The following is a 57,671-nucleotide window of genomic DNA, read 5'->3' as shown; positions in this document are numbered from 1 at the left end:
ATACAATTATGCGGTATCGCCTTTGACGAAAGGATGGAACAGGGGATTATTTCTCTTCGTTCGGGTACGGCTCCAGGAATGCGTGGAAGTGACGCATCGGCAGATTGTGACCCCAAACAATACGCATGTTCGGAATGTTCTCACGATCCTCGTACAGAGCCTTAACAGCTGCGATTACATAGTCCAGATGCTCCTTGGTCAGACGGCTGCGGTCGATTGCGAAGCGAACTACGTTACATACTTCAGCCTGCTGCTCCGGGGTCTTCAGGTCATACTCCATGGAGTAGTCGCCCAGCTCGGATACACGGATGCCGTAGCGGCGGATCAGCTCAAGGCTGAAGCCCTCACCAGCGAAGGTGTCGTGGCCGCGCTTGCCGTCGAAGAACTCATCCATGTTGATGTATACAGCGTGGCCGCCTGCCGGCAGTACAACGCCCTTAACGCCAGCGTCGTAGAAGCCTTCTGCCAGGTAGTTACACTGAGCAACACGCTCGTTCATGTAGTTGAAGTCGCAGGACTCGTACAGGCCAACTGCCAGAGCCATGATGTCACGGCCGGACATGCCGCCGTAGGAATCGTTGCCGTAGCAGGAGATCTGCTTAACCTTCAGCAGAACGCCAACATCGGTCTTAACGGTGCCGTCTTCGTTGAAGTCGGAGAAGTTCTTCCAGAACAGGCCCTTATCGCGGAATGCCAGCATGCCGCCCATGTTAGCGTGGCCGTCCTTCTTAGCGGACATGGTGAATGCGTCGCAGTAAGAGAACATCTCGGTAGCGATCTCAGCGATGGACTTGTCAGCGTAGCCTTCCTCATTCATCTTGATGAAGTAAGCGTTCTCAGCCCAGCGAGCGGTATCGAATACCAGCGGGATGTTGTACTTATGCGCAACGCGGTTGATTTCCTTCAGGTTGCCCATGGAAACGGCCTGGCCGCAAACCGGGTTGTTGGTGATGCAGGTGAAGATCAGCGGAACGTTCTCCGGACCTACGCTCTGAATCAGCTGCTCCAGCTTCTCGATATCCATGTTGCCCTTGAACGGGTTCTTCTCGTAACGGCCGCCTTCCGGTACTTCCCACAGCAGGGTCTTGTTGTACAGGTTACGCGGAATGGAACCCATCTGCTTGATGTTGCCTTCGGTGGTGTCGAAGTGACCATTCGACGGAATGGTGAACTTCTTGCCCGGGTGACGCTTAGCAAGGATGTTGCGAACGATTTCCATCAGAACGGACTCAGCTGCACGGCCCTGCTGGATGATAAATGCGTTCGGGCGCTCCATCTGAGCTGCGCCGCCATTGAACAGGCCGCCTTCGTACTCGCACAGATAAACTTCGTCCATCATCTTCTCAACGTCGCGGCAATCGGTGCGAACGAGGTCGATGATCTTCTTCCAGTTCTTCTCGCCGCCGCGCTCGAAGATGTCGCGGAAGGTGTCGAGCAGAACGTAATAACCGGTGTTGCGGCCGTAAGCCTCGTCGCCGAGGAACAGGCTTGCCCACTGATGATTGGTCATTGCAGTGGTACCGGAGTCGGACAGCATATCAACGGTCAGCATGCCGGACGGGAATGCGAACTCGTTGTAATGAGTAGCCTGAAGAGCGCGCTCACGCTGCTCAACGGTTACTTCCGGAAGATCACGGACTGCGTAAGTGAAATGATGCGGTGCGGGTACGTTCAGCGGATACTGCTTGCTCATAATAAATTACCTCCAGTTGTGTGTTTTGGAGGTACCCCGGTTGTCAAAGCCGGTTTTCCGGTTCCGGCTTTGCTTAGCGGACAGCACCTTTCTTTTTTTGCTGTTTTCTTTTCTTTTTGGTTTGCCTTACGGCAGGAGAGCGGTTACCTCAATCTCGACGAGAGCGTCCTTGGGAAGTCTTGCAACCTCCACAGCGGAGCGTGCCGGGTAGCTGCCTTCACCGAAGAAGGTGGCGTAAACCTCGTTCATCGCGCCGAAATTGTTCATGTCGCTCAGGAAGACGGTAGTCTTGATCACCTGATCCATACCGGTTCCTGCCTCAGCAAGGATTGCCTTTACATTGGTGAGCGACTGCTTGGTCTGTGCTGCGATCCCTTCCGGAAAAGCACCGGTTGCGGGATCGATCGGAAGCTGACCCGAAGTAAATACGATACCGTTTGCTGCAATTGCCTGTGCATACGGGCCGATGGCTGCGGGTGCGTGTTCCGAACAGATAACCTTTTTCATTTCCTGCTCAGCCTCCTTTCGTCCTTTCGTGAGATAAATTTATCACTTTTCAAATTCTTTGTCAAGATGTATTTGTGCAATTTGGATGAATGAATAAAAAAATCTCGCGTATTTATCAATATTATCAACAACTATTGTGAAAATTGATAATTTTGAACAGACTTTTTGTACAAAAATACTGCGTAAAATATTTACTTTTTTCACCTCGCACTTAAAAAAGTTTATTATTTTACAGAACATGGTAATTAAAGTGCGAATTTATAAAAAATTTTTGTTATCCTACTAAAACAATGCGATGAAGAATTCATGAAGAATCGCAGAGAGAGCGGCACTGCCGCGGAAAATGATAAAAATTCCGACGCCGGAAAGCTGGGGCAGGGAAAAGACATCCTGCGTTTGCACTTCAAATAAAAGCCTGCGTATGCTATAATAAATTGGATTACATTTCACAGGGAGGTGCACCGCATGCCGGACGAAAAACTCACCGCCTACCGCGGCGGCAAGGCGCTTCGCCGCGGCTGGACAACCGGCTCGTGCGCGGCGGCGGCCTCGCAGGCGGCGGCTGTGCTGCTGCTGACCGGAATCGCGCCGCCGGAGATTCACCTGCACACGCCGGGCGGCATCACCTTCTGCCTGCCGGTCGAGGACGCGCATATGAGCGGAAACGCGGCTGTCTGCACCGTCCGCAAGGACGCGGGCGACGATCCGGACATCACAAACGGGGTCCGCATCACGGCTTCCGTGCGCCGAATCGAAAAGGGCGTTACCATAGAGGGCGGCGCCGGCGTCGGACGAATTACCCGCCCGGGACTGGCGATGCCGGTCGGAGAAGCGGCGATCAATCCCGGTCCGCGGCAGCAGATTGCGGACGCAGTGCACCGTGCCGCACAGCAGAACGGATACGGCGGCGGCTTTTCCGTTACCATTTCGGTGAAGGACGGCGAGGCGCTTGCCGCCCAGACCTACAACGGGCACCTCGGCATCGTCGGCGGCATCTCTATCCTCGGCACGAGCGGCATTGTCGAGCCGATGAGCGAAAAGGCGCTCGTGGACACCATCCGATTGGAGCTGGACAGCCTGTACGCGCAGGGACAGCGCATTGCGTTTCTGTGCCCGGGCAACTACGGCGCGGATTTCGCGCGGGACACGCTCGGCCTTGACCTCGAACGCGCGGTCAAGTGCTCCAACTTCATCGGTGAGGCGTTCGACCATGCGGCTTATCGCGGCTATCCCGAGATCCTGCTGGTCGGGCACGCCGGAAAGCTGGTCAAGATGGCCGCAGGCGTGATGAACACGCATTCGTCGGTCGCAGACGCACGGCAGGAGATCTTCACGGCGCATGCGGCACTGTGCGGCGCACCGCGCGAAACACTCGAAGGACTGATGGCTGCCATCTCGGTGGACGCGTGCGTGGAGCTGCTGGACGAAGTGAATCTGCGTCAGCCCGTCCTGTCGCGCATTGGCAGGAAGATGGAAACCCGCATCGCCCTGCGCATGAAGGGGCAGGCGCGCGTGGAATTCATCATGTTTACCGGAAAATACGGCGTGCTGGCCGAGTCAGCGGGCGCGCGCACACTCTGTGAGAGGTTGAAACTGCAATGAAGGGTATTTTATATGGAGTCGGCGTCGGTCCGGGCGATCCGGAGCTGCTGACCGCCAAGGCGATCCGGCTGCTGCGCGAGTGCGATGCGGTCGCCGCACCGAAGTCCGCCGACGGCAGACAGACCGCACTGGATATTGCTTCGCCGTACATCGGGCAGGACAAGTCAATCCTGCTGTTCGATATGCCGATGACGCACGACAGGCAGGCGCGAAATGCCAGCCACGACGCGGCGGCAGATGCGCTCTGTGCGCTGCTCGACGAGGGCAAGACAGTGGTGTTTCTCACGCTCGGCGACCCGACGATATATTCCACATACTGGTATGTACACAAGCGTGTTGCCGCCCGCGGCTATGCAGCCGAGCTGGTGCCCGGCGTGCCGTCCTTCTGCGCCGCGGCTGCTGCCATGGGCCGCGCCCTGTGCGAGGACGGCGAAATGCTGCACATCATTCCGGCCACGCACGGCAGGGCGGAGGAAGGGCTTGCGCTCTCCGGCAGCAAGGTGCTGATGAAGACCGGAAAGAGTGTATTGGAGGTCCGCGAACTGCTCCGGCAGCGCGGCGAACTCGGCAGCGCGGCGCTGATCGAGCGGGTCGGCATGGACGGTCAGCGGCTGATCGAAAATTTAGATGAGCTGGAACAGCCGAGCGGCTATTTCTCTATTATATTGGTAAAGGAGCAAAGCGAATGATCTACTTTGTGGGTGCAGGCTCGGGGGCGCCCGACCTGATCACGGTACGCGGCGCACGTCTGCTGAGCGAGGCAGATGTGATCGTTTACGCCGGTTCGCTGGTCAATCCGGCGCTTTTGGACTATAAAAAGGACGGATGCGAGGTGTACAACAGCGCGAAGATGACGCTCGAGGAGGTCATCGCCGTGATGGCGCCTGCCGCGAAAGCGGGCAAAACGGTCGTGCGTCTGCACACCGGCGACCCGTGCGTGTACGGTGCGCATAGAGAGCAGATGGACGAGCTGGACAGGCTCGGTCTGGCGTATGAGGTTTGTCCGGGCGTGTCTTCGTTCTGCGGCGCGGCAGCGGCACTCAAAGCCGAGTACACACTGCCGAACGTGAGCCAGTCGGTCATCCTGACGCGTATGGAGGGCCGCACGCCCGTGCCCGAAAAGGAGCAGATCGAGTCGTTCGCGGCACACGGAGCCACCATGGTCATCTTCCTGTCGGCGGGTCAGCTGGCGCGCCTGTCCGAGCGGCTGATCGCGGGCGGATATGCGCCGGATACGCCTGCGGCTATTGTGTACAAGGCCACCTGGCCGGACGAAAAGGTCGTGCGGACAACGGTCGCAGACCTCGCCGAAGCCGGTGCGCGAGAGGGCATTACCAAGACCGCGCTCATCACGGTGGGCGGGTTCCTCGGCACCGAGTACGAGCGCTCCAGGCTGTACGACCCGACCTTTACGACCGAATTTCGTGAGGCAAGCCGATGAAGCACGCAAAATTTGTATCCTTTACCCTGTGCGGCGCACAGACTGTGCAAAAGGCGGTAAAACTTCTGCCGGATTTCCGGTGTGAGCGGTACGCGCGGACGGTGGATGCGTCGCTCTCGGGCACGAGCCTTAAGCGCTTTGCGCAGCAGGCGATGGTCGATTGCGACCTGATCGTGTTCGTGGGCGCGACTGGAATCGCGGTGCGGGCCGTCGCGCCGTATCTGATGGGAAAAGCCTATGATCCGGCGGTAATCGTCATTGACGAGCAGGGAAAGTTCGTGATTCCGCTCCTGTCCGGACATCTGGGCGGCGCCAACGAGATTGCAAAAACACTTGCGGAAGGTCTGCAGGCTGTGCCGGTGCTCACCACCGCGACCGACGGTCGGCAGGTGTTCGCCGTGGACACCTGGGCAAAAGCACACAGCTGTGCAGTCCTGGAGCCGGAACATATTAAATATGTATCCGGTGCGCTGCTCAGAGGGGAAACCGTGGGCGTTCGCTCGGATTTTCTGATAGACGGGCTGCTGCCCGCCCGTATTGACCTCAAAAAAGACGCGGAAAGCGGGTTTACGATTGGATTTCGCACAGACGCACAGCCGTTTGCACACACGCTGCATCTCGTGCCGCGGATTGCATATCTCGGCATTGGCTGCCGCAAGGGCACGAGCGCGGATGCCATCGAGCAGACAGTTCAGGCGGCGCTTGCCTCGGCAAAACTGCCCTGGCAGGCGATCTGCGGCGCGGCGAGCATTGATATCAAGCAGAATGAGCCGGGTTTGCTGCTGTTTTGCGAAAAACACGGACTGCCGTTCCGTACCTTCACGGCCGAGCAGCTGCAGGACGCACAAGGCGAATTCAGCCGGTCGGCGTTCGTGCAGCAGACCGTCGGCGTCGATAATGTGTGCGAACGCGCGGCTGTGTGCGCGGCACAGAACGGCACACTTATCTTGCACAAATTCGCGCAGAACGGTGTAACGGCGGCTGTCGCCGTGCCGGACTGGCGCGTGACGTTTGAAGAACGGGAGGGTGAAGCATGAAGCTGTATTGCATCGGCATCGGGCCGGGCGGCGAGGAGCAGATGACGCTGCGCGCAGTGCGTGCTCTGGAAAAATGTGACTGCGTGGCAGGCTACGGCCTGTACCTTGATTTGATCGAGAACCTCATTTCGGACAAGGAGCGCATCGAATCCGGCATGACACGCGAGGTTTTGCGCTGCAAAGCGGCGGTTGAGGCGGCAAAACAGGGCAAAACGGTTGCTGTTGTGTCCTCGGGAGATGCGGGTGTGTACGGCATGGCGAGCCTGCTGCTCGAGCTTTGCGAGCACGAGCCGAACCTCGAGGTCGAGGTCATTCCGGGCATCACGGCGGCCTGCTCGGGCGGCGCCGTGCTCGGCTCGCCGCTGACGTGTGACTTTGCGTGCATCAGCCTGTCCGACCTGCTCACGCCGTGGGACAAGATTGAGCAGCGTCTGCGCGGCGCGGCGGCTGGCGATTTCTGCATCGCGCTGTACAATCCGTCGAGCAAAAAACGCACCGACCATCTGCGCCGTGCCTGCGATATTCTGCTGGAGATTGTGCCGCCGGAAACCGTCTGCGGTCTGGTGCGCAGCATTGGCCGAGAAGGCGAAAGCTGCACGCTTACAACGCTCGGTGAGCTGCGTGATACACAGGTCGATATGCTGACCACTGTGTTTGTCGGAAACAGCCGTACGCGCGTGATGGACGGCCGCATGGTCACGCCGAGGGGGTATCGCGGCGTATGAAGCTGATGATTTTCTCCGGTACGACAGAAGGACATGATTTGTGCCGGTTTTTGTCGAAAAATAACGTGCAGGCGGAGGTTTTTGTTGCAACAGAGTATGGTGCGGCGGTGATGGAGCCGATGGCGGGAATCACGGTACACGAGGGCCGTTTGGATGAGCGGGAGATGGAAAAGCGATTGACCTCGGACACGCTGCTCATCGACGCAACGCATCCGTACGCGGCGGCTGTGACCGACAATCTGCGGGCGGCCTGCGCGAAATCGGGCGCACGCTACGAGCGTCTGCTGCGGCCTGCCCTGCCTTATCAGAACTGCGAAATCGTGCTGAACACAGCCGCCGCAGTTGACTGGCTGAACGCGCACGAGGGCAAGGTTTTGCTCACCACAGGCAGTAAAGAACTGGAAGCATACACGGCGGTGCAGGACTTCCAAACGCGCCTGTTCCCGCGCGTGCTGCCGACCGCCTCGGTGCTCGAAAAGTGCGCCGCACTCGGCTTCCCGGGCGCGCACATCATCGCCATGCAAGGTCCGTTTTCGCAGGCGATGAACGCGGCGCTGCTGCGCGAGACCGGCGCAAAAATCCTCGTGACCAAGGATACCGGCGTGTCCGGCGGCTTTGCGGAGAAGGTCGCGGCAGCCGAGGAGGTCGGCGCAAAGGTACTGGTCATTGCGCGTCCGCGTATGGAAAACGGCAAAAATCAGGCGCAGATGCAGGCATTTTTGACGGAATTGCTCGGTTTACGGAACGAAAAGCACCAGCGGGAATTTTTCATCATCGGCGCAGGCATGGGTACGGCGGACACGCTGACCGGCGAAGCCGTCCGCACGCTTGCAGCCACAGAGGAAGTATTTGCTACAAAACGGCTCGCATCGCTGTCGCCCAAGGCGGAGGTCTGCGCGTTCTCAGAGCTGGCTGAGCGGGCAATTTCCGGTCATGCCCGGCACACGGCGCTGTTGGTTTCCGGCGACGTAGGATTCTTCAGCGCGGCCGGAAAGCTGCGCGAGCGGCTCCTGCCATACGGCGGGGTAACACTCGTGCCGGGATTGTCAAGCATGCAGTATATGTGCGCGAAATGCGGCATTTCCTACGAAAATCTGTGTTTTAAGAGCCTGCACGGTCGCGTAGGAAATATTCTCGGTGCCGTAAGTTACCATACGGCAACATTTGCGCTGACCGGCGGTGAAAACAACGCGCAGACGGTTTGCAGCAGCCTTATGGACGCGGGATTGGGCGCGCTGCCCGTTCATCTCGGGGAAAATCTCGGCGCGGAAAATGAGCGGATTGTGCACGGCACAGCCGCAGAGATTGCGCAGCTTTCGCGCCCGGATTTAGCGGTTCTGCTGATCGAAAACCCGCGTGCGGCGAACAAAAACGAACCGATTCGAGATGAAATGCTCACGCGCGGAAAGGTGCCGATGACCAAGGAAGAGGTTCGGTGGGTGTCGGTGAACCGCCTGACTGTCCGACCGACCGACACGGTCTGGGACGTGGGTGCGGGCACCGGCGCGGTCACGCTCGAGCTGGCGCGCAAGGCCAGCGACGGCACGATTTACGCCGTCGAGCGAAAGCCGGAAGCGGTCGCGCTCTTGCACGAAAACCGCATAAAACTCGGCGGATACAATGTGAAAATCATTGAAGGACCTGCGCCGGAGGCACTGGACAACCTTCCGGCACCGGACTGCGTGTTCGTCGGCGGGAGCGGCGGCAGAATGCGGGAGATTCTGGCACTTGCCAGGGAGAAAAATCCGGAAGTTCGCGTGGTCGTGAACGCGATTGCGCTCGAGACCTTGTTTGCGGCGCAGACGGTCTTAAAAGAATTGGGGTTTTCTGACATCGAGGTCACACAGCTGGCAGCCACGCGCGGCAAGCCGGTCGGCGCGTACACCATGCTGACTGCGAACAATCCGGTGTTTATTCTGTCCGGGAGGGCCGCAAATGACACAAAATAATGCACCAAGACTGCTGCTTGCGGGCACCGGCAGCGGCTGCGGCAAGACGACGGTCACGACCGCGATTCTGCGGGCGCTGCAGTGCCGCGGCGTAAAACTCAGCGCGTTCAAGTGCGGTCCGGACTACATCGACCCGATGTTCCACACGGCGGTTTTGGGCGTTCCGAGCCGCAATTTAGACCTGTTTTTCGAGGACGAGGCCGGTATTCGCAGTCAGCTTGCGCGGCATATTCAGCCGGACGGTCTCGGCGTGATCGAGGGCGTCATGGGCTTTTACGACGGCGTTTCCGGTACGACGGATACGGCTTCGGCGGCGCATCTGGCCCGCGCAACCGGCACGCCTGCGGTGTTGATCGTGCGGCCTAAGGGGCAGTCGCTGTCGCTTGCGGCACAGATTCACGGGTTCCGCACATTTGCGGAAAATACGCTCGCAGGAGTGATCTTAAACGGCGTTTCGGCGGGAATGTACTCGTTTTACAAACAAATCGCAGAGAAAGCGGGGCTGCCTGTGCTCGGCTTTTTGCCGCCGGTTCCGGAGGCCGAAATACCTGATCGCCACCTTGGTCTGGTGACGGCAGACGAGCTGTCCGATCTGCGTGAGAAAATTGATCGGCTCGCGGATGCGGCAGAGGAAGGCATTGACCTCCACGCGTTGTGTGCATTAGCACAGACGGCGAAACCGCTGACCGATACGCACATGCCGCTCGCTCGTGTGATCGATTTTCCGGTGCGGATCGCGGTAGCGAAGGACCGCGCATTCTGCTTCTATTACGAGGATAACTTCGATGTGCTGCATGAACTCGGGGCAGAGCTTGTGCCGTTTTCGCCGCTCACAGACGAGCGACTGCCGGAGAATATCGACGGTCTGTACCTTGGCGGCGGATATCCGGAATTGTACGAAAAACAGCTTTCAGAGAATAAAATTATGCGAGATTCTATCAAAGCAGCGATTCTAAACGGTTTGCCGACAGTTGCAGAATGCGGCGGATTTCTTTATCTGCTGCAGTCGCTCGACGGCGCGGCAATGGCAGGCGTGCTGCCGACTTCGGCGCACATGACGCACAGGCTGCAGCCGTTCGGCTATGTCACGCTCACGGCAAACAGTGATAACCTGCTGTGCGAAGCCGGTGGACAATTTCCTGTGCACGAGTTCCATTATGCACAGGCTGTGGATAATGGCACAGATTTTCGCGCGGTCAAGCCAAACGGGCGCGCGTGGGACTGCGGCTTTGCGTCGGACACGCTCTATGCAGGATTTCCGCATTTGTATTTCCGTGCGAAAACTGAAATTGCAGCGAATTTTGTCCGGAAATGCGCGGAAAGGAGCGGAAAATGACACTTGAACAGACTATTTCTGCCATTCAGCCGCTGGATGAGAAAAGCATGACGGCGGCGCGAAACCGTTTTGCAAATATTGCCATGCCGCTCGGTGGACTGGGTCTTCTGCAGGACGCGATTGTGCAGCTTGCGGGTATTCTCGGTCAGTCGGTGCCGGATATTTCCAGACGCGCGGCGGTTGTTTTCTGCGCGGACAACGGCGTAGTCGCCGAGGGCGTGACGCAGTGCGGGCAGGAGGTGACAGCCACGGTCGCGGAAAATATGGGCCGCGGCGAGTCCACCGTATGTCTGATGGCAAAACAGCTCGGAATGGACGTATTTCCGGTCGATATTGGTGTTGCGCAGCCGATAAAGAGCGAAAAAGTGCTGCAATTTGCCGTTCGGCGCGGAACTGCAAACTTTGCGCATGAGCCTGCCATGACGCGGAAAGAGGCGCTCGAAGCGGTCGAAATCGGCATTAAAATGGCGGAAATGTGTGCCGAAAAGGGATATTCGCTGCTTATTGGCGGCGAAATGGGCATCGGCAACACGACTACGAGCGCGGCAGTCACGGCGGCGCTTACCGGCGCGGCGGCTGCGGCGGTCACAGGACGCGGAGCGGGTCTGTCAACGGCCGGTCTGGAGCGGAAAATCGCAGTGATCGAGGCGGCGCTGGCGCTTCACAAACCCGACTCGAATGACTCGATCGACGTGCTGCACAAGGTCGGCGGTTTGGATATCGCGGGGCTGTGCGGCCTGTATCTGGGTGCGGCGGCGCAGCGCATTCCGGTCGTGCTGGATGGCGTGATTTCGTGCGCGGCGGCGCTTCTCGCCGTGCGATTGTGTCCGCAGTCTGTGCATTTTATGGTCGCAGCGCACAGATCGGACGAACCGGCGAGCATTTTGCTGCTCGATGCACTCGGCAAGCGGCCGTTCCTGACGGCGGGCATGCACCTCGGGGAGGGGACAGGCGCGGCGGCCGGCGTGGCGCTTTTGGATCTGGCACTGGCGCCATATCGGGAAATGGTGAGCTTCACGGACATTGGAATGGAGGCATATCAGCCGCAACAGTAGTTGTTTGTCTGACAGATAGCACAAATTCTTTGCATAAATATTGTGTGTAACGCCGATAAATGCTATCTGCCTGCATTCTTTACAGGAATGCTGTGTGCAGCAAAAAGCACCGAGCGTTAACTCGGTGCTTACAGTTCGGATTTTCAGCATTTCAGGGCTTCATCTGCGATATTTGCGGTGATTTTGTTGTAGAACTCCTGCTTTTGCGCATCGTTTTCAAACGCTGAGAACGGCACGATGACCGCGGAGAATTCATCAACAAAAATGTAATAATGCTTGTCGTCGGTTGCGGTGCGCTGAACAGCCGAATACTGGTAAACGGTATCTTCGTTCTCGCCGGATAGCTCGAATTCGCTTTCACGCAGCGTGAGCGTTTTCGGTCCGCAAAGCTGCTTGTTCTTTGCGTTTCTGAGAATTTTCTCGATATTTTTGATCATTTTATGACGCATATAGCGCGGTGTACCCCAGAAGCAGACGGCAGCGAGCGCAACGTAAACCGCGATGGAAACCGGCGTGAGCGTATGCAGCCAGTACATGAGCGCACTGCCGCCGAGAATGACAATAGCCGCAGTGGCGATTCTCATGGTGCGAATACTGCGTTGAACAATCGCATTATTGTTGTAATAATTCAAATTAAAATCAATGAAATCCTGTTTGGTGATATCGTAATGCAGCTCCATTTTTTCTTACCTCAACTTACTCGGATAAAATTATTGTATCGAAAATCAGAGCGGATTGCAAGTCTAATTCAGAAAGGGGAGCGAAAATGCTGATTTTAGTGACCGGCGGAGCGGCTTCGGGCAAGTCGGAGCACGCGGAACGGCTGGTGTGTGAAAAAGCACAGAGCCGATTATATCTGGCGACCATGCAGCCGTTCGGCAAGTCCGCAGAGGCGCGGATTGCGCGGCATCGGGCGCTTCGTGCGGGAAAGGGCTTCGCTACGGTAGAGAGAACACTTGACTTAGCGAATCTCAGGCTCTCTCGGCAATACGACGGAATTTTGCTCGAGGATTTGGGTAATCTGCTGGCAAACGAACTGTTTGCGCCGGAAGGCGCAGGTGCAGGATCGGCGTTCGACAGCATTGTTGCAGGCGTGGATAATCTGCAAAAATACTGTGAAACGCTGGTTATCGTTTCCAACGAAATCTTTGCGGACGGCGTGCCGTATCCGCCGGAGACCATGCAGTATATTCGGATTTTGGGAGAACTGCACCAGAAATTAACTGGGAAAGCAGACGCGGTATATGAATCGGTATGCGGAATTTTACTGCCGGTAAAGGAGGAAAAACAGCCGTGAAAAGTGTAATCAGCGGACTTTTGGTCGCGTTATCAATGTACTCTGCGATACCTGTTCCGCAGGTGAACTGGGAAAAACAGACCATGCGGTGGGCACTTGGCTTCCTGCCGCTCATCGGTGTGCTGATCGGTGCGATAGAGTGGTTCTGGTTCGCATTTTGCGTGCATTTCGGCGCGGCAGGCGTGTTTTACGCTGTGATCGCAGCGCTGATTCCTCTGGCAGTGTCCGGCGGCATTCATCTGGACGGCCTGTGCGACACCTGCGACGCGCTGTGCTCGTTCGGCGACCGGGAAAAGCGGCTGGCCATCCTCAAGGACCCGCACGTTGGCGCGTTTGGGCCGCTCTGGCTGATGGCATTCCTGCTGGCTGAGGTCGGGTGTTTTGCCCAGATTTACGACCAGCCTGTGCTTCTTCCGCTGGCATGCACAGGATTTGCTTTTGCACGGGCAATGGGCGGCCGCAAGGTGGTTGCGTCACCGTGCGCGAAAGACAGCGGACTTGCACATATCTTTGCGGAAAACAGCGATAAACGCGCGGTATCGCACATGTTAATTGCTGAATTTGTTCTGTTTGCGGTGCTTCTCGGATTGTGGATATACCGCGTACCGCACGCGCTTGCTGCGGCGAAAGTGCTCGTTATCGTGCTCGTTGCGTGGTATGCTGTGCATGAGCACATAAGCCGCCGCGTGTTCGGCGGTGTAACCGGAGACCTGGCGGGATTCTGCATCTCGCTGTCGGAATTGATCACGCTTGCGGCAGCAGCGATTGGAGGACTGATTTTATGACCGTGCTCATCATTGGCGGGGCATATCAGGGGAAACGAAAAGTTGCCGAAAACCTGTATGCAGACCTGCCGAGAATTGAAAATCTGCACGAAATCGTGCGGAAAATGCTGAAGGAAGACAAAGACCCGCTGTCACTCGCAGATACGCTGTGCGGACACGTTATCACCTGCGATGAGATCGGCTGCGGCATCGTTCCCATCGACCGTGCGGACGAAAACTGGCGTGAAGCGGTTGGTCGTCTGTGTTGTGCTTTGGCACAGAAAGCAGACGCAGTCGTGCGCGTGATCGCAGGTGTGCCGCAATTCATCAAAGGAGAAAAACCATGACGATAACCCTTGCCGTGCTGCTCGGCTTTGCGCTCGACTGGCTGCTCGGAGACCCGAAAAAATTGCCGCATCCGGTATGTGCGGTGGGAAAACTCATCTCAGGAACCGAAAAAGTTCTGCGCCGCATCTTTCCCGCAACGCCTGCGTCACTGACATTCGCTGGAATTTTACTCTGGCTCATCACCTGCGGCGTGAGCTTTGCCGTGCCGTTTTTCCTTTTGCGCTGGCTGTATCATGTGAACTTCTGGCTCGGTTTTGCCGCCGAAACGCTGCTCTGCTGGATGATTTTCGCACGAAAAAGCCTTGCGGACGCCGGTTATCATGTCTACGGCGCGATCAAGCAGTCGCTCGAGGAGGGCCGCAAGGCCATCGCGTGGTACGTCGGCCGCGACACCGCAGAGCTGTCCGAGGAGGGCGTTATCAAGGCCGCTGTCGAGACCGTGGCTGAAAACCTGACGGACGGTGTGGTCTCGCCGCTCGTGTTCATGCTCATCGGCGGAGCGCCGCTCGGCATGCTGTACAAGGCGGTCAACACGCTGGATTCCATGGTCGGCTATCATAACGATAAATACGAATATTTCGGCAAATTCTCGGCAAAAATGGACGATTTTTTCAACTTTATCCCTGCCAGACTGTCCGCACTGTGTATGATCGCCGGTGCCGGCATGCTGCACCTCGATAACCGAAACGCGCTGCGGATTTACCGTCGTGACCGCAGCAAACACAAGAGTCCGAACGCCGGTCAGACCGAGTCTGTGTGCGCGGGCGCGCTGCACATCCAGCTCGGCGGCGATGCCAGCTACTTCGGCAAAATCGTTAAAAAAGCCGCCTTCGGTGATCCGATGCGCCGTGTAGACCGCACGGATATTCTCGCAGCGGTCGATCTGATGACGGCGGCAAGCGTGTTTGCGCTGGTGCTGTGCTGTGTAATCCGCCTGATCGTAAAAAGTTAGGATGCTATGCGGGAGAGAAAACTCGCATTTGAAAGGATGAAAAAATGCTTAATTATGTCCACGGCGGCGACATCCAAACCTACATCGACCGCCACGGCTTCGCGCCGCTCGACCTGTCCGCGAACATCAATCCGTTCGGCATACCGGACGCGGTACGCGCGGCCATGCACAGGGCTGTGGATAACTGCACGCAGTATCCCGACCCGTTTTGCCGCGCCGCGCGGCAGGCGATTGGTGCGAGAGAAGGCGTCAATCCGGATTTTCTGTACTGCGGCAACGGTGCGGCGGATGTGCTCGACCGATTGGCGGCGGTGCTGAAACCGCGCAAGGTACTTCTCACCGCACCGACCTTTGCGGAGTACGAGCGCACGCTCTCAGGTGCGGAGATTCGGGTGCATAATCTGCGGGAAACGGACGGTTTTGCGCTCACAGAGCGCATTTTAGACGAGATTTCACCGGATTTGGATGCGGTTTATCTCTGCAATCCGAACAACCCGACCGGGCGAACCGTTAAGCCGGAGCTCCTGCGGGAAATCGTTCGGAAATGTACAGAAAACGGCGTAAAACCGGTTGTGGATGAGTGCTTCAACGACTTTCTGGAGGACGCCGCGCAGCACACACTGAAAGACCTGCTGGGATCCGATCCCGGCCTGATCATCCTGCGCGCGTACACGAAAATGTACGCCGTACCCGGTGTGCGCTTCGGCTGGTGCATGACGGCGGACGCGGCGCTGATTGAGAAATTGTACCATGCCGGACAGCCGTGGAACGTGTCGGTCATCGCGCAGGCGTGCGCCGTCGCGGCGGCAAACGAGCCGGACTGGGCCATCGAAACCGTCAAACGCATTGCCGAGGAACGCAGGTTCTTATCCGACGGACTTGCAGCCTGCGGACTGACCGTCTTTCCGGGCGAGGCCAACTTCCTGCTGTTCCGTTCAAACGATACCGGACTGCACGAGAAACTCGCGGAGCACGGCATAATGATACGAAACTGCGATAATTATCGCGGACTTTCGGCAGGATACTATCGCGTTGCCGTAAAAACGAGAGAAGCGAGTGAGCGGTTACTGCAAATCATTACTAATTATACCCAATGTGAGGTGTAAAATGGCAAAGACAATCATGATACAGGGAACGTGCTCGAATGCAGGCAAAAGCCTTCTCTGCGCGGCTCTGTGCCGGATTTTCCGGCAGGACGGCTACCGCGTTGCGCCGTTCAAGTCACAGAACATGGCGCTCAACTCGTTCATCACGGCGGACGGCAGGGAGATGGGCCGCGCACAGGTCGTGCAGGCCGAGGCGGCGGGCATCGCGCCCGATGTGCGCATGAACCCGATTTTGCTCAAGCCGACAAGCGATGTTGGCTCGCAGGTCATCATCATGGGCGAGGCGCAGGGAAACCGCACCGCGCGGGAGTATTGGGGACGCAAAAAGGCGCTTTTGCCCATGATCAAGGACGCATTTGACAGCCTTGCCGCCGAGAACGACATCATCGTGATCGAGGGTGCGGGCAGTCCGGCGGAGATCAATCTCAAGCAGGATGATATTGTCAATATGGGTCTGGCGAAGCTGGTGGATGCGCCTGTGCTGCTGGTCGGCGACATCGACCGCGGCGGCGTGTTCGCGTCGCTGTACGGCACGGTCAAGCTGCTCGAGGAGGACGAGCAGGCGCGGATTCGCGGTCTCATCATCAACAAATTCCGCGGTGACGTGGAGATTCTGCGGCCAGGTCTGACGCAGCTCGAGGAGTTGACCGGCAAGCCGGTCATCGGCGTGGTGCCGTACGGCCATTTTGACATCGACGATGAGGACAGCCTGTCCGAGCGTCTGGACGCAAAGGCTGCTCCCGCACTGGTGAACATTGCGGTGGTAAAGCTGCCGAGACTGTCCAATTTCACGGATTTTTCCGCACTTTCGCGTGTATCCGGCGTGAGCGTTGCGTACGCGGACAAACCGGCGCAGCTTGCCGGAGCCGACCTGATTATCCTGCCGGGCACCAAGTCCACGCTGGCAGACCTGCGCTGGCTGCGCGAGAGCGGCATGGAGGCGCAGATTCTCAAGGCGCACGCGGCAGGCACACCGGTTTTCGGCATCTGCGGCGGTTACCAGATGATGGGACGCACGGTCTCCGACCCGGACAACACCGAGGGCGGCGGCAGTCTGCGCGGCATGAAGCTGCTGCCGATCGACACGGTGTTCCGCCCGAGCAAGACCACGACGCAGACGCGCGGCACGCTGCTGGAGATTGACGGCGTGCTGTCCGATTTGAGCGGTCTGGCAGTCGAGGGCTATGAGATTCACATGGGCGAAACCGTGCGCGACGCGAGTGCAAAGCCGCTCGTTCGATTGCTTCGCAGGGAAGGCGAAATCGAGGACGGCTGTCAGACGGAAAACGCCTTCGGCACTTATCTGCACGGCGTGTTCGATGCGCCGGAGGCGGCGCTGCGGACGGCGCAGGCACTGGCGAAAAAGAAGGGCGTGACGCTGACCGGCGAAGCACTCGATACGCACGTCTACAAGGAACAGCAGTATGACAAACTGGCGGATTCGGTGCGAAAATCGCTCGATATGGAGTGGATTTACCGTATAATGGAGGGAAAAGCATGACAGGACTCATTCACCTGTACTGCGGCGGTGGCAAGGGCAAAACCACGGCGGCGGTCGGACTGACCGTGCGCTGCGCGGGCCGCGGAAACAAGGTCGTGTTCGCGCAGTTTCTCAAGGATGGGACTTCGGGCGAGTGCCGCGTGCTGGCGAAATTGCCGGATGTGACCGTGATGGCAGCCAATCCGGTCGGCAAGTTCTCGTTCCACATGACGGATGCGGAGAAGCGGGAGACAGCGGACGCGCTCACCCGCACCTTCGATGCGGCAACCGGCTTTGCCGTGCGGGAGCACGCGCGGCTGCTCGTGCTGGATGAGGTCTGCGCGGCAATCTCGTGCGGCTTTCTGGATGAGAAAACGGTCGTAAAATTCCTTGAGACCAAGCCAGAAATGCTCGAGGTCGTACTGACCGGACGGGGTCCGTCCGAAGCGCTGCAGGCACACGCAGACTACATTACAGAAATGAAAATGCAGCGGCACCCGTTTGAGAAGGGCATCGCTGCGCGGGAGGGAATCGAATTTTGAACGGATACATGAAGCCGCAGGACATCGAAAAGCGGTCGTTTGAGATCATCACCGCCGAGCTGGGCGAGCGCACGTTTCCGGCGGGCATCGCCGAGGTGGTCAAGCGCGTCATTCACACCACGGCGGATTTTGACTACGCGGACAGCCTTGCGTTCTCGCCGGACGTGATCGAAAAGGCAAAGGCCGCGCTTGCGGCAGGGGCAACGGTGGTTACCGATACCAATATGGCGCTCTCCGGGGTGAGCAAGGCGACGCTGGCAAAGCTCGGCGGAAAGGCGGTCTGCCTGATGGCGGATGAGCAGGTGGCAAGCGAGGCCAAGGCGCGCGGTGTCACACGGGCAGTCGTTTCGATGGAGCACGCCGCCAAATTTGAAGGCCCGCTCCTCTTCGCCATCGGCAATGCGCCGACCGCGCTCATCCGTCTGCATGAGTTGATTGAGGAAGGCATTGTCGCGCCTGCGCTCGTCATCGGCGTGCCGGTCGGATTTGTCAACGTGGTCGAGGCGAAGGAGCTGTTCATCGGCGGGGACACGCCGTATATCATCGCGCGAGGCCGCAAGGGCGGCTCGAATGTAGCCGCGTCCATTGTCAATGCGCTGCTCTATCAGATGGTACATCGAGAAGGCTTTTAATTGCTGTCGCCAAACCACGGTTTGGCCGACAAGAGGAACGGACCGTAGGCCGTTCCAAAGTCGTCCGAAAGTTCCCATACGGAAACTTTCTCCCTCTTAGGGTATAAAAACCGGCGCTATCCTTGCGCGGCTTCTCGGCCGCGCTGCGCAGATACATGCTCCCGGTTTTTATGAATCGCGTTGCGATTCTATTAAATGCGCGCTATCGCGCGATATGCTGAAAATTTTAGCAGATATACTGTTCGGAAGAATACAAAAGAGAGAGTTTCAAACGAAACTCTCTCTTTTTGCTACGACCAAAGACCTTTTTCCCTGCAGTCGGCAATGTATGCGTCGATATTGTCCGCTGTGATGACCTCGGAACCCGAGTCGATCACCGATTCGACGGATTTGCCCTCGAGTGCGTCCAAAGCGGCCTCGACGGCCTTGTAGCCCATTTCATAGCCCTGCTGGGCAATATCGACAGTCAGCTCGCCGCGGTCGAGCGCTTCCACCGCAGCCTGATTGCCGTCAAAGCCGCAGATAACGGTTTTTTGATAGGCGGCGCTGTTGTTATCCCAGATGCACTTGATGGCTGCAAGCGCCATATCATCGCTGGTAACGAGCAGCGCGTCCACACCCTGCGGATACTCCTGCATGACAGCCTCCATCGCGGCTGCCGCACGGTCGGGCTGCGCGTCGCAGTACTGCACCTCGAGCACGGTGCCGCCCGCCTGCTCCACGGCGCTGCGGTAGCCGCGCAGACGGGCTTCGTGCGTCTCATCGCCCTGTGCGCCGGTCAGGATGACAGCCTGCGGCTTGTCCGCGCCGTTCGACTTTGCCTTCTTCATAGCAGCTAAGCCGCCGGATTTGGCTGCCGCCTCGTTGCCGGTGCCGACAAAGGACAGTTTTTTGTCCGAGGTGAAATCTGTATCCAGTGCGATGATCGGCTTGTCTGTACTTTCGGCGGCCGCCGACAACTGCCCGGACTGCATGGGCGAAATGACAACTGCGTCTACGCTGTCATCGTCAAGCGCGGACCGGAACAGATCCAGCTGTTCCGCGCTGTAGTCCGCCGAAGACGGAAACTGAATGTCAATCGTTACATTCGGGTGCTCGCTGGCGCAGGCTTCCGCGCCAGCCATGACGTTCTGAAAATGCTCGCCCGCGTGCTTGATGATCACCGCTATATGATGGGTATCGCCGGTGCTGGTCAGGCTGCAGGCGCTCAGTCCTGCCGTGCAGGCAAGGCATGCCAGTGCTGCCGCAATCATTCTCCTGTTCATGGTGTGTCTCCTCGTTCTCTTTTCTGTCGGAAGCTGCTCCTGCTCTTCTCTTGATAATATTTTAACATATTTTCCACAGAGAGACAAATAGAAAAGGCATGACTCCAAATCATGCCTTTTTCTGTAACTTTTATCAGGTTATTTGCTCAGACGCTGCTCCATATAATTGTGCGCGTTCAGCTCAAGAGTATCGTTGAGCGGTACGAGCGGCTCGGTCTTGCCGTAGCGGCGGTCGAGCGCGGTCTGCAGGATGAAGTCGCACAGCATGGGATTCTTCGGCAGCAGGGAGCCGTGCGAGTAGGTGGCGAACACATTGTTGTAGCGTGCGCCCTCGGTCTGATCCTCGCCGTTGTTGCCGTAGCCCTTGATCATCATGCCGAGCGGCGCGACGTCCTCGCCGAGATAGGTTTTGCCCGAGTGGTTCTCAAAGCCGACCACGATGGAGCCGCTGCTCTCGGGCGTTGTGCGGTACATGTAGTTGCCGATCATGCGCTCTTTCGCGCCGATGGTGTGCACGTTGATCGCGCCGATGAAGTCGAGCTGCACGCCGTCCCACGTTTTGTAATACTGACCGAGCATCTGGTAGCCGCCGCAGATGGCGAGGAACACCTTCTCCTCTTCAACGGCGGTGCAGATGTCCTTGCCCTTGCCGGAGGCGAGATCGCGCAGCAGCACCTCCTGCTCGAAGTCCTGTCCGCCGCCGATGAAGAAAATGTCGTACTTGTCCACATCGAGCGGCTGACCGATCGAGCACTCGTCCACATTGACGCTGATGCCGCGGCTCTCCAGACGGCGCTTCATCGTGATAATGTTGCCCCGGTCACCGTACAGATTGAGAATGTCGGGGTAAAGATGGCAGATATTCAGTTCCATTGCAGTTTCCCCCTTATTCGTAGAACGCCTTAACGTCGGTGTGCTTGCTGATCTCACCGCGCAGGTCGAACATGGCAGTGTATGTCGGCATAAGGAATGCCGGTGTCTCATCCGAGCCGATCTCGGTCAGCAGCCTGTCGTACTCGCGGATAACCTCGATACGCTCGGGGGCAAAGCCTGCGTACTTGAGACGCAGCGCCATATCATCCGCACGCACGCCGGAAACCAGTACGCGTGTAAAGCGCACCTGCTGGTCGGCGAGTGCCTCGAAGTCAACGTCCCAGATCCAGCTGATGTCCGTGCCGTCCGCGAAGCGGTCGTTGAGCAGGAATGCCAGCTTGTAATTGCCCTCATCGTGCGCGATCAGGTTGATGACCTGATTGAAGCCGGCAGGATTCTTGACCAGCATCATGCGCGCCTGTGCCTGACCGAGCTTGAACTGCTCGGCACGGCCGAAGCCGCATTCGAATTGTGAAAGTGCGCTGACCGCGGTCTGCTCGTCGATGCCGACAACGTGCGCGACAGCGGCTTCTGCGGCGGCGTTGTAGATGTTGTAGCCGCCCGGCAGGTTGACGTGTACCTCGTGCTCGTGACCGAAGATGTCCAGTATGATATCGGACGAGTCCGCACCGGTGGCGAGCACCTTGGTGACAGCGACCTGCGGCGTCTGGCGGTGGTAGCCGCACTTCGGGCAGCGGAAGCCGCCGAGATGGCCGTAGGTGATGTAATCGTATTCATATTCGGTCTTGCAGTGGATGCAGTACGGCGCGTCGGACAGCTCGTGAGCGGTCTCCTTGTAAATCGGGACATTCACGCCGAACCAGACAATCTTGTTCGGCACGCTGTCCGCAAGGGAAGCGGTGAGCGAGCAGTCCGCGTTCAGGCAGAGCGTTGCATTCGGCACATGCGTGATACCCTCGCGGATGGCGTTGAGCGTGTGCGTAATTTCGCCGTAGCGGTCAAGCTGGTCGCGGAAGATGTTGTTGACGACCAGACATTCGACCGGCAGGTATTCGCTCGTTTTGCGGAAGGCTGCCTCGTCGCACTCGATGAGCGCGTGCGTGTACGGGCATTTGCCGGACAGCGTGGAATGCTGTGCAAATACCGCGATGATGCCGGTCAGCAGGTTCGCGCCCGACTTGTTGGAGAAATATTTGAGTCCCGCATCGGCGAACGCCTGCTCGATCATGCGGGAGGTGGTGGTCTTGCCGTTCGTGCCGGTCACGACCGTGACCTTTACGCCGCGCGACAGCTCACCCAGAATATTTTTATCAATTTTCAGTGCCAGCTTGCCCGGCAGGTTGGTGCCGCCGCGTCCTAGCTTGCGCAGGACAGCGCCCGATGCCTTGCACACCAGCACCGCCAGTCTGGTTTGGAGTTTCATTGTTGTAACCTCTTTTTCAAGTCATATAAAATAAGTATAGCGCATTTTGCGGCATTGCACAAGGGAAAACGTTGGGGGAGTTGACCGGCGTGCGCTTTTCGAGCGAAGATTTCTCGGCACAGACTTTCCGGTGTGCCCGAACCGTGTGAACGGTTCGCCGTTTCTGGGCGAAGAGTGCGCTGTGGCACAGCGGGGGACTGCGGCACTCGCCGCGGGAGCAAAGAGGAAGGGACACCCATGGTTTCCCTTCCTCTTTGAACTCCTACCTTTCCCTTGTTAGATAGTCTGGCGCAGATTGCCGACATGTGACCGCTGCGAAATGGGGGAACGACAGAGGATTTTTTCTTCCGTGTCTTTCTCAACCTATTCGCAGTGTCAGATACCGTTCTGCTACACAGGTCGGCTACTTCCAGCAGGCGCAACATACCCGTGTCGCGCAATTTGTTAGTCTGGAGGTTACAGACAGCACCTACGAATCTATCTATTTAGTAGCATTTATCCTCGCAGGCCCTGTCCATCATAACGCGCTGACGAATTGTGCGGCACTGTCATGCCGCACTCTGCGTTGATTAACCCGCATGTGTAGCAGTACGCTATCTGTGAATTGCGAAAAGGCGGAGAAAGCGATTGAGCGGTAGACCGACTGCCGTTCCCCTTTTCCTGCTTACGCAGTCTACCGTCTGCACCCAAGGTAGGCTACCAAGGGAAACGGGTGTTCAAAGAGGGTAGAAACCGTAGGTGTCTACCCTTTTTGCCCTCAGCGGCGGGCGCCGCAGTTTGCCAAGAGCAACAATTCGGTGCGCATATTGACATTTTTGTGTGCATATGCTATCATAAAGCGCAATAAGGGAGTAGTCGGCGCGGTTGTTCCGCCGCGCGGCAGAGCCAACATACTGGGGAGGACGCTCCTCTGGTTTTGCATGAAATGACGAGACTTATCTGTTCTACGCGGCAGATGGGTCTTTTTTTGTGCCTGTTTTCCGCCGGATAAACGACTGAGGAGGACAAGAAAATGGGTTTACTGGAGTTGTTTTTGATCGCAGTCGGTCTGTCGATGGATGCGTTCGCGGTGTCTGTCTGCAAGGGACTGAGCGTGCGCACGCTCAAGGCTAAGCACGCGGTCATCTGCGGACTGTATTTCGGCGGCTTTCAGCTTTTAATGCCGCTCATCGGCTTTGCACTCGGCGTGCGCTTTCAGTCGCTCATCACGAGCATTGATCACTGGATCGCCTTTGTGCTGCTGGGGCTTATTGGCGCAAACATGGTGCGCGAGTCGCGCGAGCACGATGACGAAAGCGTCAGCGATTCGTTCCGCTTTATGACCATGCTGCCGCTTGCGGTTGCCACGAGCATTGACGCGCTTGCGGTCGGTGTGACGTTTGCGTTCCTGCAGGTCGATATCGTTCCGGCGGTGTCGTTCATCGGTGCAACCACGTTTGTGCTGTCGTGCATCGGCGTGAAGATCGGCCATGTGTTCGGCACAAAGTACAAGTCCCGCGCAGAGTTGTTCGGCGGTATCGTGCTGATTTTGATGGGTCTCAAAATCCTGCTGGAGCATTTGGGTTTTCTGAGATAACAAAAGGCACCTCATTGAGGTGCCTTTTTACTGTCTCTATGCGTTTTCAGTCGAAAATCATTCGGCTGCAGCCTGCACGCCCGCCATATCCTGCACGGTCTTGCAGGTCAGCTCCTTGCTGATCTTGCCCGCAAAGCCGGTCAGCGTCTTGCCCGGACCGATCTCGCACGCCGAGGTCAGACCGGCAGCCATGCCGTTCTTCACCAGCTGCGTCCAGCGAACCGGAGAAATCATGTGCTGCTCGAGATGTGCCGGCAGGTCGGAGCAGTCGTAAACCTTGCCGTCAAGGTTGGAGTAAATATCCATCTTCGGTGCGGAGAAGGTAAAGTCCGCAACGTAAGCGCGCAGCTCTGCGGCAGCCTTTGCCATCAGCGGGGTGTGGAATGCACCGGATACCGCAAGCGGGAGCGCACGGCGTGCGCCGGCAGCCTTGCAGTTCTCGATCGCCTCTGCGAGAGCCGCCTTTTCACCTGCGATAACCAGCTGACCCGGGCAGTTGTAGTTGACCGGACGAACCACGCCGGAGGTCACCTTCGCGCAGGCTTCTTCAATTGCGCTGTCCTCCAGACCGAGGATAGCCGCCATGCCGCCGTCGATCGAGTCCGCTGCCTGCTGCATCAGCTTGCCGCGCATGGAAACGATCTTCACGCCGTCTGCGAGGGAAACAACGCCTGCAGCCGCCAGTGCGGTGTATTCACCGAGCGAGAAGCCTGCCGCTGCCTTGAATTCCACGCCTGCTTCCTTCAGTGCAGCCCAGGCTGCCATGGAATGGGTGAAAATTGCGATCTGGCTGTTCTCCGTGCGGGAGAGCGTTGCCTTGTCGCTCTCAAAGCACAGCTTGGCTACATCCAGATCGGCGCCTTCGCTTGCTTCCTCAAAAACCAGCTTGGCAGCCTGCGAGTTCTCATAAAGATCCTTGCCCATGCCGGGGGCCTGTGCGCCCTGACCTGGGAAAAATGCAAAACCGTAGTTCACGTTTGGTTCCTCCAAAATAATCATCAAATTTAGACGGCATAGAACGTTAACGCATATTTCTGTGCGAAGTGTTGCGAAATATGCCGCGCCGCCTTGACATTTTCCTGTGCTTTTATTATAATAGTCGGAGAATACTTTGTCAATCTAACTATTGTCGCTTTTCCACGCTTTTTGGGAGAGCGATTTGGACTTTTTAGGAGCGTGGAAATCATCAACAGTAAACTGATCGGCACGGGCGCCTGCATTCCGGATTTTGTCCTGACCAACGCCATGCTGGAAAAAATGGTCGATACCAACGATGAGTGGATCGTGCAGCGCACCGGTGTGCGCGAGCGCCGCATCGCAAAGAATACACATACATGGGAGCTGGCGCTCGGTGCCGCACAGGACGCACTCGCGGACGCAGGCATTACCGCAGAGGAGCTGGACCTCATTCTCGTCAGCACCTGCTCGCCGGATACCAACACGCCGAATACGGCGTCTATCCTGCAGGACAAGCTGGGTGCGCGTCAGGTCGGCGCGTTCGACATCAACAACGCCTGCACCGGCTTTGTCTCTGCGACCGACATTGCGGACAGCTACATTAAATCCGGCAAGGCAAAGACCGTACTGGTTGTCTCGGCGGAAACGCTTTCGCGCATCGTGGACTACACCGACCGCTCGACCTGCATTCTGTTCGGCGACGGTGCCGCTGCGGCCGTTTATCAGGCGACCGAGGACGAAACGGTCGGCATTCTGTCCACCTTCACCGCGGCAGACGGCTCGGGTGCAGAGTACCTGCACATGGAAGCCCTGCCGGTCGAGGATCCGCTTTCCGGTGACCGCACGGTGGACCCGAAGGCGCGTTTCCTGAAAATGCAGGGTGCACCGGTCGTGCGCTTCACCGCAAGAGCCGTACCGCTTGCGATCGACACCGCACTCAAGCGGGCGGGCGTCACCGCAGAGGAAATCGACTGGGTGGTGCCGCACCAGGCGAATCTGCGTATTCTGGATGTTATTGCACGCAGATACCATCTGCCGAAGGAGAAGATCTACGTCAATATGGATCGTTTCGGCAATACCTCGTCGGCAAGCGTGCCGATCTGTCTGAACGAAATGCGTAAGAACGGCCTGCTGAAGGAGGGTCAGACTATTGTCTGCACCGGTTTCGGCGGAGGCTTGACTTATGGCGCATTTGTGATTAAACTATAATATTGGATAAATCCGGACGGTTCTTGCAGCCGTCCGGCATTATCTGTTAGACAAATTTAAGGTGAATTGTCTAAAATATGCACGCTGTCTATTATTTGCGTTAAAATATGTTATAATAATTTACTACCTATTAAAAAGGGGAGAACAAACCTATGAAAACCAAGATCACAGAACTTCTCGGTATCGAATATCCGATCGTGCAGGGCGCTATGGCGTGGATCGCGGAGCACCATCTGGCTGCTGCGGTTTCCAAGGCAGGCGGTCTGGGCATTATCGCGGGCGGCGCGGCTCCGGTCGATTACATCCGTGAGGAGATCCATAAGGCGCGTGCTATCACGGACAAGCCGCTCGGTATGAACATCATGCTGCTCTCCCCGAATGCGGACGATCTGGCGCAGCTGGCCATCGACGAGAAGATCGAAGTGCTGACCACCGGTGCAGGCAATCCGGGCAAGTATATCGCGGACTGGAAGAACGCAGGCATTAAGGTTATGCCGGTCGTTGCTTCGGTTGCACTGGCAAAGCGCATGGAGCGCGCAGGTGCAGATGCGGTTATCGCAGAGGGTATGGAAGGCGGCGGCCACATCGGTGAGCTGACCACCATGCCGCTCGTTCCGCAGGTCGTAGACGCACTGAGCATTCCGGTCATCGCAGCAGGCGGCATTGCAGACGGCCGCGGCATGGCAGCTGCCATGATGCTCGGCGCTGAAGGCGTACAGTGCGGCACCGTGTTCCTCGCCTCCAACGAGTGCTACATTTCGGATAAGTACAAGGAGCTCGTCCTCAAGGCAACCGACATTTCGACCGTTGTTACCGGTCGTCCGTCCGGTCATCCGGTGCGTTCGCTCAAGACCCCGATGGCGCGCAAGTGCCTCGAGCTTGAGAAGCAGAACACCGATGCCTCCCTTGAGGAGCTTGAGAAGGCAACCGCCGGTTCGCTGCGTAAGGCCGTGCAGGACGGCAACTATGAGGAGGGCACCTTTATGTCCGGTCAGATTGCGGGTATGCTCAAGGAGCTGCATCCGTGCGAGGAGATCCTCAAGGGCATGACCGCGCAGGCGGAGGACCTTCTGAAGAACGCTTACAAGAGATTTGAATAAGAGCGGAGAGTGAAGAGATAGGAAAACTCCTCACTCCTGCCTGTCTATAGAATGGAGTAAACAATGAGCTTAGCAATCGTAACCGGCGGTTCCCGCGGCATTGGCGCGGCAATCGCGGAAAAGCTGGCGCAGGACGGCTTTGACGTCCTCATCAACTGTGCGTCCTCGGTCGAAAAGGCTGAGGCTGTGGCGGAGAAGTGCCGCGCGCACGGCGTTAACGCTTATGTGAAGAAGTGGGATGTTGCGGACTATGACGCCTGCAACACCGCGCTCAAGGAAATTAAGGAAGAGATCGGCGTACCGTTCGTTCTCGTCAACAATGCGGGCATCACCCGCGACGGTCTGATGGTCCGCATGAAGGAGGACCAGTTTGACGATGTTATCCGCACCAACCTCAAGGGCGCCTTCAACATGCTCAGCCTGTGCGGTGCGATGATGATGCGTGCAAAGCAGGGCCGCATCATCAACATCACCTCGGTTTCGGCGTTCACCGGAAACTACGGCCAGATCAACTACACCGCTGCCAAGGCGGGTATGGTCGGCATGACCAAGACCGCCGCCAAGGAGCTGGGTGCGCGCGGCATTACGGTAAACGCGGTCGCTCCGGGCTGGATCGCCACCGAGATGAGCGACAAGGTGCCCGAGGACATTCGCGAGAACGCCAAGAAGCAGATCGCGCTCGGCCGTTTCGGCAAGCCGGAGGAGATCGCAGGCGTGGTTGCCTTTCTGGCTTCCGACGCTGCAAGCTATATTTCCGGCCAGACGATCATCGCGGACGGCGGACTTTATTAAGGCATCACCGGACAATTCGCCTGCGGCACTTTGCGGTAATTTTCCGCTCTGATGTCGTTCCGGATTTTTGCAATACACAAAGTATTGCTGCAAACCCGCGCCTAATCAGAACGCAAAATTCCTGCGCAAATTGCTCTTGCCGAATTATCCGGTGATACCTTTTTGCTGCGTGGAATAAAAATTGCGATTAGATAAATGCGTGATATTGGAATGAAGGAGCAAATATATGGAACGTGTAGTAATCACCGGCATGGGTGCCATCACTCCGGTCGGCAACGATGTGCCGTCGTTTTGGGAGTCGCTCAAGACCGGCAAGTGCGGCATCGGTCCCATCACCAAGTTTGATGTATCCGATTTTAAGGTAAAGCTGGGTGCAGAGGTCAAGAATTTCGACCCGACCCAGTATATGGAGAAGCGTGAGGCGCGCCGCGCAGACGCAAATGTGCATTACGCAATGGCGGCAGCGGTTCAGGCTGTCGAGCAGGCAGGCCTCAAGGAAGGCAATTTCGATCCCTATCGCACGGGCGTTATCTTCGGCTCGGGCGTAGGCGGTCTGCACGTTGTCGAGCAGGAGGTCCCGAAGCTGCTCGAAAAGGGTCCCGGCCGCGTTTCGCCGTTCGCTATCCCGGAGATGATCGCCAACATCGCGGCGGCGTATATCTCCATGCACTTCGGCTTCAAGGGTGAGAATTTCTGCCCGGTCTCCGCGTGCGCGACCGGCAACCACTCCATCGGTGAGGCAATGCGCGCCATCCGCCACGGCTATCAGGACGTTGTTGTCTGCGGCGGCACCGAGAACGGCATTATTCCGATCTCGATGGCAGGCTTCCAGAATATGAAGGCGGTTCACATGGGCGAGGACCCGACGGCGGCTTCCATCCCGTTTGACGCACGCCGTTCCGGCTTTGTCATGGGCGAAGGCGCAGGCTGTCTCGTACTCGAGAGTCTGACGCACGCACAGCAGCGCGGCGCGACCATTCTGGCAGAGGTGGCAGGCTACGGTGCCTCCGGCGACGCTTACCACATCACCAGCCCGTCTCCGGACGGCGATGCGGCTGCACACGCTATCCGCGGTGCCATTGAGGATGCCGGTCTGACCCCGGCTGACGTTGACTATATCAACGCGCACGGCACCTCCACGCCGCTCAACGAGAAGTACGAAACCATCGCTATCAAAAAGGCGTTCGGCGACGAGGCTTACAACGTAAAGGTATCCTCCACCAAGTCCATGACCGGCCATCTGCTGGGCGGCGCGGCTGCGGTTGAGGCCATTGCCTGCGTTATGGCAATCCGCGAGGGCATTGTACCGCCGACCATCGGCTACAAGGAGCCGGATCCGGAGTGTGATCTGGATATCACCCCGAACAAGGCGGTTGAGATGCCGATCAATGTTGCCATCTCCAACTCGCTCGGCTTTGGCGGCCACAACGCCTGCATCCTGATCAAGAAGGTATAAAAATGGACATCAAAGAACTGAAAGACATCGCGCTTGAGCTGATGGACGCACTGGCTGCAAAAAAGCTGGGCGAGGTCGAGCTCGAGCTGGATGACGCAAAAATCAAGATCAAGGCAGCTGAACCGGCTCCCGTGATCGCTGCAGCATCGGTAGCAGCGGCGGCACCCGCAGCGGCGCCGGCGGCAGCACCCGCAGCGGAGAGCGCAGACGCGGCACCGGCAGAGGAGCAGCTTCCGGCAGGCACGCAGGTGAAGAGCCCGCTGGTCGGCACGTTTTATTCTTCTCCGTCTCCGGACGAACCGCCGTTCGTGCTGGTCGGTCAGCAGGTGAAGGAGGGCGATACCCTCTGCATCATCGAGGCGATGAAGATCATGAACGAGATCAAGGCACCGTGCGACGGCAAGGTCATCCGCATTATGGCGCAGCCGGGCGATATGGTGGAGTATAACCAAGTCCTTTGTGTTATTGAGTAAGACGTAAGCATCTGCCGCGCATCAGCGCGGATTCAATAGAATTTGCATAGCAAATTCATAAAAACGGGGAGCAAGTATCACCGTTTTTATACCGATAGAGGGAGAAAGTTTCGACCGACGGGAGGAACTTTCGTACGACTTGGGAACGGTCCACGATCCGTTCCTATTACCGGCAAAACTGTAGTTTTGCGGTAATTATCTTGCTTTTTAGATTGAGAGGGATTATAATATGCTGAACAAAGAACAGATCATGGAGATCCTTCCGCACCGTCCGCCGATGCTTCTGGTGGACGAGATCCTCGAAATGGACGAGAACCATGTAGTCGGTGCGCTGCACCTGACCGGTGACGAGTTCTTCTTCCAGGGCCACTTTCCGGGCAACCCGATTATGCCCGCGGTGTTCCGTCTGGAGGCGCTCGCGCAGGCAGGCGGCGTAGCGCTGCTGTCTCTGCCCGAATTCAAGGGCAAGACTGCGGTCTACACCGGCATTGACAAGGCGAAATTCCGCGCAATGGCAAAGCCGGGCGATACCCTTCGTCTGGAAGTTACCTTCACCAAGCGCCGCGGCCCGATGGCAGTAGCCGAGGGCATTGCCTGGGTCGGTGACGAGAAGGCCGCCGAAGCGGAGATCAAATGCATGGTCATCAATGACTGAGGCGGGAGAGAGCTAATCGAATGTTTCAGAAGGTACTCATTGCGAACCGCGGCGAGATTGCGGTCCGCATTATTCAGGCCTGCCGTGATTTAGGCATTATCTCGGTGGCCGTTTACTCCGAGGCTGACCGCGAAGCGCTGCACGCGCAGATCGCGGACGAAGCGGTCTGCATCGGTCCGGCCCGTGCGGCGGACAGCTACCTGAATATGGATAATATCATTTCGGCGGCGCTGGCTTCCGGCTGTCAGGCCATTCATCCGGGCTTCGGCTTCCTGTCCGAGAATCCGGATTTTGCCGAGCGCATCACGCAGGCCGGTCTGGCGTTTATCGGCCCGACTGCGGCAACCATCCGTCTGATGGGAGACAAATCCGAGGCAAAGCGCAACGCGATCGCTGCAGGCGTTCCGGTCGCGCTCGGCACGGACGGCCCGCTGCGCGATTTTGACGAAGCCATCTCCGAGGCCGAGCGCATCGGCTATCCGGTCATGCTCAAGGCGGCATCCGGCGGCGGCGGCAAGGGCATCCGCGTGGCGGAGAGCGTCAAGGACCTCAAGGACGCGTACGACAGCGCCTCTGCAGAGGCTATCGCCAACTTCGGTGACGGCCGCCTGTACATGGAAAAATATATTCACAATCCGCGCCATATCGAGGTGCAGATTCTGGGCGATAACTACGGCAACGTGGTGCACCTGTTCGAGCGTGAGTGCTCGGTGCAGCGCCGCCACCAGAAGCTGATCGAGGAAAGTCCGTCGGCTTTCGTCACGCCCGAGCTGCGCGAGAAGATGACCTCGGCGGCTGTTGCGCTGGCAAAGCGCGTCGGCTACCGAAACGCGGGTACAATCGAATTTCTGGTCGATAACGACCGCAATTTCTACTTCTGCGAGATGAACACCCGCATTCAGGTCGAGCACCCGGTCACCGAGGAGGTCACCGGCGTAGATCTGGTCTGCGAGCAGCTTCGCGTGGCGGCAGGCGAGCCGCTGTCCTTTAAGCAGGAGGATCTGACCATCCGCGGTCACGCCATCGAGTGCCGCATCAACGCGGAGGACCCGTCGAGAAACTTCGCGCCCTGTCCGGGCACACTGGTGTCCTTGCATCTGCCGGGCGGTCCCGGCGTGCGCGTGGATTCCGCGGCTTATCAGGGATATAAGATTCCGCCGTTTTACGATTCCATGATCGGCAAGCTGATCGTCTACGGCGCCGACCGTGAGCAGGCCATCGTTCGCATGCGCCGTGCCCTCGCGGAGATGCTGTTTGAGGGCGTTGTGACCGCAACCGACTATCAGATGCACATCCTGTGCTCGAAGGCGTTTGTGGAAGCAAACTTTAATGTTAATTCCATCGCAAACGGCGATTTTGACTAAATCATTTATTATGGTATAATAGATTTAGCGCAAGTATAGTTGAATCCGAAGAAGTTTGAGCAATCCGCAGATTTTTGCAATCCGCAGACTGTTAATCTGCAGGATTCAAGAGGTGATACCGCACGATTGCAAACAATCACGCGGTATTGATCTTAACAGTGAAAGGGGAGTTACGCATGGGTCTGATCGACCTGTTTCAAAAAACACGCGAGACCTCTATGGAAATGAAACCGCAGGAGGACGAAGCGGCCAAGGTCGTAACCTGCAAGGGCTGCGGCGCAGAACTGAAGGCGTATGCCTACGGCAAGAATCTGTATGTGTGCCCGCACTGCGGACGCTACGGACGACTGCTCGCGCGCACGCGCATCCGTCAGATCGCGGATAAGGACAGCTTTGAGGAGCTGTACGCCAATCTGGCACCGGCGGACCCGATCCACTTCCCGGGATACGCAGAGAAAACGGCAGAGCTGGCTGAAAAGGTCGGCATGCCGGACGCAGTCAAGACCGGCGTGTGTAAGATCGGCGGCGTGGAAACCGCGATCGGCGTCATGGACAGCCATTTCATGATGGCGTCTATGGGTTCGGTCGTCGGTGAAAAGCTGACCCGCCTGTTCGAGTACGCGACCGAAAAGGGTCTGCCTGTCGTGCTGTTCACCTGCTCGGGCGGTGCGCGTATGCAGGAGGGCATGTTTTCGCTCCTGCAGATGGCAAAGGTGTCCGCGGCGGCGCGCCGTCACTCGGATGCCGGACTGCTGTATATCACCGTGCTGACCGACCCGACCACGGGCGGTGTTACCGCGTCGTTCGCCATGCTGGGCGATATTATCCTCGCGGAGCCGCGCACGACCATCGGCTTTGCCGGCCGCCGTGTTATCGAGGGAACCATCGGTCAGACCCTCCCGGACGATTTTCAGTCCTCGGAGTTCTTGCTATCGCACGGTTTCTGTGATAAAATAGTTCCGCGTAATCAACTCAGAGAAACGCTGGAAAAACTCTTGAAGCTGCACTGCGGCTCTAAGTCCAAGAAATGGCAGGTGTGGCGTCGTGATTAACAAACCCGCAAGTGAAAAAATGCGTATCATCCACGATACCAAGCGCCCGATGATCACGGATTATATCAATGAACTGTTCACCGACTTCACCGAGCTGCACGGCGACCGCTATTTTTCGGACGACCATGCCATCCTCGGCGGCGTTGGCTACTTCAACGGCACACCGGTGACGGTAATCGGCCACCGCAAGGGCCGCACCATTGAGCAGAATATGGACGCCAACTTCGGCATGGCGCACCCGGAGGGCTATCGAAAGGCCTTGCGTCTCGCACATCAGGCGGAGAAATTCCACCGCCCGGTCATCAACTTTGTTGACACCGGCGGCGCGTTCTGCGGCGTTGGCGCGGAGGAACGCGGTCAGGGCGAGGCCATTGCCCGCTGTTTGTATGAGTTTATCGAGCTGAAAACGCCTGTTGTCTCTATCGTGACGGGTGAGGGCGGCTCCGGCGGCGCACTGGCGCTGGCGGTGGCAGATCGTGTGCTCATGCTCGAGAACGCCCTGTATTCGGTTATTTCGCCGCGCGGCTGCGCGTCCATTCTCTGGAAGGACCCCAAGCGCGAGGCGGAGGCAGCGGACACGCTGCATATCACCGCGCAGGACCTGTACAGCTTCGGTATGATCGAAGGCATCATTCAGGAGGGCACATCCTCCGCACAGCTTATCCGCAATGTGGCGCGCACGCTGCGCGACCAGCTTGCCGAGCTGGATGCTGAGCCGGACATCGACACGATGCTGCAGAAACGGTATGAAAAATTCCGCAGAGTCGGAGTTTTCAGAACAATAAATCAAGAAAGTAATGAAGGAGTGTAAATCCCATGTTTGAAAAGGTATGTGAAATCCTGGCAGACAAGTTTGACGCTGATGCTTCCACCATGACCATGGACACCAAGGTTAAGGAAGACCTGAACGCAGACTCTCTGGACGTTGTAGAGCTGATGATGGACCTCGAGGAGAACTTCGGCGTAACGATTTCCGACGAGGAAGCTGCTAAGATGAGCACCATCGGTGACATCGTAAACTACATCGAAGCAAACCAGTAAGGGCGCTTCGCTTCTCGATTGAAAGGCCTTTGGCCTTTCAATCGAGGGGGACGTACCGAGCCGTTGGCTCGGATACGTCCTGTGCGGGATTCTGCGCGTCCGCCTTTGACGGGCACACAGAATCCCTTTCTTGTATAAAAAGTCAGGCGCATGTCCTGACTTTTTATGCGTTTGCGGGCAAACGCGTTTGAATCCGCGCGTATGCGCGGTCCGCTGCGGCGGAGCCAATGACTCGGATTTCTGTGCGAAATCCTGCCATGCGGGTGCGGTTTGCAAGCAAACCGGAATTGAATCGCGCCATGGCGCGAAAAAGCCACTGTTCACTGAACAGTGGCTTTTTGTAATTCTCAATTCTCCATTACTGAGCCGAAATGGTAACAGTCGAGGTGGCGTTATCCCAATCCACGGAAAAGCCGAGCGCGAAAACGAGGTCGCGCAGCTTGAAGTAGTTATTGCCGCCGATGGAGTAGGCGGTGAGGGAAAGCGGCTTTCCGTCGAGGTAGACGGAGGCGTTCGTGAGCGTGGCAGCCTTATTGCCGGCGGGCAGGGCAGCCTGTTCGCCGCCGACCGGCGTGTACGCGGTTCGGCTCGTCAGGTCGATGCGCTGCTGGGCGGCGTTCCACTTTACCTCAAATTCATAATCCAGACCTTTCAGTGCTTTTGCAAGATCGCGCAGCTTGAAATAGTTGTTGCTGTTGATGGTGTACGCAGCCAGATCAGCCTTTGCGCCGTTGAGTGTTACCTTGTGGCGGGAAACATGTGCGGTCGGGTTGGTGAGTTTACGCAGGGAGGTGATGGTGTCCTGCAGAGCCGAACGCGGAGACAGCGCACGGTCGCTGTTGTAAGGGCTTTCCCAGAAGGAGTAATATTGCTCGTCCATATCGCCGGTGAAGTCGAGGATAGCGGAAGAAAATTCCTCTGCGGTAACGGACTGACCGTTGATAGTTTTGACTGGTGTCGGTGTCTCGGCATCCCAGTCGAAGCCGTCCGTGTAGGTGAGGACCACAACGGCTTTATCGCCCTGTTTGGTCCAGAAGGTGACCGGATTGTTATTCATTACTTCCTGACCAGAGACCAGATACGCCTTGGCTTTGCCAACGTAAAACTGGGTGCACGGCGAAACATCCGTGCCGAAGTTGCTCACGCCCTCCGGAATATCCAGCGCGTAGATTTTCCCATCCGCATACGAATACATATGCTGACCGTTCAGACCTGCGCCGCAGTACAGCTCGGGCGTGCCGTCGCCGTCCATATCCACCAGCTTTGCCATGGAAAGTCCGGTCAGCAGTCCCTTGAAGCCATCGTCCGTGCGGGCGGCAGCCTTGCCATACTTATTCTGCAGGGTGGTGATCTGATTCAGATACGCCTTAGCACCCTGCGGAGACAGGGAACCAAGGTCGGCCGCGCCTGCAGCGCCGACAGCCATCGCGCCGGTCAGTACGGTGCAGAGCATTGCCTTTCCGATTTTATTCATAGAGATTCTCCTTCCTTTTATCAGACGCTTGCGTCTTTTCTTTATTGTACGGCAGGAGTAAGCCTGCGTCAACCGGAAAACATGGGGAGATTTCTCAGTTCGGTAAAATATTTTACAATTTGGAGCGGATATATCGCCGTAATTTTGACGATAAAATAGGTGGAAAATGAACGAAAAAACGGGTATAATAAATTCTGTACGAAAATAATCCCGCTGATGGAGGAATAGAATATATGATCCGTAACGATTTACGCAACATCGCCATCATTGCGCACGTTGACCATGGCAAGACTACTCTGGTCGATCAGATGCTCAAGCAGGCTGGCGCTTTCCGCGAAAATCAGGTGGTAGAGGAGCGTGTCATGGACTCGGGCGACATCGAGCGTGAGCGCGGCATTACCATTCTGGCAAAGAACACCTCTGTACATTACAAGGGCGTAAAGATCAACATCGTAGATACCCCGGGCCACGCCGACTTCTCCGGCGAGGTAGAGCGTATCCTCAAGATGGTAGACGGCGTTGTTCTGCTGGTTGACGCAGCAGAAGGCCCGATGCCGCAGACCCGCTTCGTGCTGCAGAAGGCACTGGAGTTCGGTCACAAGATCATCATTGCAATCAACAAGATCGACCGTCCGGACGCTCGCCTCAACGAGATCGGCGACGAGGTTCTCGAACTGCTGCTCAACCTTGATGCGACCGACGAGCAGCTGGACAGCCCGATCGTTTACTGCTCCGGCCGTGCAGGCACCGCTTCCATGTCCCCGAACGTGGAGGGCAAGGACCTGACCCCGCTGTTCGAGCAGATCCTCGAGCATATTCCGGCGCCGCATGTTGATACCGAAGGCCCGACCCAGATGCTCGTTTCTTCTATTGACTACAACGAGTACGTCGGTCGTATCGGCATCGGCCGTATCGAGCGCGGCTCGATGAAGGTAGGTCAGCAGGTTACCGTCTGCGACTACCACGGCAACACCAAGCCGTACAACGCGAAGCTGGTTACCCTGTACTCCATCGAGGAGCTGGGTCGTCAGCCGATCGAGGAGGCACAGGCAGGCGAGATCGTTTGCTTCTCCGGCATCGAGGGCGTAACCATCGGTGAGACCCTGTGCGACCCCGAGCACGTTGAGGCTCTGCCGTTCGTTAAGATTTCCGAGCCGACCGTTGAGATGACCTTTATGGTCAACGACTCTCCGTTCGCCGGCAAGGAAGGCAAGTTTGTTACCTCCCGCCACCTGCGTGAGCGTCTGTTCCGTGAGCTGCTCAAGGATGTATCCCTGCGCGTAAACGAAACCGACACCACCGACGCATTCCGCGTTTGCGGCCGCGGTGAGATGCACCTGTCCATCCTGATCGAGAACCTGCGCCGTGAGGGCTACGAGTTCCAGGTCGGCGCACCGAAGGCACTGCTCAAGGAGATCGACGGCAAGACCTGTGAGCCGATGGAGCGCATGATCGCGGACGTTCCGGCCGATGCAGTCGGCGCGATCATGGAGAAGATGGGCGCTCGTAAGGGCGAGCTGGTTTCCATGAACCCGAAGGGCACCGACCGTATGCGTCTGGAGTTCATTATTCCGGCACGCGGCCTGTTCGGCTACCGCACTGAGTTCCTGACCGATACCAAGGGCGAGGGTGTTATGTCCTCCGTATTCAACGGCTATCAGCCGTACAAGGGCGATATCCAGAAGCGCACCACCGGTTCTCTGATCGCGTTTGAGGCCGGCGAGGCTGTCGGCTACGGCCTGTTCAACGCACAGGATCGCGGCCCGCTGTTCATCGGCCCCGGCACGATGGTATACGAAGGCATGATCGTCGGCGAGAACCCGCGCGGCGAGGACATGGCTGTAAACGTCTGCAAGAAGAAGCAGCTGACCAACATGCGTGCATCCGGCTCGGATGATGCGCTGCGCCTGATTCCTCCGCGCCAGATGTCCATCGAGGCGGCACTCGAGTTCATCTCCGACGATGAGCTGCTCGAGATCACTCCGGAGAGCATCCGTATGCGCAAGCGCGTTCTGTCCAACACTGAGCGTCTGAAAAAGACCAAGGGCGGCAAGAAGTAATTGTGGCAACGCCACAATTGCGTTTCTGTGCGGATTTTATGCACAAAAGCACTCATTTCACCCGGTTATCAAAAAATAAAGATATATAAAGGAGAATTCCCACCATGGCTATCAAGGAAGTTCTGCACACTGATCTTGCACCGGCAGCAGTAGGCCCGTACTCTCAGGCAATCGCTGCAAACGGTTTCGTATTTACCTCCGGTCAGGTTCCGATCGATCCGAAGGCGGGCAAGATTGTAGCAACCACCATCGAGGAGCAGACCGAGCAGGTCATGAAGAACCTGCAGTGCGTTCTGGCACAGGGCGGCGTGTCCTTTGACCGCGTAGTCAAGACCACCTGCTTCCTGTCCGACATCAACGACTTTGCTGCATTCAACGGCGTGTACGCGAAGTACTTCCCGGAAGGCGCTCCGGCTCGTTCCTGCGTTGAAGTAGCTGCTCTGCCGCTCGGCGCTAAGGTTGAAGTTGAGGTTATCGCAGTTCAGGGCTAAAAGCTAACCCTAAAAGACTCGAAACGTATGTTTCGAGTCTTTTTTGTGCAGTAATGGAGAATTGAGAATGGAGAATGGAGAATGGAAAATGAACGTGGAATGAAACGTGTTATCGTATTTTTATACGGAATAATCGTCATGTAACGCCAAATCGTAGGGTGCGGCACCTTCTCTTGCCCTTCGGGCAATTCACCTTGCCGCACCCTACGGTAAGGCTATCTGAAACGATGTTATTTTCTGCAAATGGCTTTATCTAACACTCATTTTCCATTTTCCATTCTCAATTTTCCATTACTTGATTTCCCACCAAAATGCTTGCTTTGCGGCCTTTGTATGCAAACGGCGAAAAATATTATGCGGTGAGAAGAAATTTATCGAAAAATGATAATGCAATTTGCGGCATACTGTTGTATAATAAAGCTATATCGGAAAATCTGGTCGTATGACCCTTGAGAAACGAAAGGATTTCTGCGATGAATAAAGTAAATGCCGTCATGGTTGGCGGCCTGTTTGACGAAAACGGCATTTCCGCTTTTGCGCGTCCGGTGTTGTTCGGCACTGCGGGCGATGCAATGCGGGATGCGTTGCCTGATGCGGTGGAGGCGTGCTTCTTTGCGCACGACGACAGAGAGCCTGCCGTTGCCGGCGCACAGGACATCGCGCTCGATGCCGCAAATCGTTTTGCCTCGCTGGCTGCGCTGCCGGAGAGCGAGCACGTTCTGGTGCTGGCGGCTCCGTTTGCACTGGCCGAGGAGGACGCTCTGTTCCATCTGGCGGAGACGCACCTGAACACCGGTTACGGCGTCAGCGTACTGTCTGCCGAGCAGCAGGGCTTTGATGCGGAAGGTCAGCCTCTGCCGAGAGACAGCCGCTGCTATGCCGCCATGTTCACCTGGGATATGCTGAAAAAGGCACTCGCGAGCGGCGCTGATACGCTCGACGGCCTGGTTGCGGCGGCTGTTGCAGCCGGTGCGCAGAAGGGCATTGCTATCACCAACAAGATTTACGTCATCTGCGACGGCACTGCCGCCTTTATGGCGCAGGTCGAGATGATGCAGCGTGTCAACTACGGCCTCATCAAGAAGGGCGTGCAGATCTTCGATCTGACCAGCACCTACATTGCGCCGGACGCTGATATTGCTCCGGGCGCGACCATTCTGCCCGGCTGTCACATCCGTCCCGGCTGCAAGGTCGGCGCGGGCGCGGTTATCGGCCCGAACACCATCCTCGAAAAGGCCGAGATCGGCGCAGGCACCACGGTAAACAATTCGCAGGTTTATGAATCCACCGTCGGCAGCAATACCACGGTCGGTCCGTTTGCCTATATCCGCCCGCAGAGCGTGGTCGGTGACGGCTGCCGCATCGGCGACTTCGTAGAGCTGAAGAAGTCCACCATCGGCAACGGCACCAAGGTTTCGCACCTGACCTATATCGGCGATGCGACCGTCGGCGAGCGCGTCAACTTCGGCTGCGGCACGGTCGTTGTCAACTACGACGGCTATCACAAGTACCGCACCGAGATCGGTGACGACTGCTTCATCGGCTGCAATACCAACCTCGTTTCGCCTGTCAAGCTGGGCGACCGTGCGTTTACGGCTGCCGGTACGACTGTCACCAAGGACGTTCCTGCCGGTGCGCTGAGCGTTGCACGTTCCCGCCAGACCAATCTTGAGGGCTGGAACGACCGCCGCCGCGCCGCACACGAGAAGGACGAAAAGTAAATCCATAAAAACGTATATAAATCCACACGGAACAAAAAATATATTTATATGACGGAGGCAAATCAATGATTTCTCACGGAAAAAACATCAAAATTTTCTCCGGCAACTCCCATCCCGCACTGGCGATGCAGATCGCTTCTGCGCTCGGACTGCCGATCGGCAAGGCTGCCATCTCCACCTTCGCTGACGGCGAAATCTCGGTTTCCATTTCGGAATCCGTTCGCGGCTCGGACGTGTTCCTCGTACAGTCCACCTGCGGTCCGGTAAACAACAACCTGATGGAGCTGCTCATCATGATCGACTCCTGCAAGCGTGCATCGGCAGGCCGTATCACGGCTGTAATCCCGTATTTCGGCTACGCTCGTCAGGACCGCAAGAGCAAGGCGCGTGACCCGATCTCCGCAAAGCTGGTCGCAAACCTTATTACTGCTGCAGGCGCTGACCGCGTGCTGACCATGGACCTGCACGCTGCACAGATCCAGGGCTTCTTTGACATTCCGGTGGATAACATGCTCGGTTCTTCCGTCCTGATCCCGTATATTGCGGGCAAGTTCGGCGTCGGCACCGATGATACCGTTATCGTTTCTCCCGATCTGGGTTCGGTTACCCGTGCCCGCAAGTTCACCCAGAAGCTGGATATGCCGCTTGCCATCATCGACAAGCGCCGTCCGAAGGCCAACGTATCCGAGGTTATGAACATCATCGGCAACGTAGAGGGCAAGAAGTGCATTCTGGTTGATGACCTGATCGACACCGCAGGCACGCTCGTACACGCAGCGGACGCTCTGGTAGAGCGCGGCGGCGCGACCGAGGTTTACGCCTGTGCAAGCCACGGCGTACTGTCCGGACCGGCGATCGAGCGCATCCAGAACAGCCCGATCAAGGAGCTGACCATCCTCGATACCATCCCGCTGACCAATGACAAGAAGCTGGATAAGATCAACGTTCTGCCGGTTGCACCGGTGTTCACCGAGGCGATCGCGCGTATCTACGAGGAAACTTCGGTTTCGACCCTGTTCGATTAAGATTTTGCATGGAAAAGAGCTGCTGCATGGGTGCAGCAGCTCTTTTTGTATATATTTTCTGCACCGACCAGCTGGGGGACACGAACTGCGCAAGCGGGTTCGCCCTTTCCGGGCGGCAGCTTTTTTTCAGCACCGGCTGAGCGGGGGACACGAACTGCGCAGGCGGTTCGCCCCTGACGGGCGGCTCCTTTTCAGCACCGGCTGAGCGGGGTACTCGAACTGCGTTAGCGTGTTCGCCCCTAACGGGCGGAAAGTTTTTCGCTGAACCTCAGCGAGGGGATTCGCCGTCTGCGGACGGCGGGAGCGTCGCGGCACCCGCCGCGGGGGCAAAAAGGAAGGACAACCTGCGGTTTTCCTTCCTCTTTGAACTCCTACCTTTCCCTTGCTTGATTGCCCGGCGAAAATCGGAGAGCGGCGACCGCTTCGAAAAGGGGAACGGCAGAGGATTTTTCCTACCGTGTCTTTCGAAACCTGTTCGCAGGGTCAGATAGCGTACTGCTACACAGATCGGAGAGTCTGCGCAGGTGCGGCATAACAGTGCCGCACAATTCTTTAGCGCGTTATTACTGACAGGGCCTGCGAAGATAAATTGTACTAAACGTCTAATCCGTAGGTGCCTTCCGTAATCTCCAGACTAACGACTTGCGCGGCACTGTCATGCCGCGCCTGCGTAGAGTAGCCCGTATGTGTAGCAGTACACTATCTGTGAACTGCGAATATGTTGCGAAACAAACGCAAGAGTAACCCGACTGCCGTTCCCCATTTTCGAAGCGGTCACATGTCGGTAATCTGCGCCAGACTCGGAAACAAAGGGAAACGGGAGTTAAGAGGGTAGAAACCGTAGGTGTCTACCCTCTTGCCCCTCGCCGTGGGTACGGTGCCCCCGCCGGGCAGGCGAATCCCCGCTGAATCCAGCGGAACCAATCAACGGCTTGCAGCAATGATAGAAAGAGGTAATCCATGAAACTATTAGTCATCGGCGATGTGGTCGGTGAGGCGGGTATTGACGCGCTTCACGGCCTGCTCCGCCGCATCAAGCGCGACACCGGCGCGGATTTCGTCATCGTAAACGGCGAAAATGCGGCCGGCAACGGCGTTCTCCCGCGTCAGGCGGATGATATTTTTGCCGCCGGCGCGGACGTGATCACGCTCGGCAACCATGTGTTCGGCAAGCAGCAGATCGTGCCGTATCTGGACAGCCGTTCGGATGTTCTCCGTCCGGCCAATCTTGCGCCGCAAAGCCCCGGCCGGGGCTGGGGCATTTATGACGGCCCGCAGGGCATGCGCCTGCTCGTCATGAACCTGATCGGCCGCTGCGACATGAAATACGGCCCGGACAATCCGTTCCTGTGTGCAGACCGCATCCTCAAGGAAAATGAGGGCATGTATGACGTGGCTCTTGCCGAAATCCACGCGAACGCCACGAGCGAAAAGCTGGCTATGGGCTATTACCTCGATGGCCGCGCGGCGGCTGTCTGGGGCACGCACACGCATGTACAGACCGCGGATGAGCGCGTCAATCCCAAGGGCACCGGTTATATCACGGATATCGGCATGACCGGCCCGATCGTGTCCGTGCTCGGCGTGCGCGTGGAGCAGTCTATCGCCATGTTTCGCGGTGACCTGACCGAGTATTTCAAGACAGCTGAGGGCGACTGTGCAGTTTCCGGTGCGCTGTTCGATATTACAAGAAACGGAAAATGCAATTCCGTCACCCGCGTGAGGGAGCGCTGGAATGTGAGATAAAGTGTACGCAGATGCACAGTATCGCACTTTTGATACACGATTGCGCATTGTGAAACGGATTTTGCCATGCGGAAACGTTTTCACAAAAAAGTTCTATCGGCGGACAAGTGACCGTGTCAGGAAAACAGTGAGAAATCCCTCAGGTTTTGTACATTTTGCAAGAACTTGCAATCCGACTTGCAAAAAAAGCAAAATCACAGTTGACGAGAGGGTGGGTTTTGCGGTATGCTATAATCGAAAGACAATGGGGCAAAGGTTAATGAATGTAACCGGCCCGTTTAGCATACCGTGGCGAGGGATTCCGCGGTGCTTAAGGAGGAAATGATACAGATGAACTCATTGCTCACCAAATTCACCTTTACCGATGAATTGACCGATGTCATCGAGAACTGCAAGGGCGTAGTTGTTCCCACCAGCAAGGCGGAACTGTACGACATGGTATTCGGTCCGGAACATGCCGACGTGTACGACGTTGTATTCGATGTACCGGGCAAGGGTCTGGTAAAAGAAGCTGATGTTGTCCGCTGCAAGAACGGTGCATCCGTTAACTTTGTAGAGGATTATATGCGCCGCCGCGAGCCGGACTGCATGCGCATCGCGGATGACAAGCCGACCGACAAGAAGCGTTTCGCGGATGTGTACGGCTACAAGTTCGACAAGCTGCGCCGCGAGACCATGGACTGGTTTAAGACGCAGGAGCTGATCCTCATGCCGTTTAATTCCGGCGGCAACCAGTACGGCTACGGCTCCATGCTCGTATGCCCGAAGCAGTGCGCGTTCTTCGCATTTGCGCTGGCACATCTGCAGGGCTTTGTAAGCGCAGAGGAGACCGAGGGCTACAAGCCGCGTGCGATCATCTATGTTGCACCTCCGTTCCGTCACACCCACTTTGATGGCAAGCAGGTCGTTGTTCACAACCGTCTGGATGACTGCCACGAGGTATTCTCCTATAACCTGTATCCGGGCCCGTCTGCCAAGAAGGGTGTTTACTCCGTACTGCTCGACATTGGCGAGCAGGAGGGCTGGACCACCTGCCATACTTCTGCAGGCCGTCTGATCACCCCGTACGAGAACGAGCTTGTCATCATGCACGAGGGCGCTTCCGGCGGCGGCAAGAGCGAGATGCTGCAGGACATCGCCCGCGAGCCGGACGGCGAGGTGCTGCTCTCTACCAACACGGTAACGGGCGAAAAGACCTACCTGCATATCAGCTCCACCTGCAAGATCGAGCCGGTGTGCGACGATATGGCTACCTGCTATCCGGGTGTGCAGAACAACTCCGGCAAGCTGGTACTCGTTGACGGTGAGGACGGCTGGTTCCTCCGTATGGACGGCGTAACCCACTACGGCTGCGATCCGGTTTACGAGCGCATCTGCACCGAGCCGAAGGAGCCGCTGTGCTTCTTCAACATGGAAGGCCATCCGGGTGCAACCCTGCTGATCTGGGAGCACACGCTGGATTCCAACGGCAAGCCGTGCTCCAACCCGCGTGCCATCGTGCCGCGCTGGGATGTTCCGAACATCGTCAAGGAGCCGGTAGAAGTAGACGTACGCTCTTTCGGCGTTCGTATGCCCCCCTCCACCCGCGATAACCCGAACTACGGCATCATGGGTATGCTGCATATCATTCCGCCGGCACTGGCTTGGCTGTGGCGCCTGATCGCACCGCGCGGCTTCAATAACCCGTCTATCGTAACCGGCAACGAGCTGAAGAGCGAGGGCGTTGGTTCTTACTGGCCGTTTGCAACCGGCAAGCGCGTAAAGCAGGCCAACCTGCTGCTGCACCAGATCGTGGACAGCCCGAACACCCGCTACGTCCTGATCCCGAACCAGCACATCGGCGTTTACAAGGTCGGCTTTGCGGCTGAGTGGATCTCCCGTGAGTATCTGGCACGCCACGGCGGCGCAAAGATCCGCCGCGAGCACCTCGAGCCGGCACGTTGCCCGCTGCTCGGCTACGCGATGAAGGATCTGACCATCGACGGCCAGAAGATCCGCTCTAAGTTCCTGCGCGTTGATACGCAGGACCGCGTAGGCACCGACGGCTACGATGCAGGTGCAAAGATTCTGACCGACTTCTTCCGCAAGGAGCTGGCGAAGTTCGATACGCCGGAGCTTGAGCCGCTCGGCAAGCAGATCATCGACTGCTTCATGAACGGCGGCACGCTGGAGGACTTCGAGAAGATCACTCCGACCGGCCTCTAATAAAACGTAAAAGAAAATCACCGAAACAAATCGTTTCGGTGATTTTTTTCGTTTTCGGCACGGAATAGATGGGGTACATGAACTGCATGAATTTTACCGCAGAATCGTTAGCGACTCTCGATTTGCCGAACGGTCAGCAAGTCACCTTCCACGGTGAATTTTACCTCAAATCCCGCAAACGGGAACCCGTACACGCGGCCTGCCTCGTGCTGATAGCCCGGTCGGGGGTCCTGTGCGAGCACGTTCAGCAGCGTCTGACGGCGCTCCTGCGGCAGCTTTTCGAGCAGGCTTGCCGGACATTCCACACGCACGGCATTGGTCGTGAGCGCAAAGCCGCCGAGTGCCTCCGGATGCGAGTCTGTGTACGCAAGATACGGCTTGATGTCGAAAATCGGCGTGCCGTCCATCAGGTCTGCGCCCGAAATGTGCAGCACCGGACCGTCCGGCGTGTTGGGCGCCACGCGGTCAAGCCGCACCGAGGACAGCCCGATCTCGTTCGGCCGGAACGGCGAGCGCGTCGCAAACACGCCGATGCGCTTGTTGCCGCCCAGCTTGGGCGGGCGCACGGTCGGTGACCAGCCGTCACGCACGGCTGCCGAAAACTGCCAGATCAGCCACAGGTGCGAGAAACCCTCTATGCCGCGCAGCGCATCCGCGTTGCGGTATTCCGGCTCGAATACAATGCGCGCCGGTACGTCCGCCAGTCCGCTCTGCCGCGGAATGCCGAATTTGGTGGGGAAATCGCTGCGTATCCGCGCAATAATGTGCATTTCTACCGTCTGTGACATAAGAATTCTCCTTTGGGGTGATATATTCAGTATAGCACAGGAAATGTCGGGTGCAAAGCGGTGTTTTACAGATTGTTAATGTTAGATACTGTTGTAACTGTGCTGGCTGGTTGGAAAACTGCGTATTGCGTGCGAAATCATCTATGTTATGAATAGAAAAAGTTGTGTTTTGATTTTGGCTGACACCAATTTGACACCATTTGCGCTGAAAAGCCTCAGAAATGACACCAATCAATTCGACATAAGGGAAAATCAGTTTTGAGAGGATGTTGAAATTGATTGACGAAGGCTGTAAGATATTGTACAATATTTACAAAGAGGTAAAGGAGTAAAAGATTATGAAAAACTCGAAACGCTGGATCAGCGGAGCAATGGCGGCATTTCTGATGTTATGCGCAGGCTGCGGACAAAATTCGAACGGTGCGGATTCTGCTGCGGCAGAGACGGAACAGGAACAGCAGCAGGAGCCTGTGGTAGAACAGGTTGAAGATGTGGATATGACCTTATCCTTTTCGGTATATGAAGGTGATGCCACGACCAAAGAAACATATGAAAAAGAGGGTAAATATACTGGACAGCTTGTAGATGGTGTACCGGATGGAGAAGGAAAGTTCACAACGGAGAATTCTTCTGGTATAGAATGGTATTATGAAGGAACTTTTACACAAGGCGCAGTTACTGGTAATGGCGTGAAGTGCTGGCCCAGTGGTAATCAGAAACACGTGGGTCATTTTGTTAATGGTGAATTAGATGGTAATAAAGCAGATCGACTGTATAATTGTGTTCGGCAATTTACATTAAACCTTGAGTACAGTGATCCGGTAGAAATTCCAGATACTGCTATGGCCGTGATTAAGTCCAACGAAGATATTTTTCCGGCTGTAGATAATGCAGCCAAGGAAAAAGCTAAGGCAATGATTGATAGCTCTATTGAATATAAGCATTTAGTTAAGAACATTGCTCCATATGTAGATAAGATGGTTTATTTTAAGAACCAAACCGTGCTTCAAGTATTCTGTGATACAATGTGGGGTAAACCATTTACTTATATTCTCACTGCGGATAGTAATTATGATAATTATCATGTTGTGATGTATGATGGAGATATAGATGTCTTTGAAGATGACAATATCACCTTTGTTGCACTGCCGGTGGCCACTTCGAATTTTGATAACATCGGCGGCGGTATAACGAATGTAGTGGTTGATGTGGCATCTATCATCATTAAGAACTGAGGATAAAACTATGAAACGGACAATATTGCTTGCTGCGGCGATTACCGGTGTTGTTTTCCTGAGTGGCTGCACGGATACCAGTGCTAAAGATGCAACGGAAGCAGTAAAAAGTGCGTATACACAAGCAATCCAGGAATCGGAAGTAGCAAACGAAGGTAAATCTCTGGGAGAATTTATCGACCAGGCTCATGGATACAATGAATTGTATCTCAAACTAACCACACTGGATAAGAATTTAAGCGAAGGCTCGGATGCGGATTACAGCGATCAATACGAAACATATTTTGGAAGCAAACCGACATCAGCTGAGGAAGCAAAACAGTGGACAGATGATGCTCTGGGCTATATTGTGGAAGAAGACCGCGATCTGTTATCTCCGTTCATTCGCACGATGAAGGATTCCACCAGTGTTTCTGAAGGAAATTTTGAAGACCAGAAGGCATCTTTCAAGGTGGAAGATACAGCGGCATTGCTGAATGAACTGCATTTGTCAGCGGATTCGTTTGGTAAGATTCTGGCCATGACAGATATTTACGCATCGAAGATTGATTTTTCTGAAACCGGATTTGACTTTTCGTGGGATGGCACAGGTGGAGAATTTACGCTGAAATTAGTTCCGCCAGCAGACTGCTATGTGGATTTTGTGGAAAAGTTTAATGAGGGTCTGAAGATATTTGATCCGGAAGGAGCGGGTTCTGATTCGGAAGTGCGCCATACAACATTCCTTGATATTGATGAGGCTGTGGTCAATGATGTGGATGGTGCACCGACGTATAATCCGGATTTGAATCGAGATGGAAATTACCGAGAATACTTTGAGTATGTCATGAATGATGAACAAACGGATTGGAAACGCATAACTATTTGCTGCTATATAGGTTATGCTTTAAGCCAGAAAGATGCAATGAGTTATCTGGGCGGAGCTGTAAACTTTACAGATTATGAAAAAACTTTAATGTATGCAACACAAGAGAATGCTACTGAAGATGAAATAACTGATCTTTATAATGCAATAGTCAAAGAGGGAAAAGATAAATATATAATAACAAAAAACGTCAACGGGATTCAGTACACATTCAAAAGTGAAGATGGCCCGGCATTGTACTTCACAGCAGAAAAGTGAAAATAACAGGAGAAGCACCCTAATAGGGTGCTTCTCTTTATATAAGCGGGTGTACTGAGGGAGAAGATGAGAACATACTTGACGTTCTCACGGTGAGATTTGCCGAGCAGGAACCGATTACCCTGACTGTTATCCTGTATAACGATGATTTTTGATTAAAAAATAACTGCGGCTGATGTGCGATTTTTCACGCATATCAGCCGCTTTTTGATGTTTATATAATGATTTTAGTTGAGAATTGTAAATAATACACGATAAACGAGAATGAAATTTGTGCACAACGCTGCGACCCAAAATCCGGTTTTTCGTATAGTAGTATATGTCAAGCAAAAAACACTGCGCGACAAGCTGCATAAGCCTGCGAGAACGCGCCACGATGGTTCCTGCCCTAACTGCGCGTATCTCTTGACGGACGACCACCAGAAACGATTCTGCGCCATCTTGCGCCCATTTGTAGAAAGAGGTGAAATCCCATGATTTAGCAAGCCAGCCGCACGGCCACTCAACGACATTTCAGCGTTGAGTTCAGCCAGCGATTCACAATTCAATAACGTTTCGGTATCGAGTTCAGCCAGTGACCACTCACGACCAACGACCGCGAAGGGGATGACTATGATTTGACAAACAGCGCAGAAACGCTATAAGCCTGCGAGAATGCACCACAATCGTTCCTGCCATACCGTTTCGGTACCGAGTTCAGCCAGTGACCAACCACGATCAATGACCGGAAAGAGAGTGATTACAATTTGATAGACAGTGTGAAAACACCATAATCCTGCGAGAATGCTCTGTAATCGCTTTTTGATGCCTCTGGTGCACCATTCGACGAACAACCACCAGAAACGATTCTGGGCGATTCTGAGTCGATTATGAAAGGAGTGAGAAATTGTGATTAAACTATTCAAAATAAGACTACCATCAAGTGCGGGAGAAGTCAAGTATTTTGGCTCATTCCCACGTTCGAGTTTGATTCGTGCAATCGAGAAAATTCAAGAAAACTTAAATTTTCTGTCTGGGCGGACTTTTCCCGAAACTTCGGTGAGCCGTGAAAGCTGTTTTCCGAAAAATCGGGGCGAGCCAGACGAAAGGATAGAATGTTAAAATTCAAAAAACGCAAAGGAGAAAATTAAAATGATGAATGAAGAACAGTACATTGCAATGATGAGAGAGGATATGAAAGAAAATTTCACAATGTCTTTTCGTAACCGACCGTCGCAGATCAGCGTCCCACGGGCGCTGTTCGACAACCCTAAATACGCGCAACTGTCAACAGGTGCAAAATGTCTGTATATTTTGATGTTAGACAGGCTGTTTTTGCTTTCCACTGATGGATGGTTCAATGAGTCGGAAACGCCGTATGTCTATTACAAGATGAAACAGATTGCGGCTGACCTTCATTGTGCACGCAACAAGGCTATTAAGCTGGTTACTCAGCTTGAAGATGCGGGCTTGATTACACGAGTAAAGGCAGAGCATTACCATCCAAATCGGTATTACATTCACAACATCACGGAGGATAAAAATGAGTAATTCCATTACCACACCGAACGAAACGTTCGGCCAGAGCGAAAGCACACAAGCGTTCGCCAAACTGCCGAAAGTTTTCTTTGATGAAAAAGCGCCGCAATACCCACAATACAAACACCTGACAGCACAACACATTCTGGCGTACACCCTGATGCGTGACCGGCTGCAACTGTCTATCACTAAACAGATGAAAGATGAGAATGGCACGCCGTTCATCTATTATGACCTTGAAAACATAGCGTCGGCTGTTCGCTGTCGCGCAAAGAAAGCTGGGAAACTGGTAGACGAACTGGACAAGGCAGGATTGATTCACAAGGTTCGGCAGGGATTGGGGAAACCCAATTTAATCTATGTGTATGATGTACTGCAAGCTAGCCCGTCAAATAGACAGTTCCAGACCAGTCCGGCAGACAGTCCAGACCCGTCCAACGGACAGTTCAAGACCCGTCCAACGGACAGTTCAAGATCAGTCGAACGGACAGTTCAAGACCCGTCCAACGGACAGAGTAATAAGACTGATAAGAATAATACTGAAATTAGTAAGACTGATAACAGTAACACTGATAGTAACGATACTGAAATTAGTAAGACTGATAACAGTAATTACTCTGTCAATGGTAACGAGCGGGCTTTGGATGGCGGTTTTATGACCTTGGATGCAAAAAATTATTTTCTGGCCAGAAATGAAGAATCTTTAGTGGATGAAGTACGTCAGTTGCTGTTTAAGATAGTGAAGGCAACACCCCAAACTATTCGTATTGATGATCGAGAAATGAAAGGTAATGCAGTTAGTAAGCAATTAGAGAATATCAGCATAGCACAAATCGAAACTGCACTGAATCACGTTATAGAGAAAAAATGTTCAGAGGAACAACGGGAGGAGTGCTTAACGGCAGAATTATACCATGTCACACAAGAATCCAGCCAACAAAGCAATACCACTGCGCTGGCTGAAATAAGTGAAGAAACGCAAGTTCAGAATAGAAAGAATTTCGACCAGACAAGCGAGGAATCTGATGATTTATGGAATTAAGCGTTTTGGGCACTGGTTGAACTAAGGATGTGTCACAACTTGCTATCCTCTTACTGGCTGGACTAAGGGAGTAACGAGCGGGTACACCCTTGTTGATTATAACCGATGAAGTCGCGGAACACGCCCCCGTGTTAAAGGTATCACCGAAATGATGACACCTTGATTAAGGGAGTCGCAAGACACGACACCCTTACGGACTGTGGCTGATAGAGTAACGAAACGTTACCCTATGCAAAGGAGTGACCGAAACGTTCACCCCAACGGCTAAAGGCGGGAACTGCGACCTTTGAACAACAGCGCACCAGCTGCAATACTGTCGCGTTTCACGACGGTATTCTGGAAGATACAAGGCATTTGAGAGTAAAGAGAGAGTAAGCAGCTATTTACTGCGCTGCAGATTTCGTTTTAAGGAGAATCCCGCTCGATGACGGGTATGATTTACACTTTTTACGACCACTGCCTGCACATGAGCGGATGAGTAGCTGCATCTCAATCAACAAATAAGAAAAGAGGTTTTCTATGGCAAATAAAAATAAGAACAATATTACCCCAATCTGGGAAAGCCCTTTATTAAATGTAGAGGAAGCATCGGACTATTTTCACATTGGTGTCAACAAGATTCGAGATTTAACTAATGGAGATAACAATCCCTATGTGCTGTGGATTGGTACGAAACGCATGATCAAGCGCGCGAAGCTAGAACAATACCTGTTGGGAAGCTATTCGGCGTAAAAACAGTGCATTTCTGCCCCAACTATGATATACTGAATATGTCATAGTTGGGGCTTTTCAGTCAATGAAAGGAGAGAAAAACTTGGCTGGAAAGCGAAAAGATAAAAAGGGACGAATTTTACTGAAAAATGAGAGCGAACGCTCGGACGGGCGTTATCAGTACCGCTATACCGATGTTTTCGGCAAACGGCAGACGTTCTATGCGCCGACTCTGGATGAACTTCGTCAAAAAGAGAAAGAACTGCAGCGTGCATTGGATAATGGAATCAGCTATTCTGGCGGAAAGATGACAATTAATGAACTGGTTGAAAAGTACCTTGCTTTGAAAAGCAGAAAATGCTACAGCACAGTGACAACATATCAATCATGGGCGGACAGCATTAAGCAGGAACCCTTTAGCCAGCGGTCTATCTGTGATGTAACCAAGCAGGATGCACAGCTGTGGTTTCAGAAGATGCAGGAAACAGGTAGGGCATACAGTACACTTTCTGCGTATAAAAAACTGCTGAAACCTGCATTTTCGATGGCGATTGACAGTAAACTGCTTCTTCAAAACCCGTTTGATTTCCGTATGGACAGCGTAGCCTCCAATGATACAGTTAAGCGCAATGCATTGACAGACGAAGTAATCACCACCTTGCTGGACTTTCTGAAGAACGACAAGCAGTATGCACGATATTATGATGTGTGTGTGGTATTGCTGTACACTGGAATGAGAGTCAGTGAGTTTTGTGGATTGACAACCTCAGACCTGGATTTTGAGCAGAGAACTATCAGCATCAATAAACAGCTGCTCCGCAGAAACGATGGAAGTCGCTACATTCAGAGAATGACCAAAACAAAAGCGGGAATGCGTACTCTATTTATGAGCGATGCAGTCAGTGAAAGCCTGCACAATATGATTCGCGAGCGGGAGAAACAAAAGGTATCTCCAATGATTGACCAGTGCGGCGGATTCCTGATGCTGACCCGACAAGGGAATCCTGTGGTAGCCTGCAATCTGGAAGTGCCGCTGAAAAAGGCTGTGACGAAGTATAATGCAGAACATCCGGAAAAACTGCTGCCGCGCATTACACCGCATATATTTCGGCACACGTTTTGCAGTAATATGCTCAATGATGGCGTATCACTGCCGAATACACAGGCAATGATGGGGCATGAGAATCCGAATACAACACTGACGTATGCGCATCCGGATGCAACGCAGGCTATGGCTGAGATGGCGCGTATCAACAGACAGCGTGAACAGGCTCGCGCAAGCGTTTGAAGATGACACCATTCTGACACCATTTGCAGGTGCAGTTGTGTGAAGATGTGGAAGGTTATGGAATGCACGGGATTCGCTGATTCATGAGTATGTTGTGAAAAACGCTAATTCCGTAGGGAAATGCACATTTTACGCATGGAAGAATTCAAAGAAGAAATGCCTGACTTGTTACAGATTGTTAATGCTTTTTCCTCGAAAACGCGCTATAATAGAATCAGATTAAACTGGGAAAGCAGGGGAGAACTATGCCCAAGAAGATATTGATCGTAGAGGACGAGGCCAACATCCGTGAGCTGCTGCGCCTGTATCTGGAGCGCGAAGGCTACACGGTGCTCGAGGCGGAAAACGGCGTGGAGGGCATCAAAAAGTGGAAGTCGGACAAGCCGGACATGCTGCTGCTCGACGTGATGATGCCGGTGATGGACGGCTGGGCGGTCTGCAGGGAGATCCGCGCGGAGAGCGATGTGCCGATCATCATGCTGACGGCCAAAGGCGAGACCGCAGACCGCGTTTCCGGTCTGGAGATGGGCGCGGACGACTACATCGTCAAGCCGCTCGAAATGCCGGAGGTCATCGCGCGCGTGCGTGCGGTGTTCCGCCGCATGGCGCCGGATGATGCGCCCGAGAAGCTGTCGTTCGACAATCTCGTCATCGACAAGCAGGCGTACGATCTGGTCATCAAGGGCAAGCGCGTGGACGCGCCGCCGAAGGAGATCGAGCTGCTGTACTTCCTCGCGTCCAGTCCGAACCGCGTGTTCACCCGCGCACAGCTGCTCGACGATGTTTGGGGCTTTGACTATTTCGGTGACACGAGAACGGTTGACGTACACGTCAAGCGTCTGCGCGAAAAGCTGGAGGGCGTTTCGGACAAGTGGGAGCTGAAAACCGTATGGGGTGTCGGCTACAAGTTTGAGACCAAGGAGTAAGCCATGGGCAGACGCAGTTTTTTCTTCAAGGACTATGTGGCCCATCTGGTTTTGATCGTGTGCGCGTTTGCACTGGCCGGCGTGGTGTTCTGCTACCAGATGAGCAGCTACGCGCTGCACGCCAAGCAGACCGAGCTGCGCACGACCGTGCAGAGCCTTGCCGAGCAGAGCAAGCTGCTCGAGGGCACGGACTCCGACGTGATCCGTCAGATTTACATGCTGTCCATCGCGCGCGTGGCCAAGGAGGATGAGCTGACCGTGCTCATCACGGACGCGGACGGCAACATTGAAATGGGTGCCAAGCCGGACGGCACGACCTACACGCTGCCCGGCTATCATATCTCAGCTGAAGTGGTTGCGGAGATGCACAAAAACGGCAGTTATGCGTCTGTCGGGTCGCTCGGCGTACTGAGTGAGTCCTCGTTTTACACGGTGGGCACCTGCGTCAAGGATGATAACGGCGATGCGGATTTGATGATCTTCGTCTCCACGCAGGACCCGAATTCGGCAGGCGTGGTGCGCCACTCCACGCAGACGCTCGTGCTCATCATGTTGGTGACGCTGGTCGTTATGCTGGTGATTTCGTTCATGATCTCTCAGCACGTCACGCGTCCGCTCAAGACGATTGCCGCCGCCGCCAAGGAATTTGCGGGCGGCAACTTCGATGTGCGCGTGCCCGAGGACAACCGCTGCTACGAGATTGACGAGCTGGCGGTCTCGTTCAACAACATGGCGCGCGACCTTGACCAGCTCGAGGAGCTGACCCGCGGCTTCATTTCCAACGTCAGCCACGAGTTCAAGACCCCGATGACGACCATCGGCGGCTTCGTGGACGGCATGATCGACGGCACGATTCCGCTCGACCAGCGCGACAAGTATCTGAAGATCATCGCGGAGGAGACCAAACGTCTGTCCCGCATGGTAAACCGCATGCTGGATGCCGCAAAAATTCAGTCCGGCGAGCTGATCCTCAGTCCGGCGCCGTTCGACTTTACCGAAATGACGGCGCAGATCCTGCTCTCGTTCGAGCAGAAGATTGAGAAAAAGAAGCTGGATGTGCAGTGCGACCTCGAGGAACGGCTGACCGTCATGGGCGACCGCGACCACCTGTACCGCGTGGTGTACAACCTGACCGATAACGCGGTAAAGTTCATCGAGGACGGCGGTACGCTGAGGCTGAAGGTCCATCAGGAGGGACAGCTGTGCGTGTTCGCCATCAGCAACACCGGCATCGGCATTTCGGCGGAGGATCTGCCGCATGTGTTCGACCGCTTCTACAAGACCGACCGTTCGCGCTCGATGGATAAGACCGGCGCAGGTCTCGGCCTGTACATTGTGAAGAACATCATCAACCTGCACGGCGGCGAGATCTCCGTCCGCTCGGGCGGCGGCGAAACCGAGTTTGAGTTCACCCTGCCGCTCGCACCGGAGCAGAACCGACAGAATAACACCTGATTTCCAAACTCTCACAGACCCAAATGGTCTGTGGGAGTTTTTGCGAATTGTGTACCTGCTACACGGAACCTTGACATAGTGTTCAAAAAATATTCATATTGTTTTCAACAAACTGCCACATTGAGACACTATGATAGAAGCATCAACAGAGGGAACGGAATGTTCCCGCGAATAACAACAGGAGGTCAGTATCATGGACGACTTCAACATGGACAACAAAACACCGCTGAACAGCAGCGATCAGAATAACGAACAGCCGGCCGCCGAAACCCGGAACACTGCACCGCAGAACGAGCAGCCCGCACAGGCTCCGCAGGCGGAACAGCCCGCACAGGCTCCGCAGAGCGAGCAGCCGATGCAGCAGCCGCAGGCGGAACAGTCTGCACAGGCACCGCAGAGCGAGCAGCCGCAGGCAGAAGAGCCGCGCACGCCGTTCCAGACGCCGGTGCAGCATCCGGAGTTCCGTCAGGCGCAGCAGCAGACCGGCTTCGGCGAGGTTCCGCCGATGAGCCAGAAGCCGCACACCCCGAAGAATAAAAAGCACAGCAGAGGCTTAGCGCTCGGTCTGTGCGGCGTAGCAGCCGCGTGCCTGCTGTTTGCAGGCGGCGCAGTTGTCGGCAATATGGCGTTCGGCGGCAATGCAAACAGCGATTCGGGCACTTCGGCATCAACCTCGGATTCCGCACCGACGCTGCAGATCAACAGCAAGCCGGAGTCTGATTCGAGCAATTCCTCGGACAACTACGACACCGTGGACGGCATGGCCGGTGAGGATATCTACAAAAAGGTCAATCCGTCGGTCGTATCGGTTATCTCTACCACCTCGGAGGGCACGGGCAGCGGCTCGGGCGTCATCATGAGCAAGGACGGCTACATCATCACCAACAACCACGTTGTGGACGGCGCGCAGTCGGTTTCCGTACAGCTGAGCGACGGCACCTCTCTTGATGCCGAGATCATCGGTACGGATGAGCAGACCGATCTTGCGGTCATCAAGGTAACGCCGACAAGCGACCTGACCGCCGCAGAGTTCGGTGACTCGGATGAGCTGGAGCCGGGCGAGTATGCCTATGCGATCGGTTCTCCCGGCGGCGTACAGTTTGCGAACACCATCACCGGCGGCCGTATTTCCGCCATCAACCGCGATCTGACCGTCAATGACCGTGTTATGACGCTGATTCAGACCGATGCTTCCATCAACAACGGCAACTCCGGCGGCGCACTGATCAATAAGTACGGTCAGGTGGTCGGCATCACGTCCGCTAAGCTGTCCGGCAATGCGTTCGGCAGCGCCACCGTTGAGGGCATGGGCTTTGCCATCCCGATCAACACCGCCAAGGATATTGTTGATGAGCTGATTCAGAACGGTTATGTTTCCGGCCGTCCGTCCATCGGCATCACCGGCCAGAACGTCGAGTCCGCGGACGGCAAGGTGTCCGGCGTGCAGGTATATTCCATTGATTCCCGCGCAAAGGCAGCCAGTGAGGGTCTGCAGGTCGGTGATGTCATCACCGCCGTTGACGGTACCCCGACCCCGGACATGGATAAGGTAAACGAACTCAAGCAGGACAAGAAGGCCGGCGACAAGCTGACGCTGAGCGTATACCGCATTTCGACCGGCAAGACGCTCAATATCACCATCACGCTGACCGATTCGCACGACCTTGAGGGCGATGACCCGAATGCCCAGACCCAGCAGAGCCAGAGCAGCCAGAACGATAATTCGCAGCAGAATGACGGCTACGGCAGCTATGGATTCTCCAGTCCGTTTGGTTCGTTCGGCTGGTAATAAATAATTGAGAATTGAAAATGGAGAATGGAGAATTGATGTAACGGTCAGCCATTCTCCATTTTTTATAGAGCGGTATCCCGTAGGGTGCGACAAGGTGAATTGCGGCAACGCCGCAAGAGAAGGTGCCCTGGGGTACGACCTCGGCGCACCGTGTAAACCATCTGCACATGCTATATCGTAGGGGCGCACAGTGTGCGCCCACAGCACGACCGGAGCCTGTGCAAGGAACGACCCAAACCGCTTGATTTGACGTTGCGTGGGAGCACACTGTGCTCCCCTATGGGTTAGATTCTACCAATCGTTAGATGCGGTGCGCCGAGGTCGGCGCACCCTACGGTAGAGCGTATGCAATACCCAAAACATTCCGAAACAACGGAAATGATTCCACAATAGCAACAAAACGCAGACCTATGATTTTAAGGTCTGCGTTTTGTTTTATTTAGATGCAGAAATGAAAAATGAAATCATTCTCCATTTTCAATTACTTCCCGTACTGCTCCGCCAGCTGCTGACTGATAAACTGTCTTGCGGTACGCGGCGAACGTCCGTTACGGCGCAGCGCGAAGCGCTCTGCAAGCAGGTGCAGCTCGTCGATATCAAGGTTCAGGTCGTTCTCCTTGGCCAGCTGCTCGACAATGTATAGATACTCGTCCTTATCCGGCACGGAGAAGGTGATCTCCAGACCGAAACGGTCGGACAGCGAGGTAACGGTCTCGAGGGTATCGCGCACGCGCACCTCATCGCCCTGACGGTCGGCCATGCTCTCGCGGATGAGATGACGGCGGTTGGACGTTGCGTAAATGACCAGATTGGACGGCTTTCCGGCCAGACCGCCCTCGATGAACGCCTTGAGCGCGGCAAAGTTGTCATCCTCGCTGCTGAAGGTCAGGTCGTCGAGGAATACGATGAAACGGAACGGCGAACGCAGGGTCTGCTCAAACAGCTTGGGGAAATTCGTGATCTGCCGCGGAGACATCTCGATGATCTTCAGGCCGCGGTCGGCGTACTCGTTGGCAACCGCCTTGACGGTCGAGGACTTGCCGGTGCCCTTGTCGCCGTAGAGCAGGATGTTGTTGGCGTCGCGTCCGTCGAGGAAGGCAAGCGTGTTTTTGAGGATTTTCTGCTTCTGCATCTCGTAGCCGGGCAGGTCGTGCAGACGGATGGCATCGGGATGCACGATCGGGGTCGCCGAGCCGTCGTCCTGCATGGCAAACGCCGAGGACTGTGCGAAGAAGCCATAGCCCTCCTCACGGTAGTAATCGGCAAGCTCTGCGCCGGTGGAGAACGGAAGCGAGTCTGCGGCCTCGAAGTCCGGCAGATCCTCGAGGGCAGGCTCGTAGAACTTGTCCGCTGCGGCGGACTTGAAGGCTTCGCCGTCGAGCGCGAGCAGAGCGTTCAGCACGTCCAG

52 protein-coding genes (1 of these 52 cut by a window edge) are annotated in these 57,671 nt (G+C 55.7%); 42 read left to right on the top strand and 10 right to left on the bottom strand.

Annotated features, from left to right (window positions below; all coding sequences use genetic code 11):
• Positions 1-46: 46 nt before the first annotated feature.
• Both C7386_RS00815 and C7386_RS00810 read right to left on the bottom strand, forming a co-directional pair.
• Entirely contained in the window at positions 47-1,693 is a 1,647-nt protein-coding gene (locus C7386_RS00815; RefSeq protein WP_110435181.1) for a tryptophanase, read from the bottom strand.
• A 126-nt stretch (positions 1,694-1,819) separates the two neighbouring features.
• Positions 1,820-2,200 (bottom strand): RidA family protein, encoded by a 381-nt coding sequence (locus C7386_RS00810; protein ID WP_110435180.1) that lies wholly within the window; start codon positions 2,198-2,200, stop codon positions 1,820-1,822.
• Between the two features lie 465 nt (positions 2,201-2,665).
• On the opposite strand from C7386_RS00810, the gene cbiD reads away from it, so the two are divergent.
• From cbiD to cobT, 8 genes are read left to right on the top strand one after another with little or no spacing between them, the layout of a single operon-like run.
• The gene (cbiD, locus tag C7386_RS00805; RefSeq protein WP_116704653.1) at positions 2,666-3,802 is read left to right on the top strand and encodes a cobalt-precorrin-5B (C(1))-methyltransferase CbiD; all 1,137 of its coding nucleotides are present in this window, start codon (positions 2,666-2,668) and stop codon (positions 3,800-3,802) included.
• Complete coding sequence (cobI, locus tag C7386_RS00800) at positions 3,799-4,491, top strand: precorrin-2 C(20)-methyltransferase (protein ID WP_116704652.1); 693 nt, start codon at positions 3,799-3,801, stop codon at positions 4,489-4,491. The genes cbiD and cobI overlap by 4 nt, the downstream gene beginning before the upstream one ends.
• Positions 4,488-5,243 (top strand): precorrin-4 C(11)-methyltransferase, encoded by a 756-nt coding sequence (gene cobM, locus C7386_RS00795; protein ID WP_116704651.1) that lies wholly within the window; start codon positions 4,488-4,490, stop codon positions 5,241-5,243. The genes cobI and cobM overlap by 4 nt, the downstream gene beginning before the upstream one ends.
• Positions 5,240-6,280, top strand: coding sequence for a cobalt-precorrin 5A hydrolase (locus C7386_RS00790; protein ID WP_116704650.1), 1,041 nt, complete (start codon positions 5,240-5,242; stop codon positions 6,278-6,280). Before cobM ends, C7386_RS00790 begins: the two co-directional genes overlap by 4 nt.
• On the top strand, positions 6,277-7,005 hold the full coding sequence (gene cobJ / locus C7386_RS00785) for a precorrin-3B C(17)-methyltransferase (protein ID WP_116704649.1): 729 nt from the start codon (positions 6,277-6,279) through the stop codon (positions 7,003-7,005). The genes C7386_RS00790 and cobJ overlap by 4 nt, the downstream gene beginning before the upstream one ends.
• Positions 7,002-8,954: a precorrin-6A reductase gene (gene cobK / locus C7386_RS00780; RefSeq protein ID WP_110435174.1), complete on the top strand. Its 1,953-nt coding sequence runs from the start codon at positions 7,002-7,004 to the stop codon at positions 8,952-8,954. The genes cobJ and cobK overlap by 4 nt, the downstream gene beginning before the upstream one ends.
• Entirely contained in the window at positions 8,941-10,290 is a 1,350-nt protein-coding gene (locus C7386_RS00775; protein WP_110435173.1) for a cobyrinic acid a,c-diamide synthase CobB, read from the top strand. The genes cobK and C7386_RS00775 overlap by 14 nt, the downstream gene beginning before the upstream one ends.
• Positions 10,287-11,345 (top strand): nicotinate-nucleotide--dimethylbenzimidazole phosphoribosyltransferase, encoded by a 1,059-nt coding sequence (gene cobT, locus C7386_RS00770; protein WP_110435172.1) that lies wholly within the window; start codon positions 10,287-10,289, stop codon positions 11,343-11,345. Before C7386_RS00775 ends, cobT begins: the two co-directional genes overlap by 4 nt.
• 143 nt (positions 11,346-11,488) lie before the next feature.
• Here cobT and C7386_RS00765 read toward each other — a convergent pair whose 3' ends face one another.
• Positions 11,489-11,929 carry a YcxB family protein gene (locus C7386_RS00765; protein WP_158578033.1) on the bottom strand — a complete coding sequence of 147 codons (441 nt, stop codon included), beginning with the start codon at positions 11,927-11,929 and terminating at the stop codon, positions 11,489-11,491.
• 182 nt (positions 11,930-12,111) lie between these two features.
• On the opposite strand from C7386_RS00765, the gene C7386_RS00760 reads away from it, so the two are divergent.
• From C7386_RS00760 to C7386_RS00725, 8 genes are read left to right on the top strand one after another with little or no spacing between them, the layout of a single operon-like run.
• Complete coding sequence (locus C7386_RS00760) at positions 12,112-12,642, top strand: bifunctional adenosylcobinamide kinase/adenosylcobinamide-phosphate guanylyltransferase (RefSeq protein ID WP_116704647.1); 531 nt, start codon at positions 12,112-12,114, stop codon at positions 12,640-12,642.
• Positions 12,639-13,427, top strand: coding sequence for an adenosylcobinamide-GDP ribazoletransferase (locus C7386_RS00755; RefSeq protein WP_165815420.1), 789 nt, complete (start codon positions 12,639-12,641; stop codon positions 13,425-13,427). Before C7386_RS00760 ends, C7386_RS00755 begins: the two co-directional genes overlap by 4 nt.
• Positions 13,424-13,753 (top strand): bifunctional adenosylcobinamide kinase/adenosylcobinamide-phosphate guanylyltransferase, encoded by a 330-nt coding sequence (locus tag C7386_RS00750; RefSeq protein ID WP_116704645.1) that lies wholly within the window; start codon positions 13,424-13,426, stop codon positions 13,751-13,753. Before C7386_RS00755 ends, C7386_RS00750 begins: the two co-directional genes overlap by 4 nt.
• The gene (gene cbiB / locus C7386_RS00745; RefSeq protein ID WP_116704644.1) at positions 13,750-14,706 is read left to right on the top strand and encodes an adenosylcobinamide-phosphate synthase CbiB; all 957 of its coding nucleotides are present in this window, start codon (positions 13,750-13,752) and stop codon (positions 14,704-14,706) included. The genes C7386_RS00750 and cbiB overlap by 4 nt, the downstream gene beginning before the upstream one ends.
• A 44-nt stretch (positions 14,707-14,750) precedes the next feature.
• Complete coding sequence (locus C7386_RS00740) at positions 14,751-15,812, top strand: pyridoxal phosphate-dependent aminotransferase (RefSeq protein WP_116704643.1); 1,062 nt, start codon at positions 14,751-14,753, stop codon at positions 15,810-15,812.
• Between the two features lies 1 nt (position 15,813).
• Positions 15,814-17,313, top strand: coding sequence for a cobyric acid synthase (locus C7386_RS00735; protein WP_116704642.1), 1,500 nt, complete (start codon positions 15,814-15,816; stop codon positions 17,311-17,313).
• Positions 17,310-17,834, top strand: coding sequence for a cob(I)yrinic acid a,c-diamide adenosyltransferase (locus tag C7386_RS00730; RefSeq protein ID WP_116704641.1), 525 nt, complete (start codon positions 17,310-17,312; stop codon positions 17,832-17,834). The genes C7386_RS00735 and C7386_RS00730 overlap by 4 nt, the downstream gene beginning before the upstream one ends.
• Before the next feature lie 8 nt (positions 17,835-17,842).
• Complete coding sequence (locus tag C7386_RS00725; protein ID WP_116704770.1) at positions 17,843-18,466, top strand: precorrin-8X methylmutase; 624 nt, start codon at positions 17,843-17,845, stop codon at positions 18,464-18,466.
• Positions 18,467-18,756: 290 nt separating this feature from the next.
• Here C7386_RS00725 and C7386_RS00720 read toward each other — a convergent pair whose 3' ends face one another.
• From C7386_RS00720 to C7386_RS00710, 3 genes are all read right to left on the bottom strand, one after another.
• Positions 18,757-19,731 carry a sugar ABC transporter substrate-binding protein gene (locus C7386_RS00720; RefSeq protein ID WP_110435163.1) on the bottom strand — a complete coding sequence of 325 codons (975 nt, stop codon included), beginning with the start codon at positions 19,729-19,731 and terminating at the stop codon, positions 18,757-18,759.
• A gap of 138 nt (positions 19,732-19,869) precedes the next feature.
• Positions 19,870-20,604: a type 1 glutamine amidotransferase gene (locus C7386_RS00715; RefSeq protein ID WP_110435162.1), complete on the bottom strand. Its 735-nt coding sequence runs from the start codon at positions 20,602-20,604 to the stop codon at positions 19,870-19,872.
• 13 nt (positions 20,605-20,617) lie between these two features.
• The gene (locus C7386_RS00710; protein WP_116704640.1) at positions 20,618-21,988 is read right to left on the bottom strand and encodes a Mur ligase family protein; all 1,371 of its coding nucleotides are present in this window, start codon (positions 21,986-21,988) and stop codon (positions 20,618-20,620) included.
• Between the two features lie 1,012 nt (positions 21,989-23,000).
• On the opposite strand from C7386_RS00710, the gene C7386_RS00705 reads away from it, so the two are divergent.
• A complete protein-coding gene (locus C7386_RS00705) occupies positions 23,001-23,564 on the top strand; it encodes a manganese efflux pump MntP (RefSeq protein WP_116704639.1) in 564 nt (187 codons plus the stop codon).
• A 57-nt stretch (positions 23,565-23,621) separates the two neighbouring features.
• Here the strand turns inward: C7386_RS00705 and fabD are convergent, their stop codons facing one another.
• The gene (gene fabD, locus C7386_RS00700) at positions 23,622-24,539 is read right to left on the bottom strand and encodes an ACP S-malonyltransferase (protein ID WP_165815419.1); all 918 of its coding nucleotides are present in this window, start codon (positions 24,537-24,539) and stop codon (positions 23,622-23,624) included.
• A gap of 201 nt (positions 24,540-24,740) precedes the next feature.
• On the opposite strand from fabD, the gene C7386_RS00695 reads away from it, so the two are divergent.
• The 10 genes from C7386_RS00695 (at position 24,741) to acpP (ending at position 33,663) form a co-directional block, all read left to right on the top strand.
• Entirely contained in the window at positions 24,741-25,730 is a 990-nt protein-coding gene (locus tag C7386_RS00695) for a beta-ketoacyl-ACP synthase III (RefSeq protein WP_243022861.1), read from the top strand.
• 152 nt (positions 25,731-25,882) lie between these two features.
• Positions 25,883-26,830 carry an enoyl-[acyl-carrier-protein] reductase FabK gene (gene fabK / locus C7386_RS00690; protein WP_110435158.1) on the top strand — a complete coding sequence of 316 codons (948 nt, stop codon included), beginning with the start codon at positions 25,883-25,885 and terminating at the stop codon, positions 26,828-26,830.
• 63 nt (positions 26,831-26,893) lie between these two features.
• Complete coding sequence (fabG, locus tag C7386_RS00685) at positions 26,894-27,622, top strand: 3-oxoacyl-[acyl-carrier-protein] reductase (protein ID WP_116704637.1); 729 nt, start codon at positions 26,894-26,896, stop codon at positions 27,620-27,622.
• 226 nt (positions 27,623-27,848) lie between these two features.
• Entirely contained in the window at positions 27,849-29,078 is a 1,230-nt protein-coding gene (gene fabF / locus C7386_RS00680; protein WP_116704636.1) for a beta-ketoacyl-ACP synthase II, read from the top strand.
• Positions 29,079-29,080: 2 nt separating this feature from the next.
• On the top strand, positions 29,081-29,551 hold the full coding sequence (accB, locus tag C7386_RS00675; RefSeq protein WP_110435155.1) for an acetyl-CoA carboxylase biotin carboxyl carrier protein: 471 nt from the start codon (positions 29,081-29,083) through the stop codon (positions 29,549-29,551).
• 229 nt (positions 29,552-29,780) lie between these two features.
• A complete protein-coding gene (gene fabZ, locus C7386_RS00670) occupies positions 29,781-30,206 on the top strand; it encodes a 3-hydroxyacyl-ACP dehydratase FabZ (protein ID WP_181967688.1) in 426 nt (141 codons plus the stop codon).
• A 20-nt stretch (positions 30,207-30,226) separates the two neighbouring features.
• A complete protein-coding gene (gene accC / locus C7386_RS00665) occupies positions 30,227-31,570 on the top strand; it encodes an acetyl-CoA carboxylase biotin carboxylase subunit (RefSeq protein ID WP_110435154.1) in 1,344 nt (447 codons plus the stop codon).
• Positions 31,571-31,788: 218 nt separating this feature from the next.
• Complete coding sequence (gene accD / locus C7386_RS00660; RefSeq protein ID WP_382726764.1) at positions 31,789-32,622, top strand: acetyl-CoA carboxylase, carboxyltransferase subunit beta; 834 nt, start codon at positions 31,789-31,791, stop codon at positions 32,620-32,622.
• A gap of 19 nt (positions 32,623-32,641) precedes the next feature.
• Positions 32,642-33,433, top strand: coding sequence for an acetyl-CoA carboxylase carboxyl transferase subunit alpha (gene accA, locus C7386_RS00655; protein WP_110437133.1), 792 nt, complete (start codon positions 32,642-32,644; stop codon positions 33,431-33,433).
• Positions 33,434-33,438: 5 nt separating this feature from the next.
• Positions 33,439-33,663 carry an acyl carrier protein gene (acpP, locus tag C7386_RS00650; RefSeq protein WP_110435152.1) on the top strand — a complete coding sequence of 75 codons (225 nt, stop codon included), beginning with the start codon at positions 33,439-33,441 and terminating at the stop codon, positions 33,661-33,663.
• Between the two features lie 358 nt (positions 33,664-34,021).
• Here acpP and C7386_RS00645 read toward each other — a convergent pair whose 3' ends face one another.
• Entirely contained in the window at positions 34,022-35,137 is a 1,116-nt protein-coding gene (locus tag C7386_RS00645; RefSeq protein ID WP_110435151.1) for a stalk domain-containing protein, read from the bottom strand.
• Positions 35,138-35,370: 233 nt separating this feature from the next.
• On the opposite strand from C7386_RS00645, the gene typA reads away from it, so the two are divergent.
• From typA to C7386_RS00615, 6 genes are all read left to right on the top strand, one after another.
• A complete protein-coding gene (typA, locus tag C7386_RS00640; protein ID WP_110435150.1) occupies positions 35,371-37,197 on the top strand; it encodes a translational GTPase TypA in 1,827 nt (608 codons plus the stop codon).
• A gap of 104 nt (positions 37,198-37,301) precedes the next feature.
• Positions 37,302-37,688, top strand: coding sequence for a RidA family protein (locus tag C7386_RS00635; RefSeq protein ID WP_110435149.1), 387 nt, complete (start codon positions 37,302-37,304; stop codon positions 37,686-37,688).
• Positions 37,689-38,161: 473 nt separating this feature from the next.
• Complete coding sequence (locus C7386_RS00630; protein ID WP_110435148.1) at positions 38,162-39,409, top strand: DapH/DapD/GlmU-related protein; 1,248 nt, start codon at positions 38,162-38,164, stop codon at positions 39,407-39,409.
• A 65-nt stretch (positions 39,410-39,474) separates the two neighbouring features.
• Complete coding sequence (locus C7386_RS00625) at positions 39,475-40,434, top strand: ribose-phosphate pyrophosphokinase (protein ID WP_110435147.1); 960 nt, start codon at positions 39,475-39,477, stop codon at positions 40,432-40,434.
• 960 nt (positions 40,435-41,394) lie between these two features.
• Positions 41,395-42,180: a TIGR00282 family metallophosphoesterase gene (locus tag C7386_RS00620; protein WP_116704635.1), complete on the top strand. Its 786-nt coding sequence runs from the start codon at positions 41,395-41,397 to the stop codon at positions 42,178-42,180.
• Between the two features lie 321 nt (positions 42,181-42,501).
• Positions 42,502-44,385: a DUF4914 family protein gene (locus C7386_RS00615; RefSeq protein ID WP_318261159.1), complete on the top strand. Its 1,884-nt coding sequence runs from the start codon at positions 42,502-42,504 to the stop codon at positions 44,383-44,385.
• A gap of 107 nt (positions 44,386-44,492) precedes the next feature.
• On the opposite strand, the gene tsaA is transcribed toward C7386_RS00615, so the two are convergent.
• Positions 44,493-45,173, bottom strand: coding sequence for a tRNA (N6-threonylcarbamoyladenosine(37)-N6)-methyltransferase TrmO (gene tsaA / locus C7386_RS00610; RefSeq protein WP_116704633.1), 681 nt, complete (start codon positions 45,171-45,173; stop codon positions 44,493-44,495).
• A 338-nt stretch (positions 45,174-45,511) separates the two neighbouring features.
• On the opposite strand from tsaA, the gene C7386_RS00605 reads away from it, so the two are divergent.
• From C7386_RS00605 to C7386_RS00565, 9 genes are all read left to right on the top strand, one after another.
• Positions 45,512-46,408: an MORN repeat-containing protein gene (locus C7386_RS00605; RefSeq protein ID WP_116704632.1), complete on the top strand. Its 897-nt coding sequence runs from the start codon at positions 45,512-45,514 to the stop codon at positions 46,406-46,408.
• Between the two features lie 10 nt (positions 46,409-46,418).
• Positions 46,419-47,531 (top strand): hypothetical protein, encoded by a 1,113-nt coding sequence (locus tag C7386_RS00600; RefSeq protein ID WP_110435138.1) that lies wholly within the window; start codon positions 46,419-46,421, stop codon positions 47,529-47,531.
• A 1,131-nt stretch (positions 47,532-48,662) separates the two neighbouring features.
• Positions 48,663-49,061, top strand: a complete 399-nt coding sequence (locus C7386_RS00595; protein WP_110435137.1) for a replication initiator protein A — start codon at positions 48,663-48,665, stop codon at positions 49,059-49,061.
• The gene (locus tag C7386_RS00590; RefSeq protein WP_110435136.1) at positions 49,054-50,091 is read left to right on the top strand and encodes a replication initiator protein A; all 1,038 of its coding nucleotides are present in this window, start codon (positions 49,054-49,056) and stop codon (positions 50,089-50,091) included. The genes C7386_RS00595 and C7386_RS00590 overlap by 8 nt, the downstream gene beginning before the upstream one ends.
• Positions 50,092-50,610: 519 nt before the next feature.
• The gene (locus C7386_RS00585) at positions 50,611-50,823 is read left to right on the top strand and encodes an excisionase (protein WP_110435135.1); all 213 of its coding nucleotides are present in this window, start codon (positions 50,611-50,613) and stop codon (positions 50,821-50,823) included.
• A gap of 82 nt (positions 50,824-50,905) precedes the next feature.
• On the top strand, positions 50,906-52,090 hold the full coding sequence (locus tag C7386_RS00580; protein WP_165815418.1) for a site-specific integrase: 1,185 nt from the start codon (positions 50,906-50,908) through the stop codon (positions 52,088-52,090).
• A gap of 245 nt (positions 52,091-52,335) precedes the next feature.
• Positions 52,336-53,016, top strand: a complete 681-nt coding sequence (locus tag C7386_RS00575) for a response regulator transcription factor (RefSeq protein ID WP_110435133.1) — start codon at positions 52,336-52,338, stop codon at positions 53,014-53,016.
• 3 nt (positions 53,017-53,019) lie between these two features.
• The gene (locus C7386_RS00570; protein ID WP_110435132.1) at positions 53,020-54,471 is read left to right on the top strand and encodes a sensor histidine kinase; all 1,452 of its coding nucleotides are present in this window, start codon (positions 53,020-53,022) and stop codon (positions 54,469-54,471) included.
• A 193-nt stretch (positions 54,472-54,664) separates the two neighbouring features.
• A complete protein-coding gene (locus C7386_RS00565) occupies positions 54,665-56,260 on the top strand; it encodes a trypsin-like peptidase domain-containing protein (protein WP_116704631.1) in 1,596 nt (531 codons plus the stop codon).
• A 484-nt stretch (positions 56,261-56,744) separates the two neighbouring features.
• Here C7386_RS00565 and C7386_RS00560 read toward each other — a convergent pair whose 3' ends face one another.
• A protein-coding gene (locus tag C7386_RS00560) for an ATP-binding protein (RefSeq protein WP_110435130.1) crosses the window boundary here: on the bottom strand, positions 56,745-57,671 show its 3' portion. 276 nt of this gene lie beyond the right edge of the window; 927 of the gene's 1,203 nt are visible here — the last part of the coding sequence; its start codon lies off the right edge, out of view; the stop codon is at positions 56,745-56,747.

The sequence above is a fragment of the Agathobaculum butyriciproducens genome, from assembly GCA_003096535.1.
In the GTDB taxonomy this organism is placed as follows: Bacteria; Bacillota; Clostridia; order Oscillospirales; family Butyricicoccaceae; genus Agathobaculum; species Agathobaculum butyriciproducens.
This window is presented reverse-complemented; position numbering and strand designations above follow the sequence as displayed.

Excerpts from the sequence above, each read along its gene's own strand:
- cobK (WP_110435174.1), top strand. The coding sequence starts at position 7,002 with ATGAAGCTGATGATTTTCTCCGGTACGACAGAAGGACATGATTTGTGC.
- cobT (WP_110435172.1), top strand. The coding sequence starts at position 10,287 with ATGACACTTGAACAGACTATTTCTGCCATTCAGCCGCTGGATGAGAAA.
- C7386_RS00630 (WP_110435148.1), top strand. The coding sequence starts at position 38,162 with ATGAATAAAGTAAATGCCGTCATGGTTGGCGGCCTGTTTGACGAAAAC.
- C7386_RS00765 (WP_158578033.1), bottom strand. The coding sequence starts at position 11,929 with ATGAGAATCGCCACTGCGGCTATTGTCATTCTCGGCGGCAGTGCGCTC.
- C7386_RS00735 (WP_116704642.1), top strand. The coding sequence starts at position 15,814 with ATGGCAAAGACAATCATGATACAGGGAACGTGCTCGAATGCAGGCAAA.
- cobJ (WP_116704649.1), top strand. The coding sequence starts at position 6,277 with ATGAAGCTGTATTGCATCGGCATCGGGCCGGGCGGCGAGGAGCAGATG.
- C7386_RS00750 (WP_116704645.1), top strand. The coding sequence starts at position 13,424 with ATGACCGTGCTCATCATTGGCGGGGCATATCAGGGGAAACGAAAAGTT.
- accC (WP_110435154.1), top strand. The coding sequence starts at position 30,227 with ATGTTTCAGAAGGTACTCATTGCGAACCGCGGCGAGATTGCGGTCCGC.
- cbiD (WP_116704653.1), top strand. The coding sequence starts at position 2,666 with ATGCCGGACGAAAAACTCACCGCCTACCGCGGCGGCAAGGCGCTTCGC.
- C7386_RS00810 (WP_110435180.1), bottom strand. The coding sequence starts at position 2,200 with ATGAAAAAGGTTATCTGTTCGGAACACGCACCCGCAGCCATCGGCCCG.
- accB (WP_110435155.1), top strand. The coding sequence starts at position 29,081 with ATGGACATCAAAGAACTGAAAGACATCGCGCTTGAGCTGATGGACGCA.
- acpP (WP_110435152.1), top strand. The coding sequence starts at position 33,439 with ATGTTTGAAAAGGTATGTGAAATCCTGGCAGACAAGTTTGACGCTGAT.
- C7386_RS00605 (WP_116704632.1), top strand. The coding sequence starts at position 45,512 with ATGAAAAACTCGAAACGCTGGATCAGCGGAGCAATGGCGGCATTTCTG.
- fabZ (WP_181967688.1), top strand. The coding sequence starts at position 29,781 with ATGCTGAACAAAGAACAGATCATGGAGATCCTTCCGCACCGTCCGCCG.
- cbiB (WP_116704644.1), top strand. The coding sequence starts at position 13,750 with ATGACGATAACCCTTGCCGTGCTGCTCGGCTTTGCGCTCGACTGGCTG.
- C7386_RS00790 (WP_116704650.1), top strand. The coding sequence starts at position 5,240 with ATGAAGCACGCAAAATTTGTATCCTTTACCCTGTGCGGCGCACAGACT.
- C7386_RS00600 (WP_110435138.1), top strand. The coding sequence starts at position 46,419 with ATGAAACGGACAATATTGCTTGCTGCGGCGATTACCGGTGTTGTTTTC.
- C7386_RS00705 (WP_116704639.1), top strand. The coding sequence starts at position 23,001 with ATGGGTTTACTGGAGTTGTTTTTGATCGCAGTCGGTCTGTCGATGGAT.
- tsaA (WP_116704633.1), bottom strand. The coding sequence starts at position 45,173 with ATGTCACAGACGGTAGAAATGCACATTATTGCGCGGATACGCAGCGAT.
- C7386_RS00715 (WP_110435162.1), bottom strand. The coding sequence starts at position 20,604 with ATGGAACTGAATATCTGCCATCTTTACCCCGACATTCTCAATCTGTAC.
- accD (WP_382726764.1), top strand. The coding sequence starts at position 31,789 with ATGGAAATGAAACCGCAGGAGGACGAAGCGGCCAAGGTCGTAACCTGC.
- C7386_RS00710 (WP_116704640.1), bottom strand. The coding sequence starts at position 21,988 with ATGAAACTCCAAACCAGACTGGCGGTGCTGGTGTGCAAGGCATCGGGC.
- C7386_RS00815 (WP_110435181.1), bottom strand. The coding sequence starts at position 1,693 with ATGAGCAAGCAGTATCCGCTGAACGTACCCGCACCGCATCATTTCACT.
- C7386_RS00565 (WP_116704631.1), top strand. The coding sequence starts at position 54,665 with ATGGACGACTTCAACATGGACAACAAAACACCGCTGAACAGCAGCGAT.
- C7386_RS00570 (WP_110435132.1), top strand. The coding sequence starts at position 53,020 with ATGGGCAGACGCAGTTTTTTCTTCAAGGACTATGTGGCCCATCTGGTT.
- C7386_RS00720 (WP_110435163.1), bottom strand. The coding sequence starts at position 19,731 with ATGAACAGGAGAATGATTGCGGCAGCACTGGCATGCCTTGCCTGCACG.
- C7386_RS00775 (WP_110435173.1), top strand. The coding sequence starts at position 8,941 with ATGACACAAAATAATGCACCAAGACTGCTGCTTGCGGGCACCGGCAGC.
- C7386_RS00595 (WP_110435137.1), top strand. The coding sequence starts at position 48,663 with ATGATGAATGAAGAACAGTACATTGCAATGATGAGAGAGGATATGAAA.
- C7386_RS00730 (WP_116704641.1), top strand. The coding sequence starts at position 17,310 with ATGACAGGACTCATTCACCTGTACTGCGGCGGTGGCAAGGGCAAAACC.
- accA (WP_110437133.1), top strand. The coding sequence starts at position 32,642 with ATGCGTATCATCCACGATACCAAGCGCCCGATGATCACGGATTATATC.
- fabF (WP_116704636.1), top strand. The coding sequence starts at position 27,849 with ATGGAACGTGTAGTAATCACCGGCATGGGTGCCATCACTCCGGTCGGC.
- C7386_RS00585 (WP_110435135.1), top strand. The coding sequence starts at position 50,611 with ATGGCAAATAAAAATAAGAACAATATTACCCCAATCTGGGAAAGCCCT.
- C7386_RS00625 (WP_110435147.1), top strand. The coding sequence starts at position 39,475 with ATGATTTCTCACGGAAAAAACATCAAAATTTTCTCCGGCAACTCCCAT.
- C7386_RS00635 (WP_110435149.1), top strand. The coding sequence starts at position 37,302 with ATGGCTATCAAGGAAGTTCTGCACACTGATCTTGCACCGGCAGCAGTA.
- C7386_RS00760 (WP_116704647.1), top strand. The coding sequence starts at position 12,112 with ATGCTGATTTTAGTGACCGGCGGAGCGGCTTCGGGCAAGTCGGAGCAC.
- cobM (WP_116704651.1), top strand. The coding sequence starts at position 4,488 with ATGATCTACTTTGTGGGTGCAGGCTCGGGGGCGCCCGACCTGATCACG.
- C7386_RS00645 (WP_110435151.1), bottom strand. The coding sequence starts at position 35,137 with ATGAATAAAATCGGAAAGGCAATGCTCTGCACCGTACTGACCGGCGCG.
- C7386_RS00725 (WP_116704770.1), top strand. The coding sequence starts at position 17,843 with ATGAAGCCGCAGGACATCGAAAAGCGGTCGTTTGAGATCATCACCGCC.
- typA (WP_110435150.1), top strand. The coding sequence starts at position 35,371 with ATGATCCGTAACGATTTACGCAACATCGCCATCATTGCGCACGTTGAC.
- C7386_RS00740 (WP_116704643.1), top strand. The coding sequence starts at position 14,751 with ATGCTTAATTATGTCCACGGCGGCGACATCCAAACCTACATCGACCGC.
- cobI (WP_116704652.1), top strand. The coding sequence starts at position 3,799 with ATGAAGGGTATTTTATATGGAGTCGGCGTCGGTCCGGGCGATCCGGAG.
- C7386_RS00620 (WP_116704635.1), top strand. The coding sequence starts at position 41,395 with ATGAAACTATTAGTCATCGGCGATGTGGTCGGTGAGGCGGGTATTGAC.
- fabK (WP_110435158.1), top strand. The coding sequence starts at position 25,883 with ATGAAAACCAAGATCACAGAACTTCTCGGTATCGAATATCCGATCGTG.
- C7386_RS00590 (WP_110435136.1), top strand. The coding sequence starts at position 49,054 with ATGAGTAATTCCATTACCACACCGAACGAAACGTTCGGCCAGAGCGAA.
- C7386_RS00615 (WP_318261159.1), top strand. The coding sequence starts at position 42,502 with ATGATACAGATGAACTCATTGCTCACCAAATTCACCTTTACCGATGAA.
- C7386_RS00575 (WP_110435133.1), top strand. The coding sequence starts at position 52,336 with ATGCCCAAGAAGATATTGATCGTAGAGGACGAGGCCAACATCCGTGAG.
- fabG (WP_116704637.1), top strand. The coding sequence starts at position 26,894 with ATGAGCTTAGCAATCGTAACCGGCGGTTCCCGCGGCATTGGCGCGGCA.